The following is a 57671-nucleotide window of genomic DNA, read 5'->3' as shown; positions in this document are numbered from 1 at the left end:
CAAGTAGCGAGTCACTCGTGACGACGGTAATTGTATCGGATTCTAATGCTCAGCGGGCAACGAATATCGCGAATGGCTTTGGTGAGGCCTTTAATGAGAACATCCAAGCGATTATGGGGGTAGAGAATGTTGTGCTTCTTGACCGAGCCAAGGTTCCTTTCGAGGCGATCTCACCCAAGCCAGTATTCAATATGGTCGTTGCTTTCGGACTTGCATTGATTGCTGGGATCGCATTTTCCATTCTACGGGAATTGGCGGAGAAACCTGTGAAAAGCGCCAAGAATATTCAGTTGGATTTGCAGCTTCCTCTTCTGGGAACGGTGGGAAAATTGAAGCCGCGGAAACGGCGGGAGAAGACGAAATCCAATTCAGTAGAAGGAGCCAGCAGACATGAAGAAGAAAACGCCAAGATTGTATTGCCTGGAACAACCGAAATCATCTAATGGTGACCAATTCCGAATGATACGATCTAATATTCGTTATACCCGAGTTGGTGGAGAAATTCGATCTTTATTAGTTACAAGCTCACTTCCGAATGAAGGTAAATCAACAGTGGCGATGAACTTGGCCATAGCGATGGCAGAAACGGGAAGAACTGTGCTGCTGATCGATGGGGATTTGCGTACACCAACGGTGCATAAGGCATTCGATCTACCCAATTGGATCGGATTAAGTAGTATCCTAGTGGATCAAACCTGTGTGGATGATTGTATTTTCCCTATTGAGGGATCAGAAGGACTTTCTGTAATGACATCGGGTCCGATCTCCCCAAATCCAGCCGACTTACTAGGATCAACAGGAATGAAAAGGTTATTTGCAGAGCTTAGTGAGAGATTTGATACGATTGTCATCGATTCTTCTTCGGTGTTAATGCCTTTTTCGGATGCCCTTATCTTGGCAAAGATGACCGAAGGGGTACTGTTAGTCGTAAAATCCGGGAAAGTGCTCTTAAAGCATACCAACTCTGCAAAACAGATCCTTGAGCAGCAAGGAGCACATATTTTGGGAGCGGTTTTGAATTATCGAAAAAGTAGCAAACGTTACAAGATTCGCGGTGAAGATTTTGCCGATTGGGCCTCAACTTCAGGGTTGGTCTAACGCATTATGACACTTGCTTCTCTTCGTTATTTATTCGGAAATATCACATACGCTGGCGCTCAATTCGTGATTGTAATTTTGCTTAATAAATTTGGCTCATCCGAAATCGTTGGGCAATATTCGTTAGGGCTTGCGGTGACTGCTCCCATCTTCATGCTGTCGCATCTGCATCTGCGTTCGGTCTTGATCGTTGATACATCTGGAAAATATCTTTTTGGAGATTTTTTTGGCCTTCGTCTCGTGACAACCGCAGTTGCATTCACGGTTACAGCAGGTTGTTGCATCCTTAGTGGTGCTGATTGGAATACAGCTTTAGTCATATTTTTCATAGGATTGTATAGAATTGTTGAGTCGGTCAGCGATATTTTATTGGGTATCGTTCAGAAGCAGGAAAGGCTAGATCAAATCTCTTTCTCGAGAGCTGCTAAAGGATTGTTCTCCATACTTGTCTTCGCCCTCGTATTTATCCCTACTCAGAGTCTCATTCTAGCGTTATTAGTCATGATTATCGGATGGTTAGCAATAACCATTGGATATGATGCTCGCAAAGCGAGAGTGCATACGTCGCTCAGACCACTTTTTAACAAAAGACGATTATGGGGCTTGCTGCTCGTAAGCTCACCCCTTGGCGTGGTGCTGGCGTTGATGTCACTAAATACAAATATCCCACTATACGCGATTTCATATTTTAAAGGAGAACATGACTTAGGCATATACGCTACGCTCTCATACATGATCGTTGCCTGCAATGTTGTTGTGACTGCACTCGGTGAAGCGATAACACCACGTCTTGCCCGTTGGCACGCTAGCGGACGACATAAGGAGTTCATCTCTTTACTCAGTCGAATGATTGCAATGGGTATAGGAATTAGTGCGATCGCTTGTTTGATCGGGTGGATCTTTGGTCATCAGCTACTAACTCTTCTATTCAGTCCAGATGTGGCTGCTGAGATAGGTTTATTTCATTGGTTGCTCGTTTCTACCCTATTGGTATTTGTAACGTCTTACCTGTGGTATGCCATAACGGCTACCGGGAAGTACAAAGCGCAGATTCCCTTGTTTCTGTGTTCCGTGATCACTAATGGGCTTTCTTGTCTAATATTCGTGCCTATTTTCGGGGTGATAGGTGCTGCGGTGGGGGCTAGCTTGGCCTTATTCGTTCAGATGATAGGCAGTGTGATCGTACTTTTCTTGGTAATCCGTCAGGCAAGGAAACAGGTACAACGGGAATTGGCCGCATAGAGGCAATTTCTCATAGGAAAGTAGGGGCTTGTATGACATCTGTACTCGTTGTAGGGAAACCCTACACCATGCGTAATTTATTTCTGTTTGCGGTTATGGGTTACATCATCTGCCTTCCGGCTCAAATTGATTTCGGTGGCGCATTTCGAATCGCACCTTCTGACCTTTTCTTAATGCTTGGTTTGTTTGCAGCAGGTTTACACCTCAAATTGGACCCGAGGCAGTTCAGTTCATGGCATTGGGGGATGTTGTTTATTTTCGTCCTTGCTTCATTTGTATCCATTTGGCGCAATGGATTCATTACGCAATACGCTCTATTGCAAAAAGATTTTGGGTTTATACTCCTACTGCTCACTTACATCATGCTTGTTCAGGCTGTAGACAGCTGGGATCGGTTATATAAAATGCTACGAGCTTTTTTGATCAGTGTGCTGATCTTCAATGGCGTCGCTTTGTTCGATTTTTTTAGTGGAGTGAAGGTTCCGTTTATGGTGCAAGACGGTCGCCTCTCCGGGATGCTAATTGATCCGAATGCATACGGCGGATTACTAGTTACGGCTTTTGCCATTCATATCATGACGAGTGGAGACGGGGTGAAGCTGCTAAGGGGATGGGTGAGTACGCTAGCGACGATCACCTTAGCCGGGGGCATAATAATGACTTTTTCGCGTTCGTCATGGATAGGTTTGTTCCTTGTTCTGCTTACATTACTGCTGACTAATCCTTCTCGACTTCTCAAGATCGGCATGGGGTTTAGCGTCGCGTTTGGAGCATTGCTGTTGTATAAAGGTACAGCTTATCTGGATGTGCTTGGGAATATGGCCAGCAGACCCTCGCAGATTCAGTCGCGTCTAGACATCATTGGGAAGGCTGTGGAGTGGATCGCTCAAAGTCCATTATTAGGGATTGGACTCGGTAGCTATAACTATGAACTGCGGATTATTATCCATAATACTCCGATCTGGTTTATGACAGAATTTGGCTTGTTGGGCTTGATTGTGTACGGCGGATTCATGATCTGGTTCTTCATCGTTGGGATCCGTTCTTATCGCGCGGCAGATAGGGTGAACAGACCGATCATTATGGCATTATTGCTGTCTCACGCAGCGATGATTGGACTTTCGATGGGTATTGAAGCCTTATTCCAGCGGTATTGGTGGTTCATGATGGCTATGAACGCAGCTTGCATCCGATTAACGAATACGGGATGGAAAGGAGTGAAGCGATATCGAACCAAGGGCACTGAAAAGTCAACGGGTCGTAACCTACGACAACAAACAGAACAAGCGCAATAACAAGAGGTTCGGGAGCATACCTGCTGAAGACTGTGGGCCGGTAAGAGTTGCTTTTGTAGCCTCCATTTTTGGGCATTTTGAGAGTTTCCATCTACCTTACATGGCGTTATTGCAGCAAAAAGGTTGTGAAGTGCATGCTTACGCGCAGCCAGGGGAAGCGAGATTGCGATTAGAAGAGAAGGGGATCGTGTGCCATGATGTGCCCATTCAGCGTAGCCCTTTACAGATGCAGAACTGGGCAGCGCTAGGGATATTAACGGAAAGCTTCAAGGAGGAGGGGTTCCAGTTCATCCATGTACATACGCCAGTCGCTTCGATTCTCGGACGGATTGCGGCCCATAAAGCAGGTGTACCTTGCACATTGTATACAGCGCATGGTTTTCATTTTTTCAAGGGAGCTCCTTTTCTGAACTGGATGCTTTATTATCCGCTCGAGAGGTTAATGGCCCGCTGGACAGATGTGCTAATCACCATAAATAGAGAAGATTATGAACGTGCCCAGAAATTTTCTATACGGAAAAAGGTGACTTATGTGAGTGGTGTAGGACTTGATCTCCAGGTTTACGGCAGTGAACAGGGTCATCCTGAAACTGCGTCGGAGAAGGCAGATAGGCGACGCCAACTGTTTGATCTGCCGAAGAGTGAGCATGATGAACCTCCCTTCGTCATCCTATGCGTTGCTGAATTGAACGCCAACAAGAACCAGAAGCAGTTGATCGAAGCGCTGGGTCAGTTGGGGTCTCAAGCAGGCAACATCCATCTGGCTTTTGCGGGTACAGGACCGTTCGAGCAGACTCTATTGGAACTTGCTAATCGGCTGGTTGTCAGCGATCGGGTGCATATGCTTGGGTACCGTAGAGATATTCCGGATCTACTCAGAGCATGTGATGTTGCTGCACTTGTGTCTTATCGCGAGGGACTACCTCGGGCGATTATGGAGGCGATGGCAATAGGGAAACCCGTTATAGGTACTCATATTCGGGGGATTCATGATTTGATCGAACATGAGTCAACAGGCATGTTGGTTCCTGTTGGTGATATTACCGCTACCGCTAAGGCTTTTACACAATTACGTGATAATCCAGCATTAACTAGGGCAATGGGAGAAGCAAACAAGGAGAGGATCATTCGTTACGGGTTGCCTGCGGTGCTCCGTGAAATGGACTCGATCTATATAGAAGCGCTAAACAAGGAGGAAAGAAAGCGGGTTCCGTCTGAAATGCATGCCAGCCTATCGGGGGATTGAATATTCACTCTCACTTAAAAGGCGAGTAAATGAATTTTTAGTTAATTAGGGAGAAAGAAGTGATGAAAATGCGGATCTTCCGTTTGGTCATGTTGGATGCAGGGATTATTGCGGCTTCAGTGTGGCTTGTGTTTTTACTTCGGTTTGATTTTCAAATCCCTGAGATGTACGTGTGGATGCTTCCGTGGGCAATATTGATTCACATTGCGGTGTATGCGGTCTTCTCATTTGGATTCAAAGTGTATAACAATATCTGGCGATACACCGGAATGAGAGAGTTACTGCAGCTTCTAAAAGTGAGTGTATTAACCCTCGTTGGAGTGATTGCTGTCAACGTATCCACCCATGTAGTAATTCCTTCCTATCGACTACCGATTTCTATCTATTTTGCAGCGGGTTATGTGTTTCTGGGCATTGTGGGGTTACGAATGGTTAAACGTCTTCTAAATGATGGATTTGAGACAACGGGTGTGAAGGATGCCTTCGAAGGTAATCTTCTAATCGTTGGGGCTGGTAAAGCTGGAATCCTCGTTACGAAAGATATCAAGCATTCAAGGTTCAAATTTATGCATCCCGTTGCCTTCATTGATGATGATGCATCTAAACAAAAGCTGGAAGTAATGGGGCTGCCGATTGTGGGTAACCGAAATTTCATTCCCGAGGCCGTGAAACAGCTGGACATTGCATTCATTATTATTGCCCTTCCGACAGCGCCACATAACGACTTAATGGAGATTATTGAGATCTGCAAATCAACAAAAGCACAGATTAAGCTAATGCCTAGTATGACAGAAATTTTGGACGGGAAAATGGCAGTCAATCGAATTCGTGAAGTGTCCGTAAATGATTTGCTGGGTAGAACTCCTGTTGAGATTAATACTGAAGAGATTCGTGAGAATTTAGGGAGTGAGTGTATTCTCATCACGGGTGCAGGAGGCTCCATTGGCTCAGAACTGTGCCGTCAGCTAGCTGCGTATCGTCCGAAGGAAATGTTGCTGCTTGGTCATGGTGAGAACAGCATTTACCTGATTGAACAAGAGCTACGCCAGTTATATCCCGATCAGAAGATTCAACCTATCATAGCTGATATTCAGGATGTGTCGCGGATCGATAGTGTTTTTCAGAATTTCCGACCTACGATTGTGTATCACGCCGCTGCGCATAAACATGTGCCCCTTATGGAGATGAATCCGGTGGAGGCGGTAAAGAACAACGTTATCGGAACAAGGAATGTAGCGGAAGCGAGTGCCAAATATGGTGCTAAGCGGTTCATTCTGATCTCTTCGGACAAAGCGGTTAATCCAACAAGTGTCATGGGAGCTACAAAGCGAGCGGCAGAAATGATTATTAATGATCAGAATTCATCTAGCAAGACGGTTTTTGCTGCTGTCCGTTTCGGTAATGTTCTCGGTAGTCGGGGAAGTGTTATTCCGTTATTCAAAAGACAGATCGAGAGTGGTGGCCCGGTTACGGTTACCCATATGGATATGGTGCGGTATTTCATGACGATCCCTGAAGCAGTGCAATTGGTTATCCAGGCGAGCGTACTGGCACAAGGTGGCGAGGTGTTCGTGCTTGATATGGGTAAGCCGGTTCGGATATACGATCTAGCAAGAGATTTAATACGTCTGTCGGGCTTAGAACCCGATAAAGATATCCCTATCGTGGTCACGGGCATTCGTCCTGGAGAGAAATTATTTGAGGAACTCCTGACAGAAGAGGAAGGATTGATGGTCACCAATAACTATCGCATCATGATCAGTCGGCCTCAAAGTGTTTCCAGATCCGAATTGAATTTGGTCCTTGGTGTTCTGGAGAATTTATGCAAAAGGTACGAATTTGTGCCAAGCAGTTATCAGATTAAGAAATTATTAAAGCAGCTTATTCCAAGCTATTCGGGCTTTCAGGAAGAACCACAGGTGGCTACTCATGAGCTTGAACGGATCAAATCCGAAGTTCATGCGGGGATCTAAGTGATGAAGTCGTTTATGAGTAGATGGAACAAGAAATTGCGTTTGCGTGGCAAGAGTGACAAGAAATTCACAAGAAAGCAAATAGTCATGCGGCGAATTGGAAGATTCGCCCTGATTGGTTTTCTGATTGTGATTGTAATTGGTGGCATTTGGATTAGAGGGGTATTAAATGCTGAGCAGCGATTTCAAAAGGCTGCCCTTAATCCATTAACGATACCTAACTCGAAAATTTCTGCAGTACCTGTGGGGAAGACGCAGTCGGATGGGACTACGAAAAGTCCAGCAAATTCGGATGGCGTGGTACTACCATCGACTGAACCAGCAGCATCGCCAGAAGCAACCGATAAAAAAAATTCATCCTTTAATGTTGTATTAATTGGAACAGATACGTGGGGTGGGGAAATCTCGCGTGCAGACACGATAATGGTTGTGCATGTAATGCCGGAACAGCGGAAGGTGAACATCGTCTCTGTACCGCGCGATACAAGGGTTTATGTACAAAATGTTGGATACACCAAAATTAATCATGCTCATATTGTTGGTGAATCCAAAGGTGGGAATGAGCAAGGAACGTTGACGCTCATTCAAGCGGTGAGCGACTTTATGAATATTCCCATTCATCATTACATCAAGACGAATTTCTCTGGAGTTCGTGATTTCATCGATTCAATCGGTGGGATCGACATGGTAATCGATCAGGATGTCACAATAACCCCAGAGATTACCATCAAAAAAGGCGAACAGCATTTGGATGGTGTGCATGCTCTCTACCTTGCTAGGGCGCGTTACTCTACTCCGAACGGTGACTTTAGTCGTCAAGAGGAGCAATTCAATATCGTTAGAGCTGTGGCCAATAAGCTGTTGAGCCCTGAGCATCTTCCGGATCTGGCGGGATTATTGCTCCATGAAAAGAAAGACATTATCGATACAAGCTTCAGTGACAGTGATTTGCTCAGCTTAGCTTGGTTATTCAAGGGAATAACTTCCGAGGACTTTAAATACGAGCAGATTCCAGGCAACAACAGTTTTGGTTCTGATCCGCTAGTCAGAACTAAGGTGTACTACTGGAGTGCTGATTTAAAACAGGTGAACTCACTGAAGGAACGTCTTTTTACGGATTAAGAGAAAGGCGGGAGGAGTACTAACATGTATCGCCATATGAAACGAGGCTTCGATCTTGTGGGAGCGATCGTTATGTTATGTATATTTAGTCCAGTCATGGCTGTGGTGGCGTTGTTGATTCGAATGAAGCTTGGAAGCCCAATCTTGTTCAAGCAGCAACGACCAGGGCGGGGAGAGAAACCCTTCTTTATCTACAAATTTCGGACCATGGCTGAACTGTATGACACGCAGGGTCAGCCGTTACCAGATGAGCGACGATATATCAAATTTGGCGGAATCATCCGGAAGCTAAGTCTGGATGAACTACCACAATTGGTGAATGTTGTGAAGGGAGAAATGAGTCTGATTGGTCCAAGACCCTTACTCATGCGTTATAGCCCATACTATTCCGAACAGGAGAGGCTGCGTTTCTCAGTAAGACCAGGAATTACGGGATTAGCACAGGTGTCAGGACGTAATACTTCGTCGTGGAAAGACCGGCTTTCGTATGATGTCACCTATGTCGAGAATTTAAGTTTCAGACTTGATGCGCTGATATTATGTAAGACCGTCTTGAAGGTGATTCGCCAGGATGATGTTGTAGCCAATCCAGGTCGGCATAGCCTGCCTCTGGATGAGTATAGGCTGAATAAAAAGGAGGGCCAGGCATGAGTGTGCAGTTTAGACCGCTGCATGAAGACGATATACATCATGCATGCCGGCTCTTGAAGAGCAATTTACCGGAGCATGTGTACAATCAAACGATATTTGCTTGTACGGGTTATCCAGCATATCTACAAGCGGCTTGTAAGTGTGGAGGTCATTCGGCCACATTGTTGATTGGAGCCTATATTGGAGAAGTGCTCATTGGATTCGCGGAATGGCGAAGAATGGAACAAATATTGGTTCTGAATAATTTAAATGTGGATGCGGCGTTTCGCAAGGACGGTATTGGCGGAATGCTCATGGCGTACGGAGAGAAATTAGCCAAGAAGGACGATATTAAGAAGTTGGTACTGGATGTGTTCTCATGGAATGAACAGGCGCATGCTTGGTACCTTCGCCTTGGCTTTGTAGAAGAAGGACGTACTTATTGGTATGTGAGGGATCTGGATCGTTCATTAACGGCTAGCGCAGATGTTATTGCTTCTGGAGCGGATATAGATGATGAAGAAGTGAATTACATTATTGATGATTACCCAATGGCAGAGGCACATCATCTAAAATACGGATTTTCTTCATTTAGGATTAGAACGAAGCAGAAGACTTCAGTTGTGGGTCGGCTCGGCGAGCAGTATTTTCGCATCCAACTGCAAAGTGGAGAGTGGGACGGTGGGTATACACTAACCGATGTGTTACTCGACCTTGACCGGGAGAGAAAGCTGTTATTGCTTTCATCCGATGCATTCTTACGAGAGAGAGACCCAGCGCTAAGCTTAAGCACTGAAAGTATACGTATGATCAAGATATTGGATTAGCAGCGAATGCATCCGAAGTAAGTTTTGTCGAAGTACCTCAAGGAAGCGTCGTTAACATAACTTTTAGGTGGTGACGTATGAGTGATTTCATTGTGCTTAATAGCGCGCATTCTGAAGAATGGGATGCTTATTTGAATCAGATGGATAGTAAGGATATCTATTTTTCTGCAGATTTTTTTCGGCTGTTTGAGGATGATGATCATCAACAGGCAGAGCTGTTTGTTTTTAAGCAGGGTGAGAAGCTCATCATTTATCCTTACTTACTTCGCTCCATTAGCCATCTTCCCGCAGTCATCCAGCTGGGACTTGAAGGAGAATGGTATGACATCAGCACACCTTATGGATACGGGGGGCCAATATCTAATGTGCCTATAGGAGCGGAACGAACAGAGTTGTACCGACAATTCAGTGATACGTTTACAGATTACTGCAGAGAGAAAAAGATCATGACCGAGTTTGTAAGATTCCATCCTTTCATAGGCAATGCCGCTGAATACCAAAAAGGGCTTACTACGGAGCTCAATCGGAATACAGTATACATGGATTTGACAGTTGGCTCAGAGTCAGTGCTAATCCAGAACTATGGCAGCAATCATAAAAGAAATATCCGTAAATTAAAGTCAGCTCCATTCACCATTCGAAAGTCGGATCTTAAGGATCGGATCGAGCCTTTCATCGAGTTATATTACGGGACGTTAAATGATTTACAAGCAGATCCCTTTTATTATTTCCCTCGAAAATTTATAGAAGATACAAGCCTTATGCCAGAAGGACGGGTAGCGCTGTTTGAGGCGATGGATGGGGAGAGGAGTGTAGGGGCAAGTATTGTACTCCTTGATCGACCATGGATGCATTATCACTTATGCGGTTGGGATCGAGCTTATCTGCAGTGGTCACCCACCAAATTTCTTATCCACGCAGCAGCCGTATGGGGGATGGAGAATGGATACGACAAATTCCATCTCGGTGGGGGATATAAGGGGAATGACGAGTTGTTTCAGTTCAAGCTAAGATTCGCTACACAACTAGAACCACTAGACTATTACTTAGGTAAGCGAATATTTTTCCCCGAGGTGTATGAACGAATGATAGCACTCTGTGACACTGGGGTTGCGGGAAATTATTTTCCGCTCTACCGGCATCCATCTCTGTTGAATCAAAATATCATGGACCACGCTCTGAAGTAAGATAATAAGATATGTATTCCATTTGGATTAAGCATCCAAATGGAGAAAGGAGCAAGGCATGAGTATTCGTCAACCACGCATTCTACCACGAATCTTGTTATCCCCACCGCATGTAAGTGGACGTGAACAGGCTTATTTGGAGGATGCAATTCACTCTGGCTGGATCGCTCCCATCGGACCACAAGTCGATGCTTTCGAGCGGGAGATGGCCGACTATACAGGTTCAAAGGGTGCACTTGCATTAAGCTCTGGAACAGCGGCAATTCATCTCGCACTACGTCTAGCTGGCGTTTCTCAAGGAGATTACGTGATTTGTTCGACGCTCACGTTCGTAGCTAGTGCCAATCCTATTTTATATTTGGGGGCTACACCTGTATTCGTAGACTCAGAACCAGAGACATGGAATATGTGTCCACTAGCCTTTCAGCGGGCCTGCCTGGATTTGAATGATAGAGGGATACTGCCTAAAGCAGCTGTTGTTGTCAATTTGTACGGGCAGAGCGCAGACATGGAACCAATTGTAGAAATCGCGAATCGTTACGGTATTGTTTTAATAGAAGATGCTGCGGAATCCCTCGGTGCCTTTTATCACGGAAAGGCCAGTGGTACTTGGGGCCGCTTCGGAATCTATTCTTTCAACGGGAATAAAATTATTACAACCTCAGGTGGAGGTATGCTTGTATCGGATGATACCGATGCATTAGATCAAGCCCGTTTCTGGTCTACCCAAGCACGTGACACTGCTCCACACTATCAGCATTCCGAAATGGGTTATAACTACCGGCTAAGTAACCTGTTGGCAGCCATAGGACGAGGGCAACTGGAGCTACTTGAGGAAAAGGTCGAACGACGTAGATATATTTCTCAAGTGTACTCAGATCGATTGGGATCCATTCCGGGTCTTCATTTCATGCCGGAAGCGCCAAATTGTCGCAGTACACGCTGGTTAAGTGCGCTAACGATTGATGAAGAAATCGCAGGCTTCTCCGCTAATCAACTCTTAAAGTGCCTGGAATTCAACAATATAGAAGCTAGACCTGTATGGAAACCTCTACATTTGCAACCTCTGTTCGAGAACGCCTTCTATTATCCATACATGGAGGGACATAGTGTATCTGATCAATTGTTCACAAAAGGTGTATGTCTACCTTCCGGTAGCTCTTTATCGGATGATGATCTGGTACGCGTAATGGATGCGATAGAGTCTTGTATTCAGAACCGCTGAAAAATTACTTAGCAATCCATCCGTTAGCACCGGTTCCGCTTTCCTTCACATAAAAAGTGGCTTTCGCTACACCATCTGTTCGCATAGCCAGACTGCCAATCGGAGCGGTAATCGTTCCCTCAGGCGATCCTTCCACGATAAATACTGCAGGAAGTAATGTTCCACCAACGAGTCGGACTGCCCGTTTGAAGTTACCATAGGTAGAGAACCATTCAGTTAAAGCATACGGATTATACAAGGTACCAAGAGAAGTACCCTGCATGGCAACCAATGTTTCGAATTCTAGAATGCGTTTTACCTTTACAGAACGGGTATCAAACACTGCTACATTGTTCAGGTGCAGGAAGGACTTAGCTGCATCATAAGATGACGCTAGCACGACTTGATTGGTCCCGCTGTTACGGACAATCATATTGTCGACAGTAACCATCGCGTCAGACTCTGTTGTGAATAATTGTAAGGTACTGCCCGTTAAGTCCTGTGCATCTATCGTCCCCACATAAAGATCTCCTCCGTCGATTCGGACTCCGCTTGCTAAGGTGGAACCCGAGCCGTACATCCCTAACGAGCCGATATGCAATCTTGGTTTTCCTCCAGCAGCATTAAACGCAGCGTAGATCGCAGGGCCGCCAATTCCATCGAACTTTGCGCTTCCGATATCAATAAATTGTGAATAGATCGTTTGTAGACCGTAATTAGCTTTATGATCCGTCGAGCGAATAGACAAATGGCTGATTTTTAGCGTCAATCCATAGGATAGCAATGCTGGACTTACTGATCCACTTACACGCATATCTAGTGAACCGATGTCGAGAGTCCAGAGTCTCGTTATCTCATCTGAAAGTCCAGTTGTCATATCATTGCCGAAACCAGTTGTTGTCAAAGAGTCGAATCGTTGATAAAAGCTACGCGTTCCCTTGAAGATGTCTGGTTCTACATCGAGTGAATTGGCGCCATTAAACCCAGGTGCACCACCGCGACTGTTATTTAATACCGCTCTGTTGACATGAAGCTGGTCTACAAAATGGACTACAAAGTTCTTTCGACCAGCCGTTTCACAGTACGCATATCCAATATGCACATTAACGGATGGGATATCTTCTGTCCCTCCAATGAAAATATTATCACCATAGCAATCATGAGAGTACACCGATTCGATTGTTATATTTTGCGAAGAAGAAATGAACAAGCCATGAAGTTGATCGTTGACGGCTGTTTTAACAGTCGAAGCACTTCCGTCTATTTCGAGGCTACCGGATATCGTGATGTTTGCGGCATTTAACATAACAAGAACTCGAGTATCCGATGGTGGGTTAGGGGCAAGCACCAATTTTGAGCCGGCTTCAAAGCTTAGGTTAGTTCCGGTTGGAATACGAAGACACCACCAATCTAGGACTGAAGGGTTACGCATGTGGCCGGAAGAGACTTTATATACACCAGGCGGAAAAATAACGACCTTGCGTTTGGCATTTCCAGCATTAATTGCATTTTGAATCGCGACGGTGTCATCTTTGGTACCATTCCCTGTAGCTCCATAGGATCGAACATTCACGTAACCGTTAGTTTCAGGATCTAATTTAATAGAAGTGACTGCTCCGTCCGCAATAACGGACGTTGTTACAGAATTATCTGGAATAGGTGCAGTTGCCATATACTTCACTCCTTTATTTTTTGATTTGAAATATAAGGAAAAGTTTCACGTTATAAATCATCCTTATATTTCTACGAGTAACGGTTGTCGTCCATAAAGGATGACAACATCGTTTCTTCTTAAGTATTTTATGTGAACTTTTCTACAGATGCATGGTACAAAGAGCACTTTACAGGGCGAAAGGAGTTTTTTATTTGAAGGTATTAGTAACTGGGGGGCTTGGTTTTATTGGGTCACATGTTGTTGACCGGCTTATAACAGAGGGGATCGAAACTGTAATTGTAGATAATTTATCGGGTGCTTCCGGCTCATTCTATAGAAATCCTTCCGCTCTTTTATATCCGTACGACATTCGGGACGAGACACTGGGTGAAGTCTTTATCCGTGAGAAACCGGATGTGGTCATTCATCTGGCTGCACAGATTGACGTAAGAGAATCTCAGCGCAATCCATTGTTTGATGCGAATGTGAATATTGTTGGCACACTTAACGTCCTGCGGATGTGTGAGGCGCATCAGGTTGAAAAGATCGTGTACGCCTCATCGGCCGCTGTATACGGTAATCCTGAATATTTGAGCATTGACGAGAAACATCCCTTAAATCCTGAATCTTGTTATGGGGTATCAAAAAGTGTTCCTGAGTCTTATATTCGGATGTTTGCCAGCATGCATGGGCTGAAGTACACCATTCTTCGTCTTGCGAATGTATATGGACCTCGACAAAGCTCGCATGGTGAAGCTGGTGTCGTTTCGATTTTTCTGGATCGCATAAAGCAAGGCAAGGAGCTTGTAATTTATGGGGATGGAGAACAGACCAGGGATTTTGTCTATGTTGAGGATGTTGCACAGGCGTTTGTAAATGCGGCTTGTACAGATGAGAATGCGGATAATCAGATCATAAATATTAGCTGCGGGGTGGCGACCTCCATTAATACGATTGTAGAGATGATAGGCGGTATTACAGGTCGGCAATCCCAGACAACCTATGAACAGGCTCGACCGGGAGATATTCTTCATAGCTATTTAAATAATAGTAAAGCAAACGAGTTGATGTCCTGGTCACCTCACCATGATCTTCACCAGGGACTCAAGAAGACGATTGCAGCCCGATTGACTGTAGGCAGTGCTGTGGACCATTAATCGCAAATATCGAAAGGGGTCATCCCCATGGAACGAAAATTAAATTCGGAAATGTTTGTTCTACGTAGTATAGCCTGCTTAAGTATAGCGCTGTTACATGCTTTATATCGAGTCTATGACGATGGGAACACGCCTTGGGTAGAGTCAGTGGGTCTACTGCTTACATTTGGCACACCGGTATTCGTATTTATCTCGCAATTCGTATTGTCTTTTGCATACCCGGACGGAATTCCCGCGAAATTTTGGGAGAAACGGATCAAGTATATTTTGCTTCCTTACTTTTTTTTCGGAGCTTTGTACGCAGGGTTAAAAGGATTGGATATGGCGGGCAGTGAGGGGATTCCGCTTCTTCAGGCTTTTTGGTACTTTCTCTGGCGTCATTGGTTACTTGGCGATTTTCATGGCTACTTTATCCTAATTATCTTTCAGTTTTATGCCTTGTTCCTCTTATTTCAAAAGCATGCCAAAAAATTCACTCCACGCTCTATACTGATTGCGTCATTCGTTATTAATGTGGCTTACTTAGGTTTTTTCAATTTCACCAAACCCGTAGATACGGTAGCTGCTCAATATATTTGGGATAAATTGTATTGGGTTTTCTCTCCGGGGTGGATTTTCTACTTTACTGTGGCTTATTACTTGGGGCGAAATGAGGCTTGGTTCCGGGAAAAATTAAAACAGTTCCGTTTAGCTGTCTGCGTGCTTCCAGTTGTAACAGGCGCGTTTGTGCTATTCGTGAATGGGCAAGGCTGGATTACGGCACATAGTTCCAAGAGAATTGATATGTTACTTTTCGCCATGAGCATGATTCTACTACTCTTCACAGTGGCTTCTGCATTGAAAAAAGTGCCGCGTGTGCTGGAGTGGAGCAGTAGATACTCCTTCGGCATATATTTGCTTCACCCGTTGTTGTTGGCTTTATTCGTCAAACTTCCTTCTTCGTTCGGGTTGCAAAACCTTGGACTATTCAGTGTGCTTCTCCAATTTGTCGGATGTGTGGTAGGATCGGCGATCATCATGAACATAGCGAATCGTATTCCTGGCGGAGCCTTTGTGTTCGGTCGAGTCGGGATTGGAATCAATCAGAGAAAACCCCCGAAACCGCTGGATAAGCCCATAAGCACGAGTATAGGGAACATGAACTAGCTAAAAATAGACCACTAAACTTCCGTTTTTCAGGTGATTAGTGGTCTTTTAATATTGTCTTGGCTCTTACATCGCACTAGTTTCGGACCGTATAGTTCTTATTTCCATAAAAACACACATTTTGGTAGTGGGTTTGGGCAAAAAGCAGCATCTGAGTCCGATAATCTCACAAAATGGCCAAAACCATTAAAATAAGGGCTCCTCAGACCGATCAATAATCGAGGGGATCTGAAATAGTTGGAATTATCGGTGAATCCTATTATAATGGGTTTCTTGATTAAATGTAATTATGAATATTCAAACATTTACATCCAGAGAATAATGCATCGTGCAGAACTTTAGGAGGAAACGAGAGTGGAACTTGGAATAAGTACCTTTGTCGAGACAACGCCCGATGTCCAAACGGGTGAGACAATAAGTCATGCAGAACGACTACGTGAAGTAGTGGAGGAAATTGTACTTGCTGAAGAGGTGGGACTAGATGTATACGGAGTGGGCGAGCATCATCGTAATGATTATGCGGCTTCATCACCTGCGGTTGTGTTAGCGGCAGCTGCATCGTTGACTTCGAAGATTCGGTTGACCAGTGCCGTGATGATCCTGTCTTCAGCAGATCCCGTACGTGTATTTCAAGATTTTGCAACGCTAGATGGCATTTCGAATGGACGTGCAGAGATTATGATCGGCCGCGGTTCGTTTACAGAGTCTTTTCCTTTATTCGGCTATGATCTGAAAGATTATGAAGAACTCTTTAATGAGAAACTGGAATTGTTATTAGCCATCCAAAAGTCAGAAAAAGTAACCTGGAGTGGTAAACATCGAGCGGCCATAAACAATTTGGGGATTTACCCGCGTCCGGTTCAAGATCCGTTACCGATTTGGATTGGGAGTGCAGGTAGTCCAGAGTCTGCGATCCGCACTGGAGCATTAGGTTTACCTTTTGTATTAGCTATTATTGGAAATGTTCAGCCACTTGATTATGCGAAGCATGTACAGCTCTACAAAAAAGCAGCGGCTGAAGCCGGATATGATCTTTCAAGCCTGCCTATTGCCTCACACTCACACGGGTTTATTGCTGAGACTAATGAGTTAGCACTGGAGAAATTTTTCCCTTCAACGCATGCTCGGACCAATGTGCGGGCGAAGGAAAAAGGGACACCGCCATACCATCGTTCCGATTATGATGCGGCATGCAGCTTTGATGGCGCTCTGTATGTAGGTGATCCAGAAACCGTTGCGAACAAAATCATTCATCTTCGCAAGCATGTGGGAATTACGCGATTCTTTTTACATATGCCCCACGGTACAATGCCTCATGAGGATGTTATGCAGGCGATTAGACTGCTGGGAACGGAAGTAGCTCCTCGTGTTCGTGAAGAAGTAGCGCGCTGGGAAGCAAGTAATCGTTAACGAATAAGCTGCGTCCTTAGGACGTGGCTTTTTTTGTGCGGTATACTAAAATAACGAATAACGTTATATAAGGGAGGGGCAATGGAGACTATTCATTATTTATCTCAATTCAATTTGCTTCAATCGTTAGCGCTGGAAGATCTAATGGAAATGGAAGAGTTAACTCGAATAACAGTAGTTCCGAAAAATACATATATCCAGACACCGACAACCTTCTCTGAAGGATTATTTTTTGTGAAAAAAGGAAAGGTGCGTTTATACCGATTGAATGCGGATGGGAAGCAGTTTACTTCGGATATTCTGAGTGAGGGTAATGTTTTTGGTGAAATGAACGTGATTTCGTTTGGAACCAAAGATCATTACATTGAAGCCATGGAAGAGTGTCATATCTGTACAATTGATCCTGTAAGATTTGAAGATTTCGTAGCTACTCGACCTAGATTTTTGATGTCGTTAATGCAAGTATTGAGCGATCGTATAAAAAGTATGAGTCAGTTAACTCAAAACCTAGCCATCGGAAATCTGCATGATAAAATATTGTGTGTTCTTTTAAAGCTATCGGATCAACTAGGCGTTAAAAGTGAGGATAATTATTATAAAATCAATGTTCCACTATCACATCAAGAAATCGCCAATTTGATTGGTGCGAGCAGAGAAGCGGTTACTGTGGCATTGCAAGAATTGGTAAAAGCTGAGGTGCTTCAGACTGGGTTCAAAACTATACGTATCCATCATGATAAGATTTTGGAAAGAAATTTATAAAGATTATGAGCTGTAAATGAGATTACATCTTTATGGTTAGAAATACCCGTATCCTAGATATATGAAGAAGGTTATCCAAGCCTTTAAAATCATAGGTGAAGGGAAGATTTATATGGAGCATAGGAAGGGAGCTCGAAAAGTTAGCGATATTCCTGCTGATGTTGTTGGACTATTGCATAAAGGACAATTACAGACTGTAAATCTAACGGAATGGCTTGCTGTGGACCATATGGTCTTGATAGAAAATGTACTGGACGAGCTAGGTTTTGGACAGGAATCCGAACCAATTTTACAAAGGCTTCGCGATTCATCGGAAAAGAAAATCATGAAGCTCATACCGGCTATCGCGCGGGAGTGGCAACAGGTATTGGAGTGCAAATCAGAGGTGGAACAAGTCCGAGTATTCTCAGCATTAGCACAGCATCGTTCCGATAGTGTCCGCTGTTGGGCTGCCTATATGATCGGTCTAAATCAATCTTTAAGTCTATCGCAAAAGCTAATGGATATCCGTCCCTTTGCAGCGGATGATCATTTTGGGGTACGTGAGATTTCATGGATGGCTTTAAGGGAATCGGTCATTGCAGAATTGGATGAATCCATTAAGTTCTTAGAGAGCTGGGTTCATGATCAAGATACGAACATAAGGAGATATGCAATTGAATTGACGCGGCCACATGGGGTATGGGCGAAGCATATTACTGCGCTAAAAGAAAACCCAGCAATAGCACTTCCATTATTAGAACCACTTAAGTCAGATCCGGCAAAATACGTTCAGGATTCTGTAAGTAATTGGTTGAACGATGCGAGTAAAAGCAATCCAGACTGGGTGCAACAGCTTAGTGAGAAGTGGTTAATTTCTTCGGATTCCAAGGAAACGAAACGGATTGTAAAACGGGCAACAAGGAGTATTACTGAACTACGTTGAAAATGAAGTATCGTTTTAGAATGGATGATAAACGTCAAACACTATGGCTAATTAGCTAATAAGTGTTGGCGTTTTTTTATTGTACCGAAGAAGGAGGCTTGGATAATTAAAGATAACTAATAGTTCTGATTTATTATTTAAACCTAGAAGCGTATAAATATTTATATTGTTAATCTGGAATCCATCTGTTATACTCAAAAACACAAAATGTTATAAAATCTAACATTGAATTGAGTTGAGGAGGATTTGACTATGAAAAGACAAACGTTTCTGAAGGTTGGTGTCATTTTATCAGCGGTTTTGCTAGCAGGATCGTCAACAGATGTTATTTTTGCTGACACGATGGAAAGCGCGTATAAACCGAAAACGCATGTTCTAAAAGCGAATTCGGAGACCGTTCGCTGGGGGAATATTGGTAAAGGTGATCCAGCTTTAACAGTACAATCGGGAGATATTGTGACGGTCGAGGCCATTACGCATCATTCCGGTGATGATTACGATCGGATGATTAAAGGGGATGCGGGTGTTGAAGATATTTTTCACTGGATAGAAGGGGAGAAGAACGAAGCGCTTCGTGGACCAGGCGTACATATTTTGACGGGACCTATCGTAGTAGAAGGCGCTGAGCCAGGGGATGTTCTGGAAGTGAAGATTCTGGACATGAAGCTGAGACCTAATGGAAATGACAAATATGCAGGCAAAACCTATGGCGTGAATGCCGCGGCGAACTGGGGTTATCTATACGGAGATATGGTGGAGGAGCCGAAAAAACGTGAAGTGGTCACCATCTATGAGATGGATACTGAAGGTGGGACGGATTATGCAACAGCTGTTTATAACTACAAATGGACAGTGCAAACCGATCCGGATGGTCAAGTGCACCCGACAATCGACTACCCAGGTGTAATTGTAGACCATAATACGATTGATAAGAACTTTGATGTATTGAAAGGTATAAAGATTCCAGTACGTCTCCACTTCGGCACGATGGGTGTGGCGCCTAAAGAAGCGGATATTGTAGATTCAGTACCTCCTTCATACAATGGTGGCAACGTTGATGATTGGCGGATTACTGAAGGTGCAACGATGTATTATCCTGTATCCGTACCGGGTGCACTACTGTCAATTGGTGACCCGCATGCCGGCCAAGGGGATTCCGAGATTAACGGAACTGCGATCGAGACATCAGTTACTGGTGATATACAAGTCATTCTTCATAAAAAAGGAACGCTTAACCAAAAACTGAGTGGGTTAAGTTTCCCATTACTTGAAAATGAATACGAATGGGTTGTGCATGGCTTCAGCTACGCCAATTATTTGGAGGAGCTGGGGGCTAGTGCTCAGACGGATATTTTCAAAAACTCGTCCATCGACAAAGCAATGAAGGATGCCGCTCATAAAACAAAAGATTTTTTAATGGCTGGAATGGAATTGAGCGAGGATGAAGCGTACTCACTGATGTCTGTGTCCGCGGATTTTGGAATTACACAGGTGGTGGATGGAAACTGGGGTGTGCATGCTTTGATCGATAAAGGCCAATTCGGTGATTCGGAGCGCAAGGCAGTGGGATTACGTAGCAGCTTTGAAAGCTTTGGTGCGAAGGTGAGCTGGAAGCCGACTACTCAGACAGTAACTATAAGCTACAATAATAATGTTCTAGAGATGAAAGTCGGGGCGACGAGAGGAATGTACAATGGAGAGATCGTTAAGCTCGTTGCTCCAATAGAAGTTGTAAAAGAGAAGGTTCAGGTCAGCGAATATTTCGCGAAATTTTATAAAGCTAAGTTATCTAAAACAGAGTAGGTCGAATTAGCAATCATTTCATAAACATAATAAGATCCAAACCAGCGAAGAACCGTCTTAAAGTCGGTTCTTTTTTTTATATATTTAGACCATCCTGATTTTTGTGGCGTTTTAATAAGATTTGGTTTTCTACACGGACTAGACCATCCAGACAGTAGATGGATTCATGCATAAACCGTTCCATCTCTTCAAGGTTCTCAACTAGAATGTGAATGTGAAGAATGCACGGCCCTGTCATTTCATAAAGTACGGCTACGCATTCATTTTCTTTTAGGACTCTAACAATATGATTTAAATGGGCAGGCTCCACTTCAAGCTCTAGATACGCCGAAATTTTCTTTCCTAATTTTTCTGCGTTGATGACGATTGAGAATTGTTCAATAATTCCTTGATTGACGAGCCGATCAATACGATCTTTAACCGCGACACTTGATAAATTAACTTCTTTAGCTAGATCGGTGTAGGAAATTCTGCTGTTTTGAGTTAGGCGTTCTAAAATATGATTATCGATTGGATCAAGCATACGGAGTCGTTCACCTCTTTTTTTGTAATTGTAACAGAAAAAAATAGGCAATGCCTAGTAGTGCGTCACAGCAGGAGTGTGTCTCGGCATTCTCAGCTTAAGATGTTGACATTGAAGAATTATTTCACTATACTGGCTGTAATCTTATATACGATATACGTTGAAGAAGCCCAGTAGTAGCTTAGTCCCTGTTTCAGAAAGCCGGGGGTTGATGAAACCCGGTACACACTAAGAGTACGAATTACACTTTGGAGTATCTCGGCTAACACCGAGCGGAATGGCGAACGATATCTCGTCACGAGTGGCATCAATGCTGTGTTTTAGCATTAGCGTTTCATTGGTGCAATCTGGGTGGTAACACGGTTATTCAATCGTCCCTATGTCTACAATAGACAAGGGGACGATTTTTTTGTTTTTAAATATAAGGATTTATAAGTTTCTCTTCATCAACTATCCTTATATTCGCTTGGCGGACTGATGATTCGTTATAGGATATCTACTAATTTAAGGGGTGTTAGGCAATGAATATTATCGATGAACTAGAATGGCGCGATGCCATCAATCAACAAACCGATGCCGAAGGGCTTAGAGAATTGACCAACCAGAAATCCGTTTCGGTGTACTGCGGTGTAGACCCGACGGGTGACAGTATGCATATTGGTCACTTGATTCCGTTCATGGTACTCAAAAGATTCCAGCTTGCAGGACATCGTCCGGTTATGCTAATTGGCGGTGCTACGGGTACGATCGGTGATCCAAGTGGACGTCAATCCGAGCGTTCATTGCAGACGCTGGAGCAAATCCAAGCTAACGTAGATGCCCTTACCGCACAAATGAAAAAACTGTTCGTTACTGATGGCGACAATCAAATTCGTATGGTGAATAACTACGATTGGACGCATAAAATCAATGTGATCGAATTTTTGCGTGACTATGGTAAGAACTTCAGCATCAATTCGATGCTTGCCAAAGATGTTGTAGCGAGCAGATTGGACAGCGGAATTTCCTTTACAGAATTCTCCTACCAAATCCTGCAATCCCTAGATTACCTGCATCTGTACCAGCATGAAGATGTGCAGCTTCAAATTGGTGGCTCCGATCAATGGGGCAACATTACAAGCGGTCTGGATCTGATCCGTAGAAAAGAAGGTCCTGAAGCAAAGGCATTCGGACTTACGATCCCGCTTATGCTGAAAGCCGATGGTACGAAATTCGGTAAATCAGCTGGAGGAGCAATTTGGCTGGATCCGAACAAAACGACTGCGTTTGAGTTCTACCAGTTCTGGGCAAACACCGATGACCGTGATGTTGTGAAATACTTGAAGTACTTTACATTCCTATCTAAAGAGCAAATTGATGCACTTGCGGAAAAAGTACAGACTGAACCGCATAAACGCGAAGCACAAAAAACACTTGCTGAAGAAATGACCAGATTCGTGCATGGTGAAGAATTGCTGGAGCAGGCTAAACGTATTACTGCTGCTCTGTTCAGTGGAGATATCAAATCCCTAACTGCTGATGAGATCGAGCAAGGCTTCAAGGAAATGCCGACCTACGAAACTACACTGGAATCTAAAAATATCGTAGAGTGGTTGGTTGATCTCGGTATCGAGCCGTCTAAGCGTCAAGCACGTGAGGATATCACCAAAGGAGCAATCTCCATGAATGGTGAGAAAGTTAGCGACGTAGCACTGGAAGTTACAGCTAGCGAAGCTATCGGCGGCCGGTTTATCATTATCCGTAAGGGTAAGAAAAACTACAGCTTGGTGAAATTGTCCTAAAAATAAGAGCCTTCCTTATGAATAAGGGAGGTTTTTTGTTGTATTTTAAGTATAGAGGCGGATCATTTGCATATTAAGTGAAATTTGAAAGGTGAAATAGCGAAAATTATGGTAAGCTTAGGATTCGTGTGATTTATGGATTAACATGATATTCTACAACTATAACAGAAAATTAGGAGTGGTAATTTGAGAAGACAAAAACCAATGACCATGGAAGAATTGATGAATGAGTTACAAGGACAGAAAACGTATCAAGAAGATCCCAATCACATCTCTTTCGAGAAATTGTTTAATGAAGCGTTTATGAGTAAGTATTCCAATTACAAAAGTTTCGATGAGTTTGTAACCAAAGGAAACTTTCAAGTAAAGACAGAAGAAGATGTTGCTGACATACCTGATGAACTTTTTGATCGTCATGTAGTTAGAGAGACTAAATTTGCGGATTGGAAATCAATGTTGGAAACAGCGAATAAGGAATACGTCCGTAATTAAAAAAAAGTGTCTGGTAATGCTCTATTTATCTTCAAAGAAAATACACTCCCCATTGTTTTAACAGACAATGGGGAGTGTATTTTTTTATCTCCAGAAATTCGATTAACTATGATGTTTTACTCATCGTTGATGCACATACCTATGATTTAATTGAAGAAATAGGAAATAGGTTTCATAAAGGTTGTATTTATATAGGAGGGGCAGAATCGTATGACAACTTGCATACAGACCTCGAGGCCTGAGACTCTTCATGTCATGTGGAAAACCGTCTCAGAGGATTGTAATCTAGCCTGTGATTATTGCTATTACAGTACTGCCGGGGGACATCCTCATCATCCGATCCGAGTGATGGATACGGTTCTTCTGGAGCGGTTTATCGCTCAGTACATGAAAAGATCATCTGGTATAGCGACTTTCTCTTGGCAGGGTGGGGAGCCATTATTGGCCGGACTTTCGTATTTTGAACAAGTGATTTCATTCCAAGCTAAGTACGCTCCGCCTCATACGATGATCAGTAATGCGCTGCAGACCAACGGAACGCTAATTCATGAGAAATGGGCGAAATTTTTTAAACGGTACAACTTTTTGGTTGGGATTAGTGTGGACGGTCCTGAGCCCATTCATGATGCACATCGTATAACGGGTTCAGGGAAAGGTAGTTACGATCTCGTTATGCGTGGGATTCGCCATCTACAGAACGAGGGTGTGGACTATAGTATTCTGTCGGTGATTCATGAAGATAACGTGACGAAACCAGATGAGTTGATGGCATTTTATCTAGAACATACCTTTCCGAATATTCAGTTTATCCCCTGCATGGATTTTGTTTCTCAGAAAAGCGATGTAGCGGGACGTTTCCGAATTACACCTGAACAATACGGAGTCTTTTTATGCCGTACATTTGACCTTTGGTACAACGGTGGGTATCCAGAGCTTCCCATTCGAATTTTTGAGAATATGCTTCTTGTATTCATGCATCGTGAGGCAGAGTTATGCGTTCACAACTCATGCTGCCCGAAGATGATGGTGCTTGAAACGAACGGGGATGCCTACCCTTGCGATTTCTTTATTGATGAAGAGCATAGGCTAGGAAATATCGGCCAAACTGACCTGGAAACACTGCTAACCAGCCCAGTATATGATGATTTTTTGTTAATGAAGCCCAATATGAATGAATCATGCTATAAGTGTGAGTACCTTAGCTTTTGCAATGGGGGATGTCCGCGCAACCGGAATTGGCTTGATGTTCATGATCGTACTGAGGTTGATTATTTCTGCCGTAGTTATAAAATGTTCTACTCATATGCCTATGAACGGATGATACTGCTAGCAAACCGACTTAAATCGGAGCAGATGCTGGAGTTCAGGAAAAGTGCCAAACCACTTCCAGGTAGAAATGATCCATGTCTCTGCGGAAGCGGGAAAAAATTTAAGAGTTGCTGTCAACCACTATAGCTCAAATTAAAAAAAGGCTGTCCCAACAATCATGCAAATGGTTGTGGGACAACCTTTTTATTATGTTAAAGAACCATTTGATTTCTCACCATAATAGCCGCACCAGTCACCACAGCTTCTTCTTTTAATGTACCTAGGGAGAAGTGAGGTTGGTATTCAGGATAACGGTAAGTGTTTCGCTGTGCCACTTCAACCGCCGTTTGGAAAAACAACTCGTGAGAGTGGATGAGCGCACCACCTAGAATGATGGTCCCAGGATGAAACAGGTTGATAACGTTGGCGAGGCCAATACCGAAGTGAATGGCGGCTTGAGTAAATAATTCACGCGCATGTGGATTACCGTCTCTAAAGGCTTGTACCAATACATCATAAGTTAGTTTCTCAGGCGCCACTTTATATCTTTGGAAGATCAGATCGTTGTCTATTTTCGCCTCTGAGCGCGCACTTTGTTCTAGCGCCTGCACAGATACGAATGCTTCCAGAGCTCCGTAGTTCCCTTCATTATTTAATCGGGGTCCATCTGTCTGGATAATCATTTGACCAATGGCATCTTCCATATCCATCGTGCCATGAACAATACTACCATGCGACATCATCGCATAGCGGAGTCCTGCTCCAGCATGAACATAGAGCATATGTTGAATGTTAGCGTGACGGATGGACCAGCGTTCTCCAAGGAGTGCGGAATTGGCACCGTTGTCGAGTAAAGCTTTGAAGCCCGTTCGTTCCTCCACCAGTTTGCAAATAGGGAGATTGTTCCAGCCAGAAGAAGGGAAGTGTAGCGGTTTTAAGATTAAACCATTTTCCCGGTCAAGCGGTCCCACGGCTCCTATTCCTATCCCGATAATTTGACTGTCCTTCAGCTGATGGTCTCTAAGGAAAGCGCGTATTTGATTACTTATGTGATCCATAAATCTTTCAGGTGTGAATGCCTGATCCATTCGCCAGTGAACAATTGATTTTGGGTTCATTTGCATATCAAATAAACCAAGGGAAGAATACAGCCTGGAAATCTCTAAACCGATGATGTAGCCATAGGAAGGATTGATCTGGTATAAAATAGGTCTTCTGCCTCCGCTAGATTCCCCGAATCCGCATTCTATCAGCAAGCCTTCTTCCGTCATTTCATCTAATATTCGGGTCATTGTGCTTTTGGTAAGTGAAAATGTTTGTAGAAGATCTAACTTGGAAACTGTGCCTTGTTCGGCGATTCGGTCGTATAGGAGTTTCTTTGGGGATGGAATGTGTGTCGAGCGCTTTTCCACGATAAACCTCCAAGCTATATATAGGATGAACTAGTAAGATCGTTTTTTATAAAGTTTGTATTTATTAACATTAATATAGTATAACGCATAAACCATAGATTGTATTTTACCGTTCAAAAAACTTAATTCCATTTTGGGAAAAAGTGATATAATGAAATTACGACAGAAAATATAAGGGTGGAATCCATGAGAACAACTATGAAAACAAATGCGACGACGAATACAGACCTAAGGATAAGTCTATTGTTCCAGTTGTTTTGGGTATTTGTTCGAATCGGTCCCGTAACTTTCGGGGGAGGTTATGCGATGATCCCTATGATCGAACGGGAAATTTCCACTAAACGGAAATGGCTAGCTGAAGAGGAGATGGATGAAATTCTATCTTTAGCTGGCGCAGCACCAGGTGGGGTAGGTGTAAATGCGGCGGCATTTATTGGTTATCGTCTTGCTGGAGTGAAGGGTGCGATTGCTGCAATCGCTGGGATTACGATTCCAACCTTTATCATTGTTTGTTTGCTTAGCGCCGTTTACTCACAACTGGCCGACCAAGCAAAAGTTATTGCCGCCATGAAGGGGATTCATGGTGCTGTTATTGCCTTGATCCTAGTAGCAGCATATCGAATGGCCAAGAACGCTATATTTGACAAGACTACGGCTGTTACGGCGTTGCTTATACCGATTGTTTTATTAGTTTCCGGAATCAATCCCATTTACGTGATCGCAGTTGGATTGATTATCGGTTTTGTATATATGCCAATCAAACAGCTCTTAGGGCTCCAAGTTCGGACAGAGAAGGATTCCTTGAAAGCTTCTGATGAAGAATCGAACTATCCGGAGTATTACATCTAGGGGGAAGCGATGTGATTTGGAATTTATTTTTTATCTTTATAAAAATTGGACTGCTCTCCTTTGGAGGAGGGTACGCCATCATTCCGATGATTCAGCATGAAGCTATGGCTGGTGGTTGGTTATCTGAAAGGGAATTTCAAGAGGTAGTTTCCATCGCAGGGATGTCACCGGGCCCTGTTGCAACGAACAGTGCAACCTTGATTGGATATCGTGTAGCCGGAATAGAAGGAGCGATTGTGTCCACATTAGGCATGGTTCTGCCTTCATTAATCATCATCATTGTTATTTCCATCTTTTTTTATCGGGTGAGGGACAGTCAATGGATTAAAACGTTATTTTATGGTTTGCGACCAGTGATTACAGGCTTGATTGCCTATGCTGCGATTCGATTTGGATTAAATAGCATGGAACACGCTTTCATTAGTTGGCAGACCATTGGCACGTTGATCATTGTATTCGCTGCACTTTATGGTTTAATGAAATATAAGCTGCATCCACTCACCATTATCGTTGCCTCGGGCATTCTTGGTGTAGCCTTTTTTTAGACAGAGCCGGGACGATCCCAGATTGGAGGTAAGTACATGTCAGAGAATATACGGGCTTGCTGTTCAGCTAGTCGAAATCAAGTCGAGAAACAAGGTTCCATCGATGTTTGTAAGGAGAACACAACTATCCAAAGACCAGAAGGGGATAAAGATTTCTCGGACATGATCCTTATTCCTGGAGGCACTTTTCTTATGGGGACGGATGACAAAGAAGGGTTCCCCGCAGACGGAGAAGGTCCCGCTAGGAATGTTACCTTATCTCCCTTTTTGATTGATGCAACGGCAGTTACGAATAAGCAGTTTGCTGCTTTTATCAAGGAAACAAACTACGTTACAGATGCGGAGCGTTTCGGTTGGTCTTATGTGTTTCATTCTTTTGTTTCCATGGAGACAGGGAAAAAGGTGATCCAAGTAGCTACTCAAACTCCCTGGTGGTGGGTAGTAGAGGGCGCGAATTGGTGTCATCCGGAAGGTCAGGATTCTCATATTGACGAACGCCTTGATCATCCGGTGATCCACATATCTTGGCATGATGCTGATGCATATTGCAGCTGGGCCGGCAAACGTCTGCCTACGGAAGCAGAGTGGGAGTATGCCGCACGAGGGGGTCTAGTTCAGAAACGATATCCTTGGGGGGACGAATTAAAACCGGGCGGTGAGCATCGCTGCAATATTTGGCAAGGAAAGTTCCCTGATAAAAATCATGCCAGCGACGGTTATGCAGGTACGGCACCTGTGAAATCCTATCTCCCTAACGGATATGGTCTTTATAATATGTCAGGAAACGTGTGGGAATGGTGCGAGGATTGGTTTACTAAGGCTTATCATTTAACTTCCGAATCAGTGAATCCGAGAGGCCTGGTACGTGGTGTAGCAAGGTCGATGCGCGGAGGATCGTATTTGTGCCATAAATCTTATTGTAACCGTTATCGGGTGGCGGCCAGGAGCAAAAATACACCAGACAGCTCTGCAGGAAATATTGGCTTTCGATGTGCGGCGGATTATACCGGTTGAGAATACATAAAGACTACTACATTAGAAGGAGGAACTTCTTTGTCCTCTATCATTCATAGTCAGTTTGATATCACCGTGCTGGACGTTATAAAAATTCAATATCAGAAGCGGGTCTTATTCGATTACGTCCAGTCTTGTTATACCGTCTCTTATATCCAAAAAGGTGAGTTATTGACGACATCCTCCGAGGGAGAATATGTTGCTTCTGCCGGAGACGTGATGATCCACCGTCCTAACGAGCCTTTTAATGTGATCTCCAAAATGGAAGGCGTACATTATCTGTTTAATATTAACGCAAAGGTGCGAGACGGAGATGACTTCTTCAAGTTATTCCCGCTAGGCAAGGTGATTCGGATTCGGGATCAAAGCGAATATGAGCGAAGGTTTGACGAGCTGCGAAGCCTGTGGTTGCAGGAGGAGGATGATTTCAGAAATGTTCAGGTCGGTTCATTGGCATTTCTCCTCCTTTATGAAATTATGGAGAGCACCAAGCTTGGCGGGCGCCGCTCATCACGAGATCCCTATGTCACGGAACGCTTTAACGAGGCGTTGCAATATATGGAGGAGAGACTTGATCAGGAGATTAGTAGAGAGGAGCTTTCCAAGCTCTATCATATGAATCCTGTTTATTTTAGCCGGGCGTTTCAGAAAATATATAAATTGACACCTATGCAAATGCTACGAAAATTACGGCTGCAGCAAGCTAAACAAATGTTGGAGTATACGGACTATACCATCGAGCATATCTCCCAGAGATGTGGTTATTATGATGCTTCACATTTCAGTAAGGTATTTCGTGGCGAATACGGCAGGGGTCCGGCAGAGTACCGAAAAAGTATCGAATATACAAAAACAAACATCGCTACTCCATAGCGGAGCTTTCCATATTCATTTACTCTATAAGCATGAGCAGATCATTCTGAACTGCCCGAATCGATGCGTAACCATTTCGATTAAAAGGAAAGGCAGTGTATAACTCATGAGAATCTTGTATTTGGATTTGGATTCGCTTCGCCCGGACCATCTGGGATGTTATGGCTATCATCGGAATACCTCCCCGAATATCGATTCAATCGCTAAAGAAGGTGTCACCTTTACCAACTACTATTGTTCAGATGCGCCGTGTCTACCGTCCCGTTCTGCTTTAATGTCGGGACGATTTGGCATTCATAATGGGATTGTAGGACATGGCGGGACCGCTGCTGATATGCGTAGAGAAGGGGCGAAACGCGAATTTAATGACCGGCTGGGAATGGAGAGTCTTCCCGCTATATTAAGGCAAGCAGCCATGAAAACCGCGTCGATTAGCACCTTCGCCGAACGGCACTCGGCCTGGACCTTTAATGCCGGTTTTCAAGAAGTGTTTAATGTTGGTGGAAGGGGGCATGAGACGGCAGAGCAGGTGCTTCCTGTGGCACTTAAATGGCTTGAGGATAATGGGGAGTCCGAAAATTGGTTTCTGCACCTGAATTTCTGGGATCCTCATACGCCTTATCGTACACCCGAGAGCTACGGTAATCCGTTCGAGAAGGAGCCTTTACCTGATTGGATCACGGAAGACGTGTTTGAGCTTCACCGGAGTAAAAAGGGGCAGCATAGTATTGAAGATATGAATGCACTCGCGAAATCGCATTATCATCAGCATTTTAGGCATCAGCAGGAGATAGAGAATCGTGATGACCTGCGAGTTATCTTTGACAACTATGATGCTGGAGTTAAGTATCTGGACGAGCATCTCGGGAAAGTATTTTCTAAGCTCAGAGAACTTGGCGTGATGGAAGATACGGCTATCTTGATCTCAGCGGATCACGGAGAGAGCCTGGGCGAGCTAGGGATTTACTCCGAGCACGGCACGGCAGACGAGGCGACTTGCCACATTCCGATGATTATTCGCTGGCCAGGCGGCAAGAAGGGAATAGTGGAGGATGGGCTACATTATCACCTTGATCTCGGACCGACATTAGCAAGCCTTCTGAATTTGAAAGGGGCTCCTTCTTGGGATGGTGAAAGTTATGCTGATACCATTCTGGAGGGACAATCAGGAGGGCGTGAGTATCTCGTAATCTCACAATGCGCGCATGTGTGTCAACGCAGCATCCGATTTGAGGATTGGTTATATATACGCACTTATCATGACGGACATCATGGATTTCCGAAAGAAATGTTGTTTGATTTGAAGCATGATCCTTACGAACAACATAATCTCGCCGAAGTGCGTAAAGACATTTGTATGAAGGCTGTCTATCTGTTGAATGAATGGCATGACAACATGATGAGCTCCATGGACTGTGATATCGATCCATTATGGACGGTACTTATGGAAGGTGGACCCTATCATGCGAAAGAGTATGCGAGCTCATCCTCATAGGATGCTTAGAGTTGTCTTTTTGAATGAGGAAAGAAAGACAACTGAGAAGGAGGCTGCCCCTGAATGGGCAACCTCCTTTTTTATTCTCTGGCTTCTTGCTGATCAATTAAAGCCCCGGGAAGCCTCAAAACGGTTTTCGTCCCACTACCCTCCTTACTGTACAGCAGAACGCCGCAGGGATCACCGTACTTAAGATTTAAACGGTTATTGACGTTTAGGAGCCCGATATGATCACCGGATTCTATGTTCTTACCAGCCAGCAGCTCGGTTAGCTGTTCCAGTCTCACAGCAATGATGCCTACACCATTATCTTCTACAGCGATTTCAAGCAGTCCCGCTTCGCTTTTCTCTACTGTGATCAGCAAGACTCCCTGACCTTGAGCCTCAAGTCCATGACCAAGCGCATTTTCGACAATAGGTTGAAGGATCATTTTAGGTACGGGAATGTGTAACCATTCCTGTGGACAGAACAGCTTGTAACTGAATTTGTCAGGGAAACGGCCTTGGTAAATCCTCACACAAGATTCTGCGATTTTCAGTTCTTCTCCAAGAGTTACCTCCTCTTTGCCCTTGATGCTGTACTTGAGCATTGTGCTTAAGGCGGTAGTCATTTCGTAGATTTCCCGATTTCCTTTTACGATCGCAACGCCTTTGATTGTATCTAAAGTGTTGCTTAAGAAATGGGGATTAATTTGACTTTGCAAATACGAGTATTCGGCACGTTGCTTTTCCAGATCTGTCTGGTAAAGCTGGGTGTTTGCATCGATTAATTGGTCCGTCAAATCGTGAATCCGCGTTGTCATATCATTGAACTGTCGAGAGATGATTTCAATTTCAGCATAGCCTTTTAAATCGACCTTGTTGTTCAATATACCTAGACTTCCGCCTTTTAATTGATTCATATAGCGCATAAGCCTAGACAACGGTCTTAAGAGATTCATCATGAGTACAGAGTAGGGAATAGAGACGACCAATAAGATTAATGCTAGAAGAGCATAGCTGACCTTCTTTAATTTCTCCAGTTCTTTCATTAAATTATGGACAGGAACAGCGGTTATAATTTTTCCAGAGATCTCCGGTAAGATAAAGGACTGAATTGCATATTTCTTTCCGTTAACTGTTTCGACGATCGACTCTCCATCCCTTCCAGTTGCCCGAGTTTGAAACTGCTGGAGCATGTCCTCCGGCTCATCACTATTTGAGTAGATCAGCCCTTTATCATCCATCATAAAAAAGCTGGTTCCGACTAATCGAGGGTACTCTGAAATTTCAGTTTGAATAGCCTTCATATCCACAATAACTGCGATGTAGCCAATTTTTTCGCCATATAGGGACGTGTCACCTGAAGCAAAGATGTTCATCCCGAACAGTAATTTTCTCTTGTCGATGACCTTGTCTGGAGGACTGTATCCGCGATAATGAACGATTCCATCATCCCCAGCCGTCTTCATAAGATCGACAGCATATTTGGTTCTTCCCGCTAAGGAAATACGAGTGTTAGAGCTACCGATAACAATAATATCTAAAATGTCCGTATTCATATTTCGCGCGATACTCAATAGCCCCTCTACCTTTTGGGATAGGTCGTAGCCTCGAAGCTTATCATTCTCGACTAGGAACTTTTGGACGGTCGAATCGTATCCTACATTCATCATCATGGAAGAAACGTTGGCATAGTTGTTAGAAATCCGTTGCTTGAGGAGGGAGACCAGCTCCGTATTGTATTGCGTATTTTGATTAATGATGGTCTCGCTTGATAGTTGGTAGACTCGTGAAACGATGATTGGGATAATGGCAACAATAAATAAACCAAATAACAGAACCTGAGTACGGATAGATAATCTCTTAAATGTCTTCATTGCTTTGTTCCCTATATTGCGTAGGTGTCATTTTGAGATGCCGTTTAAAAATTCGTGTGAAGTAGAAATAATCCTGAAAACCGCATTTCTCACCGATTTGGTAAATGGAAAGGTCGGTCTCGACCAGCATTTTACAAGCGTATTCAATTCTTAATCGACTGATATGTTCGATGATGGTCTCGCCGACTTCTTTCTTGAATAATTGGCATAAGTAATTTGGACTTAAGAAGAACTGATTGGCTAAATGTTGAATCGAGATTTCTTGATTGAAGTGGTTGCGGATGTACAACATGATTTCTTTGACTTTGTGGTTTGAAATTCGTGAAATATCAGTTTCGTTTCTGTTCATAAAAATATCAAGCGTCATAAGAATCAAATCATCGATCATAGCTTCAGCCGTACCGTATCGATAATAGAGCTGTTCATATCCTTCAAAAAAACGGCCGTTAACCCGAGTCCCTTCCCGAGGAAATAAGTAGAGGATCGATGTGTAGAGCAAATAGGCTTCTTTAATGGTGAACGTTCCCTCTTTGAATAATTTCTTTATCGATTCCATGGCTGCTATAAAACCGAGCCGGTCTTTATTATGAAGAATCCGGGAGATCTCTTTGAGCTTTTCGTCGATCGGTATTTCCTGTTGTGGATTCACGCGATAACATCCAGGCATCCCCGTTGCAAACATACTGAAAGCAGCATGAGAAGCGGATTCTAAAGCCGCATCCAGTTGATGTATATCCGAAATAGGAGGACCGATCCCGACCCCGCATTCTTGCACAACCTCTGTATGTTCAAGACCCCGAAGGAAGACTTCGTATTGGCACTCTTCCAATAAATAACCATGACGTCGGCGGCTCATCGGGAAGACCAAGGAAGAGAATTGCCCGACATCTGCGGGCGAACTTAACCCTTGGATAACAATGGGGATATGAGGGCGATCTTCCGACAAGGGTATTCGCTTCTCGTCCAACCGTAAGCTGATTCGTTCAAGATCTCCGGAACAAACCGCTTCATATAGTTCGAAGTCATGGACAGGGCTTTCTTTAACCACCTTCGATTCGTGTTGCTGGGCTATTCGGTTAAGCATTCCTTCGATTTCTTCGATTTCAAAAGGTTTCAGGCAGTATCCGAACGTGCCATAATTCATCGCTTTTTGTGCATAAGCGAACTCTGCATGTCCGCTGAGTACGATGAAAATTGTATCAGGTGCGATGGCTTTACCACGTTGAATGAGCTCTAGCCCATTCATTACAGGCATTTTAATATCTGTTAGAACAAGGGTGGGGCGAAGCGATTGAATTAATTGCAGGGCTTCTTGCCCGTTTTCGGCATCGTCGATCACTTCAAAGCCGTATTTCTTCCAATTCACTCCTGCTTTAATTCCCTCTACAATCCACTTCTCATCATCTGCAATAATCACTGAACGCATAAGTGAATCCCCCTTTCTATATGGAGCTCTTAGATTTATCCTAGCGATTGTGGATCAAGGGGGGTATGGACTATCTTACGCTCACTATGTCCGATATTACGTGTCACAGGAAGGTCACCCACAAAGGTGTGAAAAATCCACATGACCGGAGTTGTATCCTCTATACAAGATAATTTACACTCCCGATATAATTTACCATATAAATCGCTTACAAGCATAAACAATCTCATACAGAAAGGTGGGGAGAAGATTGGCTGATTCTGTAACCGCTCGTACGCCTAAGCGAAGCTTAAAGACTCGTGCTCCTAAGCAAAGCTTAGGAAAAACGATTTTACAGTACAAGTATTTTTACCTCATGGTTCTACCGGTTTTAATCTGGTACGCCCTCTTCAGCTATGCTCCCATGTACGGTGTAACGTTAGCATTCAAATCATTTGATTACAGTAAGGGGATCCTGGGAAGTCCCTGGATTGGCTTAGAGAATTTTCAAACGCTGTTGACCGATCCCGATTTTCGCAGGGCATTTTGGAATACGGTCATTATCAGCTTGATGAAGCTGATCACTCATTTTCCGATGCCCATTATCCTGGCGATTGTTTTATATGAGTTTTCCAGGACAAAAATGAAGCGGTTTTTTCAGACGATCCTGACGTTTCCACATTTTATTTCGTGGGTTGTGCTGTCAGGGATTATCATCAATATTTTAAGCAAGGACGGGATTTATAACCAGATCATCATGTTGTTTGGCGGGGATCCAAATTCTCCGCTTGTAGATGAAAGTGCATTCAGACCTGTTCTATATATCACTCATGTGTGGCGAGAGATCGGTTGGGATTCAATCATTTACTTAGCGGCGCTTGCAGGGATCAATCCTGAGCTGTTTGAAGCGGCGGAAGTGGACGGAGCGAACCGGTTTCGCCGTCTGTTAAACATCGCATGGCCGGGCTTGAAGAGTACCGTCGCAGTTTTGTTAATTCTTCAAGTTGGACAATTATTGACGCAAGGTTCGAGCTTCGAGCAAATATTCAATCTGTATAGTTCACCGGTATATTCGGTTGCCGACACGATCGATACATACATTTATCGGACTTCATTCACGATTGGAGGCGACTTTGGATATATGACCGCCGTGGGTGTCGTCAAGTCCATTATAAGCCTAATCCTTTTATGGGCGGCCAATACGTTCGCTAAGAAGATGGGCGAGGAAGGACTGTATTAATTTGCAGGAAAAGGGGAGAAGCAAGTGACCGACACAACGGTTAAAAAGAGAAAAAAATGGAGTGTCTTCGATATCGTCGCATTCGTGGTTCTGGGGCTTCTAGCACTAGTAACATTTTTTCCCTTCTATAATGTTCTTATTATCTCAGTTGCAAAGTTCGAAGCGATTAGTAAAAGCGACTTTTATATTTTTCCGCTTTCGTTTGACCTGTCGGCATACAAGCTGTTGCTTCAGGATATGAAGTTTTGGACTTCGATTTTAAATTCTGTCATCGTAACGGCGGTTGGCGTGTTGTTCAGCATGGCGATCTCTGTAGCGGGAGCATACGCATTATCCAAGCGGGGCATGCCGGGAAGAAACATAATGCTTAGTTTGATCTTGTTTACTATGTTTTTCAATGGCGGTTTAATTCCCTTTTATCTAGTCGTTAAAGATCTAGGATTCGTAAACAATATACTCGTCATGATCATACCCGCCGGTCTCAATACGTTTTACCTGATCATTATGAAAAACTATTTCAACACGATTCCAGAAAGTCTGGAAGAGTCAGCTAAGCTGGATGGGGCAAATGATCTGTACATCCTTTACAAAATCATTATTCCGATCTCTGCCCCATTCATGGCGACCTTTGCTTTGTTCTATGCTGTGGAAAGATGGAATGAATGGTGGTACGCGTTGATCTTTATCAGTGACGCTTCAAAGGCCCCGCTTCAGATTTATTTACGTGAGACACTCATTACTTCGAATTCCTTGCTAAGTCAAATGGCACAGACGATGGCCGAGCAGGAGCAGACGGGGAAGGTCTATACACCTGCACTTCAAATGGCAGCAATTGTAGTTTCGAGTATTCCGATTATTGTTGTTTATCCGTTCCTGCAGAAGCATTTTAATAAAGGCATTATGGTTGGTTCGATAAAAGGATAAGAAAGATTTTAAATAGATTGATTCTATCCTAAAATAGTATAAAGGGAGGTTTCAAGCATGCTTAGAAAGAAAATGATGACACTGGCATTATGCATAACTTTATTGGCTTCGGTGCTCACGGCTTGTGGTGGAGGCAATAACGACAAAGGGCAGGCGGCATCAAACGGTGAAGTATCTCCGGATTCTTCTAATTCCACGGACAACCCTTACAAGGATCCAATGACCATTTCTCTTGGTTTCTGGGACGCGGATGCTGAAATTGCTAACATCGAAAAAGACCCGATCGCCAAACAAGTATTAGAAAAATTCAACATTACATTAAAACCTGTCAATATGACCTGGGATGACTATACCCAGAAGATTCAAATGTGGGCTGCTTCCGGTCAATTGCCTGATATTTTCGCGATCGACGCTGTCGGTACGCAATATCAGCGTAAATGGGTTGAACAAGGTGTTGTCAAAGCACTTCCGGATCTTTCCAAGTATCCTAACCTTGCAAAATACTTCGAATCACCGGACATTAAAGGTTTAGGTGTAGACGGAAAGTATTATACCGTTCCTCGTCGGATGTTCCCGAGTGTCGATTGGAGCGCACTGGATCGTATGGTGTTCTATCGATGGGATCTTGCTCAAAAAGCTGGAATCACTAAAGAACCCGAGACCTGGGAAGAGTTTGAAGCTATGCTTGATGCAATCGTGAAGTCGGATCCGGAAGGAAAGCATATTACCGGTCTTACGACGACAACTACCAAGATGCTGGGCGGATTCTTCTGGTTGTACGGTAACCCGGTTGCCACGAGTGATGGAAGCGGCAGTGACTTTAAATGGATCAAAGAGGACGGTAAGTTTATACCTGCTGTATTTTCGAAAAATGCGCTTCCGGCGTTACAAAACATGAAGAATATGTACGAAAAAGGTTTGATCGATCCAGACATCGCGCTTGTAAAGCCTGCAGAGTCTTATGACAATTTCGTAGCAGGTAAAGCAGCTGCTCTTCTAAGCGGTGGCGGTTTTATAAATTTAAATAGCGATATGTATGAAAAACGCTGGAAATCAGCTTATCCGGATAAAGATATCATGGAGAGCGTAAAGGCACTCAAGCCACTTATTGGACCTGATGGTGAACGCTCACATGCTATTTTTAAAACGTACTGGTCGGAAAGTTATTTCAGCAATAAGGTTGACGATAAAAAGATGGATCGCATCATGGCACTCTATGATTATGTGTTGTCTCCTGAAGGTAAGGACCTGTTGACTTATGGCATTGAAGGTGTCGATTACAAGATCGAAAATGGGCAGAAGGTTGTCATTGAAAAGGGTTCATTAAATGAGAAGTATCCTGCTAGCAGATTTCTAAAAAATTTGGTGGCTTATGAAACTTCCGATAGCTATAACATGGATAACCCGACGATCGCTAACGAAGGGATCCGCAAAGAAGCTGTCGATTATATCGATTGGATTCAGAACAATACGAAGGTTCCAGAATACGACATTCGGTTAACGTATTTGTCCACCCCAACAAAGGATAAATTTACTGTGCTGGACCATGATGATCTGCTTAAGATCATGCTTTCCAAAGAACCCGTTGAGAGTTACTGGAATAACATTGTGAACGATTATAAGGCTAAAGGTCTTGATAAAATGATAGAAGAAGTAAATGCGAAGGCCAAAGAACAAGGTATTGAATAATTGATGGATAGAGAAGATCCGGGCTGAAGCAGCCCGGATCTTCCGTTTAATGATTTGAAGAAGAACCAAGAATATGCGGCGCTACTGATCGCATACTTATAATAAGATTAGGAGGGTAAAGTCTATGATACATAGCATTCACTTGACAGGGTTAACCGAGAAACAGTTAGCAGCTGTTTCAGAAGTAGCGGGAATATTGAGTATCCGAATAGAACGGTCAGGGATTCCAGTAAATTGTAAGAAACAAGGGAATGGCATTCGAATATCTTACGAAGAGATTCAGGCCACTATTGAGTATGAACAGGAACATCAGTTGATCCGGGCACTCAGCCGATTGCTAGAGAATTTACGTCGTGGTGAGAGAGTTGAAATTAATGAAATGTCGGTTTATGAACAGCTAGGTTTCATGGTAGACTGCTCAAGAAATGCTGTTCTTAACCATGAAGGATATAAGGAATTGATTCGGCGCTTAGCGCTTATGGGATATTCAACGGTTCAACTGTATACGGAAGACACCTACGAACTTGAGGGGTATCCTTATTTCGGTTATTTAAGAGGTCGATATACAGGGGAGCAAATTCGGGAGATGGACCAGTATGCCGCGTTATTTGGTATAGAATTAGTTCCTTGTATCCAGACGCTGGCTCATCTGGGCCAAGCATTGAAATGGCAAGCACATGCACCGCTAGTGGATTTCCAAGACATTCTCCTCATTGATGATCCGAGAACTTACGAGTTAATTGATCGAATGTTCGCTTTTATGGCGACCCATGTAAGCAGTCGCCGTATAAATATTGGGATGGACGAAGCGCATATGATGGGACTTGGTAAATATCTAGACAAGCATGGGTATCAAGATCGATCCTCCTTGATGTTAAAACACTTTAGTACTGTTATGGAAATCGCCAGGAAATATGGTTTCCGTACGATGATGTGGAGCGACATGTTTTTCCGTCTGGCTAGTTCCGGAGAATATTACGATGCTGAAAGTCCAATCAGCCCCGATATTGTTAAGCTGATTCCTGAAGATGTTACCTTGATCTATTGGGATTACTATTCGGAAACGCAGGAGAAATACGACGGAATGTTACGCAAACATAAGCAGCTGAATGATCATATTGGATTTGCAGGTGGTGCTTGGAAATGGATGGGCTTCGCTCCAAACAATGAATTCAGCCGCAAAGTCAGTCTGCTGGCTCATGATAGCTGTGTTAAGCATGGAATTCAAGAAGTGCTGATTACCGCATGGGGAGATAATGGTGCTGAAGCTTCCGTCTTCTCGGTTCTTCCAACCCTTCAACTTTGGGCGGAGCTGTGCTACACGGGATGTTTCGTGGAGAATCATGTTAAAGAAAGATTCAGTAGCTGCGTGAAAGGCCATTATGATGACTTTATGGCACTCGATGCGGCTAACCTGGTTCCAGGTAATTCGGCGCCGGGGGGATGTTCCATCAATCCGGCTAAATACTTGCTTTATCAAGATATTTTGTGTGGTTTGTTCGATCGACATGTTATTCCTAGCGTGTATTCGAAGCATTATCAGCAAAGTGCGAAAATGCTTGAACAGGCGATTACTCGGAATTCGCCTTGGCAATCCTTATTCTCTGTACAAGCTAGCTTGTGTCGCTTGCTTGCGATAAAGAGCGAAATCGGGATTTCCATACGTGATGCTTATCATCGAGGAAATGTTGAGGAATTGGCTCATTTTTCCAAGGTGACTTTGCCAGAACTATCAGATTTAGCCATTCGATTTATGGATGACTATCGGGTGCAATGGGAGCTGGAAAATAAGGTGTTTGGTCTTGATGTTTTTGATCTTCGTATGGGAGGTATGCTTCAGAGGATTAGGACGGCTATTCATCGAATCAATAGTTATGTCGAAGGGAAAGTGGAACAGATAGCTGAATTAGAAGAGGAGCTACTGACGTTCGACGGTCTCGTTGACGATGACGGCCCAAGGGCGATAAGTGCGAATTTGTGGCACACGATCGCAACACCGTCCGTCATCGCAGGAGTATAAGAAGGGAGTGAGGTTATGATTGACACAAATCTGGACCATCAAAATGGCTCAAAGCGGCCCAACCTTATGCTTATCACAGTGGATCAGATGCGTTTTGATTGCCTGAGCATCATGGGACATCCCGTCGTTGAGACACCCAACCTGGATTCTCTTGCATCAAGAGGGATATTATTTGAACACGCTTACTCAGCTACCCCGAGTTGTATTCCCGCGAGGGCTGCTATCATGACAGGAATGGGCCAACGATCACATGGGCGGGTGGGGTATCAGGATAAGGTTGAATGGAATTACGCCCATACGATTGCCGGAGAGCTTGCTCAAGCTGGTTATCATACGCAGTGTGTTGGCAAGATGCATGTGTATCCTGCACGTAATCTATGTGGATTCCATAATGTTGTGCTTCATGATGGATATCTTCACTACAATCGGGACAAGAGCCAAGCCATATATGATGAACACTATGATCAAGTGGACGATTATTTACAGTGGCTGCGAAGACAAACCAATGCCAATTCGGATATCACTGACTTAGGACTTGATTGCAATGCCTCAACGGTTGCCCGCCCCTGGCATTTGCCGGAATCGATGCATCCAACGAATTGGTGCGTAACCGAATCGCTAGACTTCTTACGAAGAAGAGACCCTGGAAAACCATTTTTCCTATGGTCCTCCTTCGTTCGCCCACATTCCCCCTTGGATCCGCCGCAAAGTTATCTAGATATGTACATGGATTTGGAAATTCCTGATCCTCCAGTCGGAGATTGGGTGAACGAGAATGCAGCTTTAAACAGTGCTAAGGATCCAACATCTTCGTTCACTCATTTGCCAAAGCGCAGATTGGATCGTGCCCGTGCCGCATATTATGCACTAATAACGCATCTTGACGACCAAATTGGGAGGTTGATCAATGGGCTGCAGGAATATGGAGTTTTAAATGAAACTTTGATTCTATTTACTTCTGATCATGGTGAAATGATGGGGGATCATCATTACTTCCGCAAATCACTTCCTTATGAAGGAAGTGCTAAGATTCCTTTCATAGTGTTTGATCCGGGAGAAACGCTTGGACTTCTTGCAGGCTCCCGGCTTGATTCCATTGTAGAGCTTCGCGATATTATGCCGACGTTTCTTGAAGCTGCTGGCGTCCAAATACCAGTTACAGTAGAAGGGCAAAGTGTGTTGCCGCTGTGTAAGGGAGATCAGATAGTGTGGCGGTCTTATATTCATGGGGAGCAAGCCTATGGAGAAAAGTCGCACCACTTTTTAACGGATGGAAGAGAGAAATTCATATGGTATTCTCAGACAGGCGAAGAGCAGTACTTTAACCTAGTGACCGATCCCTTAGAGAAGGTTAATGCAATCGGATGTACCGATAATTTAGAGCGTATACGTGAATGGAGAGAGCGTCTTATTCACGAGCTGGAGGGACGAGAGGAAGGGTTTGTAAACAACGGTGAATTGATTGCCGGACGTCCAATTTCTCATATTCTAAAGGCATCCGAATTGGGGAAATGATCTTAACGAAGGACAACCTGAACATTCAGGTTGTCCTTCGTCTGTTACGGAAAGATTAAGGAGTTTAGCATGTGTTTTGATTTACCAGCTACTCCGGCGCTGAGGCAATGGGTCCTGATCTTGAATCATTCGATGGACGAGCAATTCTACCATCGAACGGCGAATTTCACTATAATCGGAATCTTCAAAACGATTGTGGTTTTCATGAGGATCCTCTTTCAAATCATACAATTCACCGTAGGTCTCACCTGCGAAGATCACCAACTTATAGCGTGTTGTACGCAAACACTTAGCGTTAATGCCGCGATCATGAGCAATATAAGCGGTTAGGGCAGAATTACGCACATGGGACTCTCTTCCAGCCAGCACCTCCATCTGTGACACACCTTGAATTCCGTAGGGAGTTTTGAGACCTGCGGCTGCAAGCAGTGTGGGGACAATATCAACATGTTCCATTAAAGCAGGGACCCGTTGCCCGGAAGCAATCCCAGGACCGCGTACGATCATCGGGATTCGTGTTAACCCTTCATAAAACCACGGCCCCTTGTAAATTAGTCCATGGTCACCGAGCAGTTCTCCGTGGTCGCTGGTGAAGAGGATGACTACATCATCGTACATTTCTTTTTGACGCCAAGCTTTTATAATACGTCCGATCTGCTCATCAATGAAGGTAATCATCGCATAATAATTTCGAGTGAGTCGTTTCATATGCGCTTCATTAAGAGAATGCTCCTCACCGCCACCAGGCCAATATCCTCCCTGACTCTGACGCAGCAGATGAGGAGGACGAAGATGCACGTCGTCTGCCTCGCTGGCTGGAGATGGAATGTCAGTGTCAGCGTACATATCCGCGTAAGCTTTTGGAGGGTCAAAGGGGTGATGTGGATCGACGAAACTGGTCCATAAAAATAGCGGTTGTTCGGTTTTGTGAGAGAGGATCACATCGATGCTCCGTTCAGCAATCCAGTATGACTGGTGTAGCTCTGGAGGGATTTCGCTCTCCCACACATCGTTTTGAGCATTAGAAGCTCTGTAACGGTCTTTACTGAATCGTTCTGCTACTTCCGGGTTACGTTCCTTAAGCCACTCCATATATTCCCCGATACAATTGTCTTCCGTAATATGATGTTCATCAAATCCGTAGTACGTTCCATCGGAAGCTCTTCCGCGGTCACGATAAGCAGGCTCTTCATATTCTTGTGAAAAGTCCCCCTTCATTTGTGGACGGAAGTGCATCTTTCCTATACCGATGGTTTTATAATTCGCTGTCTTTAAATGATCGCACAAGGTAAGTTCGTCTTCTCTAAGCGCAGTACCGATGTTCCAAGCACCATGGACATGAGGGTACCTTCCAGTAAAAATGGAGGAACGTGAGGGCGTGCAAACGGGACTAGCGCAGTAAGCTCCAGTGAAGAGCGTGCCTTCTGAAACAAGCTTGTCAAGCTCAGGTGTCAGTACGGAAGCGTTCTCGATACCTAGTGCATCCGCACGCATTTGATCTGTGGTAATTAACCAAATATGAGTTCTTTTTGACATCCGTAAAACCTCCTATGAATATAGTTTATAGCATCACAAAAGCCTCTAGCAACCAATGAATTCTCCATATATTTCATTAGAATTGTCCATATGGGTTGATATTTTTATTACCTATAATTGAATAGTCTATCTCAATGTTGGAGGAGAAATTATATGCGGAAGTTATCCATATCAGGGGATCATTTTATATTAGACGAACAACCCATCCGGTTGCTTTCTGGTGCGCTTCATTACTTCCGGATCGTTCCGGAATATTGGCAGGATCGTTTGCTGAAGCTGAAGGCTTGCGGATTAAATACTGTTGAAACCTATATTCCTTGGAATTTACACGAACCAGAGGAGGGGACCTTCAATTTTGATGGATTTGCTGACATCGATGCTTTCGTTAGACTTGCTGGAGAGCTTGGTTTGCACGTGATTTTGCGGCCAAGTCCTTATATTTGTGCGGAATGGGAATTCGGTGGATTGCCAGCTTGGTTACTTGCGGACGATAACATCCAGCTGCGTTGTAATGATAACGTCTATTTATCTAAGTTGGATGCCTATTTCGATGAGTTGCTTCCACGTCTGCGGCCTTTGTTAAGCACTAACGGTGGGCCTGTGCTTGCCCTTCAGGTAGAGAACGAATATGGAAGCTTTGGGAGTGATAAGACTTACCTGCATGATCTAAAAGCAGGAATGATCGCCCGCGGCATGGACGTTCTGCTGTTTACTTCAGATGGAGCTGAAGATCATATGCTTCAAGGCGGTATGATCGACGGAGTGTTCGCCACCGTAAATTTCGGTTCACGGGCAAAGGAAGCCTTTGCTAAATTACGTGAATATCAGCCTACGGGGCCGTTGATGTGCATGGAATTCTGGAATGGATGGTTTGACCACTGGATGAAACCGCATAATACCCGCCCCGAATCCGAAGTAGCGGAGACTTTGGATGAAATGCTGGCTCTAGGAGCCTCTGTTAACTTCTACATGTTTCATGGGGGGACGAATTTTGGATTTATGAATGGGGCAAATTTTTTTGACAAATATGAGCCCATCGTAACCAGCTACGATTATGATACACTGCTGGACGAATCGGGTAAGCCAACTGCAAAATTTTATGAAGCTAGAAAAATTATTGAGAAATACGTAACGTTGCCGCCACTGGAATTACCGCCGTTAATAAAGTCACAAGCTTATGGGAAAGTGTTGATGACAGAAGCAGCACCACTGTTCACTCAGTTAGACGTTTTGTCTCGTCCAGAACGTAGAGCATGTCCCGAGCCAATGGAGAAACTGGGTCAAGATTATGGATTTATCTTGTATTCAACGAAGATCAGTGGACCCCGCAGCAGTACGGAGCTCGTTCTTCAAGAAGTTCGCGATCGTGCGCTTGTATTCGCGAATGGGGCCTTTGTCGGTACAGTTGAACGCTGGGATCCGCGAGGAATTTCATTAGAGGTCCCGATTGAGGGACTGCAAATCGACATTCTTGTGGAGAACATGGGACGCGTAAATTATGGCCCTCTGCTTCGTGATCCGAAGGGCATAACCTGTGGCGTTAGACTCGGCTATCAATTTTTGCATGATTGGACTATTCGTTCTTTGCCTTTAACCAATCTTAAAGGATTATCATTCACATCGATAGATTGCGAAGAACGTCAGCGGCCCACTTTCTACCGGGGGGGCTTTCAAGTCAGTAAGCCTGAGGATACTTTTTTGCGGCTGGACGGATGGAGTAAAGGTCAAGTTTTTATAAACGGCTTTAATCTAGGTCGTTACTGGGAGGAGGGTCCGACAAAAACGCTTTACATACCGGCACCGCTTTTGCGTCAAGGCGGGAACGAACTAATCTTGTTTGAATTACATGGCGTAATGGAGCCAGTGGTTACTTTTGTAGATACACCTGAGCTCACATGATATTTAAATATTTAATGGGTGAGTAATTATCATGATTCTATAGTGTGGGTCTGATGATTTTTAATATATAATCAAAACAGCCCAACAATTTATAGGAACTGAAAATGCACGATTAGGGTGGTTTAGAGGAGGATTGCTAATGAGTTATGATTTGATGGCGTTCGAGACGTCTAAAGCACCGCAAGAGAGAGCAGTGTTTATGAAGTGGTATGAGCAGCAAGTGCAGTGGTCGGAAGACCATGCCTATAATGATCCATCAGTTTTATCGGAGGCGCTGCAACGCTTTTATAGTGAGTTGTCCGAGCAATTTCCTAATATGAATGTAGAGGATGAGATTTTTGAGGCGATGGAGGAAGCCGGAACGGATAACCGGTTGACTGACTACTCGCTTGGCACATCCGTCATCTATGCGGCGTTCGCGTATTCCGTAGCTGACGAAGCTTACACGGCGATGCGGGAGTTGGCTATAAAACACAAAGTAGGATTTTTTGATGTAAGCAGCAACGAAGGCGATATTATTTTTCCTTGAAGCAAAATGATTTAGAGTGTAGACAGCTGGTTGCTCTTCTTAAATGTTAATGAAGTTGCAACCAGCATGTTTTCTATCTTCTTTACTCTACTACAGACGGAATAATACAATCCTTAATCAGAGGCCACCGGTCACGAGGCTGAAGTGTGAATTCTGAGGCGATGGCTACGACAAGTTTTTTTTCTGGAATGCAGCAAATGACATTACCACCATCACCTAACGCTGAATAGGTGTAAACCCCGTCTTCTTCGCGTACCCACCACATATAACCGTAATGATTAGGGTTCATCGCTGTTGATTCCTCAATCCATGTCTCCGAAATGATCTGATTATTCTCCCATTTTCCACGGTTCAAATATAATAAACTAAAACGCGCCATATCACGTGGAGACAACGTAAGTCCCCATCCTCCTGTGGTGATACGATTGGGGTCTTCCACCCACCCCTTCACATTTACCCCAAATAAATCATCAAACCCAAATGATTTCATCTCATAATCCGGGATTTCCGTCATGCCGATAGGGCTGAATAATCGATCGTTAGCAAACTCACGGGCACTTTTTCCTGTGGAACGAGTGATGACAGCTGACAGTAAATGCGCCCCTGCGGTGGAATATTTAAAATCACCAACATTCCCTTGGTGGCCAAGGATATCAAGTGTGTATTTGACCCAGTCGGACGATTTACAGAGTTGCTCCAGTGGCTCGTGCCAGTCTTCAAAAGCATAGGGAGCTGTCATGGTGAGCAAATGGCGTATAGTGATTTCTCGTTTTTGTAGATTGGCAGCAGCATCGTCGGGAACATAGTCGGGGAAAAAATCCAGCACCTCCTGATCAACATGCTTGATAAAGCCGGCATCAATGGCAATACCAATGAGGGCGGATAAGATGCTTTTCGTTACAGAAGCCACATGATGCAGATCATTCGGACCATAGCCATTGAAGTATTGTTCATAGGCAATATATCCATTTCTCACCACTACAATTCCGTTTATATTACTATAGTCGGTTTTAATCTTAGCTTCTAGTTGTGAAAGTTGTTCAGTATCCATTCCTAAGGTAGCCGGATCTGAAGTTTGCCAGTCTTTTGTAGGCCAGTTGTTTCTGTGCATATCGATAACTCCTTTAATCAAATTTTGGTGTGAATATGAGTGTGGCTACGATCTTTTCTTAACTGGAAAATACACCTCAGTAACAAGATCCTGAGGATCAGTAGTTTGCGTGGGATCTGTTATATATTTTTCATAGGGTGAGTTCACCATTTCATAACCTTCATTTTCTATCCATTCTGTGAGCTTCGCATAAACCGATGTTAATTCTGAATAAGGGCCCTTATAAACAGACTTCGCACACAGCCCTTCACGTAATTCCCTCGTTCCATTTACAATCTCCTCAATAGGTAGGGCAAACTCTGTATCATTCCCGGTAGGATTATATTCCTCACTGTGATAAATTGTTATTGGCGTCCCCAGCAAGGTCAGCTTTTCAGTGGCAATAGTTTCATACAGTTTGCTAAAATACTTACCTTATCCAAGCGCATAATCATCACTGCTCAACATTTGACGCGTAAAAAGAATATGCATTGGTTTGGTTTCAACAATTTGCACTTCTATCTTATTTAGGTAGGACATCATAGATATTCCTTTCTCTAAATTTAGAAAATCACTATTAATTTGCTTTAACGTATATTCGTAAGTTCGTAGTTTCTCTTGTAGTTTTCTTTTTTTGAGATTTAGGGCTGTACTAAGCTTCTCTTCAAAATGATCCTGCTCCCATTCCAGAATATCTTTGATTTCTTCTAGTGAGAAATGATAAGATTTCAAACGATTGATAAAGAGTATTTTTGTTAGTTGTTTGATGGAATAATACCTATAACCGTTCTCGGGATTAATCTCATCGGGATGAATTAATTCAATTTCATCATAATACCGCAGCGTTTTGGTTGACACTTCGCATATCTTCGAGAATTCTCCTATGGACAGCAACAATCTCATCTCCATTTCTTCGATATTTAATGATATATAGACTTTGAATTTTCGGTGGTTTGTTCAATTCCACTATGCACCTTCCCCTAAGGGTAAAGTCAATAGCCAGACTTCTTATCTGGAAATAGGTTTAATGTTGTGTCTTTACAAATCGGCTTAGATCATCTAAATATTGATCTTCCACCAATTGTCGTGGAAAGAAAACAGCGGTTAAATAAGTCCTTAAGGGGGATGCGGCATTCTTCTTTGACAGCATAGAGTGGTCAGCGTTGGGAAAATAAGAGACGGAGAGCAAGCTGGCAGGTATTTTTTCACGGTAAATACGTTCGGTTTCCTCAATATCTACATTGATATCTTGACCGCCGAGTACTAAATGGACAGGAGCATTGAAGTAACTAAGTTCTTCGGTGGCATCAGACTGATAGTTTTTGGCGATAAATCCCCAGCGTTCCTTAGAAATCAAGTTCTCGGAATGTGCAATACGCAAGTAATCCTCGTAAGATGCTCGTTCGTTAAGTAATTGTAATACTTGAGCATTATAATGTTCTTTCGCTTGGATCTCATTTTCCGAGAAGCCTTCTTGTTTCATTTCTAATCTTGTATTGTATTTACCTTGAGAAATCCAGTTCACCGCAGGCGATACAAGAATACTGAACGCGAGATCAGGAACTTCTTTTACAATCTTGGGAATCACCCAACCGGCCTGACTTGCTCCCCACAAACCAATAAACTTCTTATCAATCATTGGTAAGTTCTTCGCCCAGTTAATCGCAGATATCGTTTCCTGAGCACGATCTTCCATGCTTTGCTCCAACCAGTTACCAGAGGAACCACCAATACCAGGCTTGTTAAGAGACAAAGAAGCATATCCGGCAGATGCGAATTTCTCCCATAAAGGTTTATATCCGTCATCGTATGTGTCATTTATGGGACCATCACCATGAACAAAAACTATTAGCCCTACGTTTCCAGAATAGTGCTGGGGTAGAATTAAAGTTCCTGTTAGTTTACCCTGAGGGGTTTCGATTTCTATCTTTTGCTCATTCATTGCATATGAATGCTGATTTAATACGAATAAGACTGAAGCTGCCATTAAGCCAATGATCAAGCATGCGGTTAATTTAATATTTTTTTTCATTTATTGAGCTCCTAGGATGTAGTGGTAAACGCCTCGTCATGTAATGCCAATTAGCCTCTTTAAAAAGAAGGTGTCTAATCCCGCTATAGTTTGATTGATTGATAGCAAAGTCCATCTGTTGGTACATATGAATAGCTCGTTTATTATTTTTAGCAACATGTAGCGTTAATTTGTCCACTTCGGAGTGACTGTTTACAAAATCTATTGCCCAACTAAGCAACTGCTTACCGATTCCTTTATTACGGTGGCTAGATCGAACGGCCAAATGATCGACATAACATTCTTTTGCGCGAGGCTGATAATTCAAAAAATGTAACCCAACCATTAACTTACATACATTTAGATATCCAAATTTCTTAAATAATTGTGAAAAGGAACTATGGTGAGGTGATATTAATTTACTTCTGTCTGAGGCTCGGCTGTCCTTCCACTTAATGCTGAGCGTACCGACAACCTCTCCATTTTCTTTAGCTACGATTTGTTGTGATGATGCGGACGGTTGATCATGCTCCCAGAGCCCAAAAAGTAGTTCAGCAATATCATCGTCCTCTAGTGAGGTGAGGGAGTGGAACTTACCGTGGAACGCATCCACTAAAAGATTGCACACTGCTCTATGATCTTGTTCTTGGTAATGAGCGATTGTTATCTTGTTCGGACTTATCATGCTACACCGTCAGGGTCATGCTTAATATTAATTTGGATTTCATAATGAAGCTTGTCATTGTTGAATAGGGATAGATATGATTTTTCCAAAAGGATCAATGGTCCCTGAATTGTATAGTGATGTTGTGTTATATAGTGTTCCAGTTGAGCAATCTCAAGTTCAATATCATGATCATCCGTCACGAAAAATGCTTTATATAAGTAGCTGCCTTTTTCTAGGATGATGTCCGGGAAGTGAGTGCTTTCAAAACATAAGGTTACTTGTTCAGTACCGTATAAATAATGCAGATCTGTTTCAAATAAATGAGTTGGTTGCGGCTTTTTTTCATACAGACTTCGAGCGGTGAGTGACTCATCTTGCTCTATTTCCATCCATTTTTTTAAATGACGAGTATCCAATTGTTTAATGTGATATTTGTCTTCTAGAATGTCGGAGTGCTCGTATTCCTTAAGTACCTTTTGTAAAAACTGTTGCAACAACATTAGCTGGTTTATTTCAGAGTTTATTTTACTTAGAGACTGCTCCAAAAGTTGATGGTAGTCATTTTTGGTGAAGTTATTCATGCTTTTGTTAATCGTACTGACAGGCACGTTCAATTTGCGGAGTAATAGGATCTGGGCCAACTGATAAATCTCATTAATTCCGTACATCCGGTATTGATTGCTATCAGTATAGGCTGGAAATAAAATCTCTTTCTCTTCAAAATATCGGATTTGATGTACGGATACATTCATAAGTTTTGAAAGTTCACCAATCGTAATGTAATGATTCAATGGAGGTACTCCTAACTATATTGGTATTTGTTGATTTAACTATAAACCTTAGGTCTGACCTAAGGTCAAGCGTGGATCTCAGTTTCGTGTAATCGCTTATCGCGATTCCATTAATTTGTCGAAACATGAAGGAAAACAGAAAATTTTATAGAATTATCTATCGTTATCTATCCTATTTAATCCAAGTGTTGCACGATGCCCCAAGCGTTTGCGCAGCTTAACATCACCATAGAAAAGGGGCCTACGATGCTCAAAAGGACGTTACTTATTTATTTAATTGCTTTCATCTCGTTAGCAACAATCCCACTATCCATTTTTATAGACAATGATCAACATGAGAATTATCTGCAAGTTCAGAAGGGGAGCATGGATCTTTCAACTTGGGATTATGGGCAACAAAAGATCATCAAGTTAGATGGTGAGTGGGAATTTTATTGGAACCAGCTGCTAATGCCTGAGCATTTTATAGAATCAAGCACAGACAAACCTGCTCCTACAGCATTAATGGAGGTCCCCTCACGATGGAATGGCAAAGTGGTTGATGGACAACCTTTACCTGCATTCGGTTCTGCTACTTATCGGATGGTGCTGAAAAACTTACCTGTAAACGGTGTATTCGCTTTGAAAAAAACGAATATCCGCTTTTCGAGTGCGATTTATGTGAATGGGCATTTACTCATTAAGGATGGAAACCCCACTATGAGTACTGCCGATTACCAGTCGGGGAATATTCCGCAGATTGGGCTTTTTTCGTCTGAAAAAGGTGATGTAGAGATTATCATTCAAGTTTCTAACTATGAATATGTAAATGCAGGTATTCCGGTATCTCTTACTTTTGGCGAGGAAGCCGCTATGCTGGAGAACCAGCAGAAGAGTACGGCTCGTGAATTTAGTACAGTTGCAATATTGGGAACATTATCACTTATTTTTGTCATCTGCTTTGTGGCGGCTGCTTTATACCGCAAGAAGGATTACTCCTTAATTGTATTTGCTATTATTTGTTTACTGCTTGCGATCTATCATGGCTTGATTGGAGAACGTTCGCTGTTACTGTTTTTCCCAAACCTTTCGTTCATTGTGTTATACAAAGTGAAAGATATTAGCTCCATATCGTGTTTTATTGTTCTGGCTATATTTTTCTACCAAATGCACAAAAGCATAATCTCTTTAAAACTTACACAAGTCGTAACGATTATACTAGGCAGCTTTATAATATTGGTAGCAATCCTGCCTATTCGTACTTACACGCTTTTCTCTACCTATGTGATCATTGTATATGAATTGATGTTAATTTGGATGTTGTTTAGAGTGGCTATCTTGTATATCAGAAGTCCAGAAGTAAATCGAATCAAATCGTTGCTGCTGTTCTTGGCGATTCTTGCTATCAATCTGTACTCGATAGACATCATTCTGTTTGCTCTTTCGATGAAAGAAAACCTTTGGCTAGGACAGTTTTACATTGTAGCCTTTAATATCATTATGATCGTTCTGATTGTTCTCCGTTTTTTCGAGGCTTATCATACGATAGATGAAATGAAAAACCAACTGATCGGTCTGGACAAAATTAAGGACGAATTTCTCTCCAATACCTCTCATGAGCTGAAGACACCACTAAATGCCATAGTGAACATTACTGCTACACTACTTAATGGGGTTGAAGGTCCAGTTACCGAAAGGCAAGCGCAGAATCTAGCGATCGTAATGGGAAGTGGAAGAAGATTAACTTATATGGTAAACGAATTACTCGATTATTCCAAAATGAAGCATGGAGATATCACCTTATATAAAAGCACCCTAGATCTGAAAGCTGTTGTAGATTCTGTTATCGGTATACATTCGTTTCTGCTCGGAGAAAAGTCGATCTTTCTCGTAAACAATGTTGCTCCAGAGTTTCCACCTGTACATGCAGATGGCAACCGTTTGATTCAGATTTTGCACAACTTGGTAGATAATGCGATTAAATTCACGGAGCAGGGTGAAATAAATATTAGTGCCAGATTTACTCATGAATGGGTTGAGGTCCGTGTGGCAGACTCGGGAATCGGAATTGCACCGGATATGCAGAAACGTATTTTTATGGCCTTTGAGCAAGTGGACGAAGCTGAAATTCACAGTCATGGTGGGACAGGTCTCGGACTAAGCATTACCAAGAAGCTGGTTGAGTTACATGGCGGGAACATTAGAGTGGACTCTGTTGCAGGTAAAGGTTCGGTCTTTATATTTACTATTTCACGATGGGATCGAACATCTAATCAAGTCACGGGTCCAATCGTGGATAAGACTCTTCCTTATAGAGAAGTTTTCTTTCCGCGCCAGGAGTATCCTATATATATCCAAGGTAAAATCAATGAGCCGATTTTGGTCGTGGACGATGATTTTGCCAACCTGCAATCTATGATCAACTTGTTCAAGCTTGAGGGATATTCCATTGTTGTTGTGAACCGCGGGCAGCTGGCACTTGATGAGTTATCGAAGAATTCAGACTTCTTTCTCGTTGTACTGGACATTACAATGCCGGATATTTCTGGCTATGAGGTTCTGCAAAGGATTAGAGAGAGATTCACACCCTTTGAGCTGCCTGTGTTAATGCTAACGGCGAAGAATAGAGTTAGCGATATGAAAATGTCCATGGATAATGGGGCAAATGATTATGTGGGGAAGCCGTTTGAAGCGGAAGAATTAATGGCACGTGTGAAAAGCCTGACCCGATTGAGAGCTTCTGTGAAGAAAGCTAAAGATGCCGAAATTGCCTTTTTACGTTCTCAGATCAAACCGCATTTCTTGTACAATGCCCTGAATTCAATTGCTGCATTATGTGTGGAAGAACCTGAGCAGGCGGAAGAATTAACGCTGGAGCTGTCACAGTATTTGAGAAGCAGCTTTGACTTCAAACAGTTGGATTCGTTAACTACCTTGGAGGGTGAGCTAGAGCTAGTTAAAGCATATATTAATATTGAAAAAGTGCGCTTTGGTGCTAGATTACAAGTGGAATATGATATAACCGCAAATACGGATAGCCGGATTCCCCCACTTATCCTACAACCATTAGTAGAAAATGCTATAAGACATGGACTGATGTCCAATTTACGGGGAGGAAAGGTAACTATATCTGTGAAAGAGTCGGATCCTTCTGTGGTCAGCTTTGTTGTAGAAGATAATGGACGCGGAATGAGTGAGCACAAGCTGGAGGAAATCATGAAATCAGATGTAGATAAAAGAGGCGTAGGGCTTTGGAATATTAGTCAACGCATCAAACTTCTCTATGGAAAGAACATTCGTATTCAAAGTGTTGAAGGAAAAGGCACACGGGTTTCTTTTGATATCCCCAAACAACACATGAAGCGGATAGGAGGTTGAGGTATGCTGCGAGCCATTATCGTGGATGATGAAGAATTATCGGTAAAGCGCTTAAAAAGGATATTATCTCAGAGTGGAGAGATTGAAGTATACGATACTTTTCTGGATCCGACGGAAGCCTATGAATTTGTGAAGGGGAATTCGATTGATGTAGCTTTTTTGGACATTTCTATGCCTGACACAAATGGAATGAAGCTTTCCACCCTTTTGCATGAACTAGATGAATCGATTAATGTGGTTTTTGTTACAGGGTATGACGAATACGCACTGCAAGCCTTCGAACTGAGTGCTGTGGATTATTTGCTGAAGCCTGTAACTGCACAGCGTTTAACTAAAACTTTGGATAAGATCAAAAAAATGAATAGAGGTGTGACGGTTCAGCCCGTCATAGAAGTTCTCTTATTTAATGGACTAAAGATATACCGCCGTACGCAAGACAGAGAGCCCATCAAGCTAAGGAGCCCAAAAACCGAAGAATTGTTTGCCTTTTTGATTAGTAAAGGGACGGTTAGCCGAGATGAAATTATCGATACCTTATGGAGCGGGCTGGAGCCTGATAAAGCGTTGAAGAATCTGAACTCAACCCTATACTATATTCGAAAAGCAATCGGAACTAGCTTTATTAAAGCAAGCAGAACCGAAATTAGTATAGAGGAACGCAGTGTTTATTGTGATTTGTATGAGTTTAAGCGACAGCTGAAGCAAATTAGGCAGGTCTCGAAAAAAGATTCTGAATGGTTCAATCAAGTAGAAACATTGTATACGGGGTCCTTTCTCAAAGGTAAAGCATACGATTGGGCTAGTGGGAAGACACGCCGACTTGAACAGGATTTTATTGGACTGCTGGAACTAGCTGCTAGATTTCATATGGAGCAGAACGAGCGTCAACAATCGCTGCATTACTTTGAGAGAATCTTGAAATTGGATCCCTTGAGAGAAGATATCCATCAGGAAATCATTCATTTGTATATTGAACTAGGGCGTATGAATGAAGCTTATCGGCGATATGGGCAATTGGAAGAGACCCTTCAACAGGAGCTTGGAACTTCACCTGATCCTAAGCTCAAAGCTCTGATTAAGAAGATGATGAACTAGTATAAAGAAAAAGAGAACCGACGAATCGATTAGAATTCGAAGGTTCTTTTTTTTGTTTATTTTTCGTTTATCATAATTTTGTATAATACTCTCGATTATTGTCGAAATGATGACATGATTTAAGCTAGAGGGGGAAAAAGAGTTTGAAGCCATCATTTATGAAAATAGGCATTAGTATTTCGTTAGCCACTGGAGTTGTGGTGCAAGGTGTGGGGCCGATCCACACTCAAATAGTGAGTGCAAAATCGGACTTTGGTTGGATCGTGAATAGCCCAGCTGTGATACCGTCCATCAATGAAGACGATTCTTCCAACGCAGGCGTTGTTGTTTCCAGTCTTTTGTCAGGAAAGGTAACCGATCCAGCGACAACAGGGATTGCTGTGGTTTCATTTGATAATACAAATGGGGCCTGGCAATATTACAACACATTGGGAAACATCTGGTATAATATCGAGCCAGTGTCTGACACTAAAGCTTTTCTGCTGCTGAAATCGGAGAAAATTCGTTTTGTCCCCGCTAAAGACTGGAACGGAACAGCTTCCATTGACTTTAAGCTATGGGACACTACAGCAACAGGGTATCAAAATTATCAAAAAAATGCGAATACCACAGTTGCAGCTTTCAGCTCAGATCCAGGCACCGCCACAATTACAGTAAATCCAGTGAACGACGCACCTTATCTGACAGAACTGAATGGTGGGGACTATCTTAGTTTTGACGGCAATGGAGATTATGTGACGTTCCCAGATCAACTGTTATACAAGAATTCTTTTACAATTGAAGGTAATTTAAAAGTCAATGGTTTTAATACCTGGATGAGATTCTTCGAATCTTCAATCGCAGAGCAGAACCACAATATTTTTGTGGGCTTTAACGGCAAAAAAATGCATTTCATCGCTTACACCAATAAAGGAGATATTAATGTCACAGACGATTTCCCGATCTCCAAGTGGGTACATGTCTCGATTGTTTATGATCACAGTCAGAAAAAGGGGCGTATTTATTGGGATGGTGTTCTTAAGGCAGAAGGGGCTATGGATTTAAGTACAGTTGGAAATATGGCACGTCCGAACAACTGGCTTGGTAAAAGCACCTGGAGACAGGACGGAGATTACAGCGGTGGGATGAGAGACGTAAGGTTTTGGAGTAAAGCTAAAACCCAGAGCGAAATTGTTCGCGAAATGAACGTCGATTTGAATGGATCAGAGCCTAATCTGGCTTTGAACTATAAATTTTCGAATAGCAATGATGGTATTATCGCTGTCAATACACCGGCTGGTTCAGCTAAGAACGGTTCAATCACCGGTGCTAGCTGGAAGCAGGACACAGGCTTCATGGGAAGTACTACAACGGAAAAAAATAAATCTGTATCACGCTCCTTTAAGGTTATTGATGTGGATGGGGATGACCTAAATGTATCAGCTACATCTTCTAATACTTCCCTAATTCCGAATAATGGACTGAAAGTAAGTGGAAGTGGGGATGTGCGGACGTTAGAAATAACACCAGCGAAGAATGCCTACGGAAACAGTGTGATTACTGTTACTGTAAATGATGGCACTATAAGTAGTTTATACACCTTCAATGTGCAGGTAAACGATGTGGGAGATGTCCTCGTAACTGGAGTGACTTTGAATAAAACATCACTTAGTTTAACAGAGGGAGAAGCAGGAGATACACTAAATGCTGTAATAGAACCTGCTAATGCCACGAACAAAACCGTGATCTGGAGCTCCAGTGATGCAACTGTGGCGACAGTTGTGAATGGAGTGGTCACCCCAGTTGGCGTTGGAGCGGCAACGATAACAGCAACAACAACAGACGGAAGTTATACTGCGACATCGACCGTAACTGTGAGTGCTCCAATTGTGAACGTAACCGGAGTGAAGCTTGATCAGGAGACGCTCGACTTAACTGCTGGTGAAGCAGATGCCTTACTAAAGGCGACAATAGAACCTGCAAATGCGACAGATACAGATGTGATCTGGAGCTCCAGCGATGAAACTGTTGCATCAGTCGTGGATGGAGTGGTTACACCAGTTGGTGAGGGTATAGCAATTATTACTGTAACGACTAAGGATGGAAGTTTTAAGGCTTCAACAACTGTGAATGTGGCAGCACCTAAGCCACCAATTGTTATAGTAACCGGAGTAACCTTAGACCAGCCAACACTTGATTTAACAGTTGGAGAAGGTGATAAAACGCTACAAGCGACAGTCGCACCTGCCGATGCAACCAATAAGGGGGTAATCTGGAGCTCCAGTGATGAAACAGTAGCTAAGGTTGTTTACGGAGTAGTAACCCCGGTTGGTGTTGGAACAGCCACCATTACGGTTACGACTAAAGATGGAAGTTTTACTGCTTCAACAACAGTGAATGTAAGTGAACCAATTCCACCAGTTGTGAATGTAACTGGGGTGAGGCTAGATCAGGAGACGCTCGATTTAACAGCTGGTGAAACTGTGGGAATACTAAAAGCGACAATAGAGCCTGCAAATGCAACAGATCTAGACCTGATCTGGAGCTCCAGCGATGAGACTGTAGCCAAGGTTGTGAATGGAGAAGTAACTCCAATTGGTGAGGGAACAGCCATCATTACAGTTACAACGAAAGATGGAAGTTATAAAGCTTCAACAACCGTTACTGTGAAGGCTCCTGCTAAGCCAATTACAGCACCGGGTATTCCAACATCCGTAACTGCAACTGCAGAAAATGGTCAAGCGATCATCACCTTTACACCGCCGGTAAACGATGGTGGAAGTGAAATCACAGGATATATTGTAACGGCTCATCCGGGAGGGCTGACGGTTACGGGTAATGGAAGTCCGCTTACAATCAGTGGTCTTACGAATGGTACAAGCTACACCTTCACGGTACAGGCCATCAATAAGGCTGGCTTTAGCGAATCATCTGCTGAATCCAATACAGTCATCCCGAGCGCTCCATCCAGTGTTGATGTTCCTTCTCAACCAACTCCATCAGCAACGCCGGCACCTGTGGCAAATGATGCTTCCATTTTAATCAATGGTAAAGCGGAAACCGTGGGAACTGCGACGAATGGTAAACGGAAT

45 protein-coding genes, 1 pseudogene and 1 other annotated feature (2 of these 47 only partly in view) are annotated in these 57671 nt (G+C 43.3%); of the genes and pseudogenes, 35 read left to right on the top strand and 11 right to left on the bottom strand.

Features of this window, described 5'->3' with window-relative positions; genetic code table 11:
* The 11 genes from MKY19_RS17440 to MKY19_RS17390 form a co-directional block, all read left to right on the top strand.
* Window positions 1-443 carry the 3' portion of a Wzz/FepE/Etk N-terminal domain-containing protein gene (locus tag MKY19_RS17440; protein WP_042189097.1) on the top strand. Its footprint begins 316 nt before the window's first position, so only the last 443 of its 759 coding nucleotides appear in the window; its start codon lies beyond the left edge, outside the window; it ends in the stop codon at window positions 441-443.
* Window positions 391-1098, top strand: coding sequence for a CpsD/CapB family tyrosine-protein kinase (locus tag MKY19_RS17435; RefSeq protein ID WP_339796405.1), 708 nt, complete (start codon window positions 391-393; stop codon window positions 1096-1098). The genes MKY19_RS17440 and MKY19_RS17435 overlap by 53 nt, the downstream gene beginning before the upstream one ends.
* A gap of 6 nt (window positions 1099-1104) precedes the next feature.
* On the top strand, window positions 1105-2340 hold the full coding sequence (locus MKY19_RS17430) for an oligosaccharide flippase family protein (RefSeq protein WP_339241840.1): 1236 nt from the start codon (window positions 1105-1107) through the stop codon (window positions 2338-2340).
* A 32-nt stretch (window positions 2341-2372) separates the two neighbouring features.
* Window positions 2373-3635: an O-antigen ligase family protein gene (locus MKY19_RS17425; RefSeq protein ID WP_339265298.1), complete on the top strand. Its 1263-nt coding sequence runs from the start codon at window positions 2373-2375 to the stop codon at window positions 3633-3635.
* Window positions 3568-4881: a glycosyltransferase family 4 protein gene (locus MKY19_RS17420; RefSeq protein ID WP_339271694.1), complete on the top strand. Its 1314-nt coding sequence runs from the start codon at window positions 3568-3570 to the stop codon at window positions 4879-4881. Before MKY19_RS17425 ends, MKY19_RS17420 begins: the two co-directional genes overlap by 68 nt.
* Window positions 4882-4943: 62 nt before the next feature.
* Window positions 4944-6854 carry a nucleoside-diphosphate sugar epimerase/dehydratase gene (locus MKY19_RS17415; protein WP_339796401.1) on the top strand — a complete coding sequence of 637 codons (1911 nt, stop codon included), beginning with the start codon at window positions 4944-4946 and terminating at the stop codon, window positions 6852-6854.
* Between the two features lie 3 nt (window positions 6855-6857).
* Complete coding sequence (locus MKY19_RS17410; RefSeq protein ID WP_339796398.1) at window positions 6858-7976, top strand: LCP family protein; 1119 nt, start codon at window positions 6858-6860, stop codon at window positions 7974-7976.
* A 24-nt stretch (window positions 7977-8000) separates the two neighbouring features.
* Window positions 8001-8627: a sugar transferase gene (locus MKY19_RS17405; protein WP_143759584.1), complete on the top strand. Its 627-nt coding sequence runs from the start codon at window positions 8001-8003 to the stop codon at window positions 8625-8627.
* Window positions 8624-9433 carry a GNAT family N-acetyltransferase gene (locus tag MKY19_RS17400; protein ID WP_339796394.1) on the top strand — a complete coding sequence of 270 codons (810 nt, stop codon included), beginning with the start codon at window positions 8624-8626 and terminating at the stop codon, window positions 9431-9433. The genes MKY19_RS17405 and MKY19_RS17400 overlap by 4 nt, the downstream gene beginning before the upstream one ends.
* A 77-nt stretch (window positions 9434-9510) precedes the next feature.
* A complete protein-coding gene (locus tag MKY19_RS17395) occupies window positions 9511-10620 on the top strand; it encodes a GNAT family N-acetyltransferase (protein ID WP_339796392.1) in 1110 nt (369 codons plus the stop codon).
* Window positions 10621-10678: 58 nt separating this feature from the next.
* On the top strand, window positions 10679-11845 hold the full coding sequence (locus MKY19_RS17390) for an aminotransferase class I/II-fold pyridoxal phosphate-dependent enzyme (RefSeq protein ID WP_339796389.1): 1167 nt from the start codon (window positions 10679-10681) through the stop codon (window positions 11843-11845).
* 4 nt (window positions 11846-11849) lie between these two features.
* On the opposite strand, the gene MKY19_RS17385 is transcribed toward MKY19_RS17390, so the two are convergent.
* Window positions 11850-13496 (bottom strand): glycosyl hydrolase family 28-related protein, encoded by a 1647-nt coding sequence (locus MKY19_RS17385; RefSeq protein WP_339796386.1) that lies wholly within the window; start codon window positions 13494-13496, stop codon window positions 11850-11852.
* 194 nt (window positions 13497-13690) lie between these two features.
* Here MKY19_RS17385 and MKY19_RS17380 point away from each other — a divergent pair, with 194 nt between their 5' ends.
* The 6 genes from MKY19_RS17380 (at window position 13691) to MKY19_RS17355 (ending at window position 20681) form a co-directional block, all read left to right on the top strand.
* A complete protein-coding gene (locus MKY19_RS17380; RefSeq protein WP_339796383.1) occupies window positions 13691-14635 on the top strand; it encodes an NAD-dependent epimerase/dehydratase family protein in 945 nt (314 codons plus the stop codon).
* A gap of 27 nt (window positions 14636-14662) precedes the next feature.
* A complete protein-coding gene (locus tag MKY19_RS17375; RefSeq protein ID WP_339796380.1) occupies window positions 14663-15781 on the top strand; it encodes an acyltransferase family protein in 1119 nt (372 codons plus the stop codon).
* A gap of 354 nt (window positions 15782-16135) precedes the next feature.
* Complete coding sequence (locus tag MKY19_RS17370) at window positions 16136-17191, top strand: LLM class flavin-dependent oxidoreductase (RefSeq protein WP_339796376.1); 1056 nt, start codon at window positions 16136-16138, stop codon at window positions 17189-17191.
* A gap of 81 nt (window positions 17192-17272) precedes the next feature.
* Window positions 17273-17953, top strand: a complete 681-nt coding sequence (locus MKY19_RS17365) for a Crp/Fnr family transcriptional regulator (RefSeq protein ID WP_339241818.1) — start codon at window positions 17273-17275, stop codon at window positions 17951-17953.
* 112 nt (window positions 17954-18065) lie between these two features.
* Complete coding sequence (locus tag MKY19_RS17360; RefSeq protein ID WP_339796373.1) at window positions 18066-18878, top strand: DNA alkylation repair protein; 813 nt, start codon at window positions 18066-18068, stop codon at window positions 18876-18878.
* Between the two features lie 252 nt (window positions 18879-19130).
* Window positions 19131-20681 (top strand): acetamidase/formamidase family protein, encoded by a 1551-nt coding sequence (locus tag MKY19_RS17355; protein ID WP_339796370.1) that lies wholly within the window; start codon window positions 19131-19133, stop codon window positions 20679-20681.
* Window positions 20682-20757: 76 nt separating this feature from the next.
* Here the strand turns inward: MKY19_RS17355 and MKY19_RS17350 are convergent, their stop codons facing one another.
* Window positions 20758-21204 (bottom strand): Lrp/AsnC family transcriptional regulator, encoded by a 447-nt coding sequence (locus tag MKY19_RS17350; RefSeq protein WP_339265270.1) that lies wholly within the window; start codon window positions 21202-21204, stop codon window positions 20758-20760.
* A 151-nt stretch (window positions 21205-21355) separates the two neighbouring features.
* Window positions 21356-21586: a binding site (T-box leader), on the top strand.
* A gap of 139 nt (window positions 21587-21725) precedes the next feature.
* Here MKY19_RS17350 and tyrS point away from each other — a divergent pair.
* From tyrS to MKY19_RS17335, 3 genes are all read left to right on the top strand, one after another.
* Complete coding sequence (gene tyrS / locus MKY19_RS17345) at window positions 21726-22985, top strand: tyrosine--tRNA ligase (RefSeq protein WP_060624193.1); 1260 nt, start codon at window positions 21726-21728, stop codon at window positions 22983-22985.
* Window positions 22986-23189: 204 nt separating this feature from the next.
* Window positions 23190-23477 (top strand): hypothetical protein, encoded by a 288-nt coding sequence (locus MKY19_RS17340; protein WP_042189061.1) that lies wholly within the window; start codon window positions 23190-23192, stop codon window positions 23475-23477.
* Window positions 23478-23687: 210 nt separating this feature from the next.
* Window positions 23688-24932: an anaerobic sulfatase maturase gene (locus MKY19_RS17335; RefSeq protein WP_339796366.1), complete on the top strand. Its 1245-nt coding sequence runs from the start codon at window positions 23688-23690 to the stop codon at window positions 24930-24932.
* Window positions 24933-24997: 65 nt separating this feature from the next.
* Here the strand turns inward: MKY19_RS17335 and MKY19_RS17330 are convergent, their stop codons facing one another.
* Window positions 24998-26197 (bottom strand): ROK family protein, encoded by a 1200-nt coding sequence (locus MKY19_RS17330; protein WP_339796363.1) that lies wholly within the window; start codon window positions 26195-26197, stop codon window positions 24998-25000.
* 186 nt (window positions 26198-26383) lie between these two features.
* Here MKY19_RS17330 and MKY19_RS17325 point away from each other — a divergent pair, with 186 nt between their 5' ends.
* The 5 genes from MKY19_RS17325 to MKY19_RS17305 all read left to right on the top strand — a co-directional run bounded on the left by MKY19_RS17325 (window position 26384) and on the right by MKY19_RS17305 (window position 30973).
* Window positions 26384-27046 carry a chromate transporter gene (locus MKY19_RS17325; RefSeq protein WP_339265265.1) on the top strand — a complete coding sequence of 221 codons (663 nt, stop codon included), beginning with the start codon at window positions 26384-26386 and terminating at the stop codon, window positions 27044-27046.
* A gap of 11 nt (window positions 27047-27057) precedes the next feature.
* A complete protein-coding gene (locus MKY19_RS17320) occupies window positions 27058-27591 on the top strand; it encodes a chromate transporter (protein WP_076283424.1) in 534 nt (177 codons plus the stop codon).
* Window positions 27592-27627: 36 nt separating this feature from the next.
* The gene (locus MKY19_RS17315) at window positions 27628-28605 is read left to right on the top strand and encodes a formylglycine-generating enzyme family protein (RefSeq protein WP_339796357.1); all 978 of its coding nucleotides are present in this window, start codon (window positions 27628-27630) and stop codon (window positions 28603-28605) included.
* A 39-nt stretch (window positions 28606-28644) separates the two neighbouring features.
* The gene (locus MKY19_RS17310) at window positions 28645-29478 is read left to right on the top strand and encodes an AraC family transcriptional regulator (protein WP_339796354.1); all 834 of its coding nucleotides are present in this window, start codon (window positions 28645-28647) and stop codon (window positions 29476-29478) included.
* 106 nt (window positions 29479-29584) lie between these two features.
* Window positions 29585-30973, top strand: coding sequence for a sulfatase (locus MKY19_RS17305; protein ID WP_339796349.1), 1389 nt, complete (start codon window positions 29585-29587; stop codon window positions 30971-30973).
* Between the two features lie 80 nt (window positions 30974-31053).
* On the opposite strand, the gene MKY19_RS17300 is transcribed toward MKY19_RS17305, so the two are convergent.
* Both MKY19_RS17300 and MKY19_RS17295 read right to left on the bottom strand, forming a co-directional pair.
* Window positions 31054-32832, bottom strand: coding sequence for a histidine kinase (locus tag MKY19_RS17300; RefSeq protein ID WP_339241801.1), 1779 nt, complete (start codon window positions 32830-32832; stop codon window positions 31054-31056).
* Window positions 32819-34258, bottom strand: a complete 1440-nt coding sequence (locus MKY19_RS17295; RefSeq protein ID WP_339265253.1) for a response regulator — start codon at window positions 34256-34258, stop codon at window positions 32819-32821. The genes MKY19_RS17300 and MKY19_RS17295 overlap by 14 nt, the downstream gene beginning before the upstream one ends.
* 250 nt (window positions 34259-34508) lie before the next feature.
* On the opposite strand from MKY19_RS17295, the gene MKY19_RS17290 reads away from it, so the two are divergent.
* The 5 genes from MKY19_RS17290 to MKY19_RS17270 all read left to right on the top strand — a co-directional run bounded on the left by MKY19_RS17290 (window position 34509) and on the right by MKY19_RS17270 (window position 41625).
* A complete protein-coding gene (locus MKY19_RS17290; RefSeq protein WP_339796345.1) occupies window positions 34509-35477 on the top strand; it encodes an ABC transporter permease subunit in 969 nt (322 codons plus the stop codon).
* A gap of 24 nt (window positions 35478-35501) precedes the next feature.
* Entirely contained in the window at window positions 35502-36401 is a 900-nt protein-coding gene (locus tag MKY19_RS17285) for a carbohydrate ABC transporter permease (RefSeq protein WP_339796342.1), read from the top strand.
* 57 nt (window positions 36402-36458) lie between these two features.
* The gene (locus tag MKY19_RS17280) at window positions 36459-38090 is read left to right on the top strand and encodes an extracellular solute-binding protein (RefSeq protein ID WP_339796339.1); all 1632 of its coding nucleotides are present in this window, start codon (window positions 36459-36461) and stop codon (window positions 38088-38090) included.
* Window positions 38091-38214: 124 nt separating this feature from the next.
* Window positions 38215-40110 (top strand): family 20 glycosylhydrolase, encoded by a 1896-nt coding sequence (locus MKY19_RS17275; RefSeq protein WP_339796336.1) that lies wholly within the window; start codon window positions 38215-38217, stop codon window positions 40108-40110.
* A 15-nt stretch (window positions 40111-40125) separates the two neighbouring features.
* Entirely contained in the window at window positions 40126-41625 is a 1500-nt protein-coding gene (locus MKY19_RS17270; protein ID WP_339796332.1) for an arylsulfatase, read from the top strand.
* An 81-nt stretch (window positions 41626-41706) separates the two neighbouring features.
* Here the strand turns inward: MKY19_RS17270 and MKY19_RS17265 are convergent, their stop codons facing one another.
* Entirely contained in the window at window positions 41707-43161 is a 1455-nt protein-coding gene (locus tag MKY19_RS17265) for a sulfatase-like hydrolase/transferase (protein ID WP_339796329.1), read from the bottom strand.
* A gap of 153 nt (window positions 43162-43314) precedes the next feature.
* Between MKY19_RS17265 and MKY19_RS17260 the strand changes: the two genes are divergently transcribed.
* Window positions 43315-45060, top strand: coding sequence for a beta-galactosidase family protein (locus tag MKY19_RS17260; protein WP_339265243.1), 1746 nt, complete (start codon window positions 43315-43317; stop codon window positions 45058-45060).
* A gap of 139 nt (window positions 45061-45199) precedes the next feature.
* Complete coding sequence (locus MKY19_RS17255) at window positions 45200-45589, top strand: hypothetical protein (RefSeq protein WP_339265241.1); 390 nt, start codon at window positions 45200-45202, stop codon at window positions 45587-45589.
* Window positions 45590-45671: 82 nt separating this feature from the next.
* On the opposite strand, the gene MKY19_RS17250 is transcribed toward MKY19_RS17255, so the two are convergent.
* From MKY19_RS17250 to MKY19_RS17230, 5 genes and pseudogenes are all read right to left on the bottom strand, one after another.
* Window positions 45672-46700 carry a serine hydrolase gene (locus MKY19_RS17250; protein ID WP_339796324.1) on the bottom strand — a complete coding sequence of 343 codons (1029 nt, stop codon included), beginning with the start codon at window positions 46698-46700 and terminating at the stop codon, window positions 45672-45674.
* Between the two features lie 45 nt (window positions 46701-46745).
* Window positions 46746-47573: pseudogene (locus MKY19_RS17245) on the bottom strand (MerR family transcriptional regulator).
* 130 nt (window positions 47574-47703) lie between these two features.
* Window positions 47704-48711, bottom strand: a complete 1008-nt coding sequence (locus tag MKY19_RS17240; RefSeq protein ID WP_339796321.1) for a CocE/NonD family hydrolase — start codon at window positions 48709-48711, stop codon at window positions 47704-47706.
* Window positions 48695-49375 (bottom strand): GNAT family N-acetyltransferase, encoded by a 681-nt coding sequence (locus MKY19_RS17235; protein WP_339796318.1) that lies wholly within the window; start codon window positions 49373-49375, stop codon window positions 48695-48697. Before MKY19_RS17235 ends, MKY19_RS17240 begins: the two co-directional genes overlap by 17 nt.
* Entirely contained in the window at window positions 49372-50148 is a 777-nt protein-coding gene (locus MKY19_RS17230; RefSeq protein WP_339265233.1) for a MerR family transcriptional regulator, read from the bottom strand. Before MKY19_RS17230 ends, MKY19_RS17235 begins: the two co-directional genes overlap by 4 nt.
* A 246-nt stretch (window positions 50149-50394) precedes the next feature.
* Here MKY19_RS17230 and MKY19_RS17225 point away from each other — a divergent pair, with 246 nt between their 5' ends.
* From MKY19_RS17225 to MKY19_RS17215, 3 genes are all read left to right on the top strand, one after another.
* Window positions 50395-53505 (top strand): ATP-binding protein, encoded by a 3111-nt coding sequence (locus MKY19_RS17225; protein WP_339796315.1) that lies wholly within the window; start codon window positions 50395-50397, stop codon window positions 53503-53505.
* Window positions 53506-53508: 3 nt separating this feature from the next.
* The gene (locus MKY19_RS17220; protein WP_339796311.1) at window positions 53509-54600 is read left to right on the top strand and encodes a response regulator; all 1092 of its coding nucleotides are present in this window, start codon (window positions 53509-53511) and stop codon (window positions 54598-54600) included.
* Window positions 54601-54743: 143 nt separating this feature from the next.
* Window positions 54744-57671: the 5' portion of an S-layer homology domain-containing protein gene (locus MKY19_RS17215; RefSeq protein WP_339265229.1), read on the top strand. Its footprint extends 1182 nt past the window's final position; the window shows 2928 of its 4110 coding nt (coding positions 1-2928); the start codon lies at window positions 54744-54746; its stop codon lies off the right edge, out of view.

Source organism: Paenibacillus sp. FSL R5-0744, from assembly GCF_037972555.1.
Classification (GTDB): domain Bacteria; phylum Bacillota; class Bacilli; order Paenibacillales; family Paenibacillaceae; genus Paenibacillus_AQ.
This window is presented reverse-complemented; position numbering and strand designations above follow the sequence as displayed.

Bases quoted from the DNA above. Each gene is read 5' to 3' on its own strand.
- MKY19_RS17435 (WP_339796405.1), top strand. From the start codon at position 391: ATGAAGAAGAAAACGCCAAGATTGTATTGCCTGGAACAACCGAAATCA.
- MKY19_RS17430 (WP_339241840.1), top strand. From the start codon at position 1,105: ATGACACTTGCTTCTCTTCGTTATTTATTCGGAAATATCACATACGCT.
- MKY19_RS17425 (WP_339265298.1), top strand. From the start codon at position 2,373: ATGACATCTGTACTCGTTGTAGGGAAACCCTACACCATGCGTAATTTA.
- MKY19_RS17415 (WP_339796401.1), top strand. From the start codon at position 4,944: ATGAAAATGCGGATCTTCCGTTTGGTCATGTTGGATGCAGGGATTATT.
- MKY19_RS17410 (WP_339796398.1), top strand. From the start codon at position 6,858: ATGAAGTCGTTTATGAGTAGATGGAACAAGAAATTGCGTTTGCGTGGC.
- MKY19_RS17405 (WP_143759584.1), top strand. From the start codon at position 8,001: ATGTATCGCCATATGAAACGAGGCTTCGATCTTGTGGGAGCGATCGTT.
- MKY19_RS17400 (WP_339796394.1), top strand. From the start codon at position 8,624: ATGAGTGTGCAGTTTAGACCGCTGCATGAAGACGATATACATCATGCA.
- MKY19_RS17395 (WP_339796392.1), top strand. From the start codon at position 9,511: ATGAGTGATTTCATTGTGCTTAATAGCGCGCATTCTGAAGAATGGGAT.
- MKY19_RS17390 (WP_339796389.1), top strand. From the start codon at position 10,679: ATGAGTATTCGTCAACCACGCATTCTACCACGAATCTTGTTATCCCCA.
- MKY19_RS17385 (WP_339796386.1), bottom strand. From the start codon at position 13,496: ATGGCAACTGCACCTATTCCAGATAATTCTGTAACAACGTCCGTTATT.
- MKY19_RS17375 (WP_339796380.1), top strand. From the start codon at position 14,663: ATGGAACGAAAATTAAATTCGGAAATGTTTGTTCTACGTAGTATAGCC.
- MKY19_RS17365 (WP_339241818.1), top strand. From the start codon at position 17,273: ATGGAGACTATTCATTATTTATCTCAATTCAATTTGCTTCAATCGTTA.
- MKY19_RS17360 (WP_339796373.1), top strand. From the start codon at position 18,066: ATGGAGCATAGGAAGGGAGCTCGAAAAGTTAGCGATATTCCTGCTGAT.
- MKY19_RS17355 (WP_339796370.1), top strand. From the start codon at position 19,131: ATGAAAAGACAAACGTTTCTGAAGGTTGGTGTCATTTTATCAGCGGTT.
- MKY19_RS17350 (WP_339265270.1), bottom strand. From the start codon at position 21,204: ATGCTTGATCCAATCGATAATCATATTTTAGAACGCCTAACTCAAAAC.
- tyrS (WP_060624193.1), top strand. From the start codon at position 21,726: ATGAATATTATCGATGAACTAGAATGGCGCGATGCCATCAATCAACAA.
- MKY19_RS17340 (WP_042189061.1), top strand. From the start codon at position 23,190: ATGACCATGGAAGAATTGATGAATGAGTTACAAGGACAGAAAACGTAT.
- MKY19_RS17335 (WP_339796366.1), top strand. From the start codon at position 23,688: ATGACAACTTGCATACAGACCTCGAGGCCTGAGACTCTTCATGTCATG.
- MKY19_RS17325 (WP_339265265.1), top strand. From the start codon at position 26,384: ATGAGAACAACTATGAAAACAAATGCGACGACGAATACAGACCTAAGG.
- MKY19_RS17315 (WP_339796357.1), top strand. From the start codon at position 27,628: ATGTCAGAGAATATACGGGCTTGCTGTTCAGCTAGTCGAAATCAAGTC.
- MKY19_RS17305 (WP_339796349.1), top strand. From the start codon at position 29,585: ATGAGAATCTTGTATTTGGATTTGGATTCGCTTCGCCCGGACCATCTG.
- MKY19_RS17300 (WP_339241801.1), bottom strand. From the start codon at position 32,832: ATGAAGACATTTAAGAGATTATCTATCCGTACTCAGGTTCTGTTATTT.
- MKY19_RS17295 (WP_339265253.1), bottom strand. From the start codon at position 34,258: ATGCGTTCAGTGATTATTGCAGATGATGAGAAGTGGATTGTAGAGGGA.
- MKY19_RS17280 (WP_339796339.1), top strand. From the start codon at position 36,459: ATGCTTAGAAAGAAAATGATGACACTGGCATTATGCATAACTTTATTG.
- MKY19_RS17275 (WP_339796336.1), top strand. From the start codon at position 38,215: ATGATACATAGCATTCACTTGACAGGGTTAACCGAGAAACAGTTAGCA.
- MKY19_RS17270 (WP_339796332.1), top strand. From the start codon at position 40,126: ATGATTGACACAAATCTGGACCATCAAAATGGCTCAAAGCGGCCCAAC.
- MKY19_RS17265 (WP_339796329.1), bottom strand. From the start codon at position 43,161: ATGTCAAAAAGAACTCATATTTGGTTAATTACCACAGATCAAATGCGT.
- MKY19_RS17260 (WP_339265243.1), top strand. From the start codon at position 43,315: ATGCGGAAGTTATCCATATCAGGGGATCATTTTATATTAGACGAACAA.
- MKY19_RS17255 (WP_339265241.1), top strand. From the start codon at position 45,200: ATGAGTTATGATTTGATGGCGTTCGAGACGTCTAAAGCACCGCAAGAG.
- MKY19_RS17250 (WP_339796324.1), bottom strand. From the start codon at position 46,700: ATGCACAGAAACAACTGGCCTACAAAAGACTGGCAAACTTCAGATCCG.
- MKY19_RS17240 (WP_339796321.1), bottom strand. From the start codon at position 48,711: ATGAAAAAAAATATTAAATTAACCGCATGCTTGATCATTGGCTTAATG.
- MKY19_RS17235 (WP_339796318.1), bottom strand. From the start codon at position 49,375: ATGATAAGTCCGAACAAGATAACAATCGCTCATTACCAAGAACAAGAT.
- MKY19_RS17225 (WP_339796315.1), top strand. From the start codon at position 50,395: ATGCTCAAAAGGACGTTACTTATTTATTTAATTGCTTTCATCTCGTTA.
- MKY19_RS17220 (WP_339796311.1), top strand. From the start codon at position 53,509: ATGCTGCGAGCCATTATCGTGGATGATGAAGAATTATCGGTAAAGCGC.